The sequence below is a fragment of the Desulfurobacterium thermolithotrophum DSM 11699 genome, assembly GCF_000191045.1.
In the GTDB taxonomy this organism is placed as follows: Bacteria; Aquificota; Aquificia; order Desulfurobacteriales; family Desulfurobacteriaceae; genus Desulfurobacterium; species Desulfurobacterium thermolithotrophum.
This window is the reverse complement of the sequence record NC_015185.1, coordinates 1,425,001-1,482,671: the sequence shown is the minus strand read 5'-3', so window position 1 is coordinate 1,482,671 and position 57,671 is coordinate 1,425,001. Positions and strand designations below refer to the sequence as shown.

At 35.8% G+C, this 57,671-nt stretch carries 44 protein-coding genes, 8 tRNA genes, 2 rRNA genes, 2 pseudogenes and 1 riboswitch (2 of these 57 only partly in view); of the genes and pseudogenes, 25 read left to right on the top strand and 31 right to left on the bottom strand.

The features are described from left to right. Positions 1-1,020: the end of an efflux RND transporter permease subunit gene (locus tag DESTER_RS07605; protein WP_013639056.1), read on the top strand. The gene continues 2,094 nt to the left of window position 1, outside the view; only the last 1,020 of its 3,114 coding nucleotides appear in the window; its start codon lies beyond the left edge, outside the window; it ends in the stop codon at positions 1,018-1,020. On the opposite strand, the gene DESTER_RS07600 is transcribed toward DESTER_RS07605, so the two are convergent. From DESTER_RS07600 to DESTER_RS08220, 15 genes and pseudogenes are all read right to left on the bottom strand, one after another. Beyond that, positions 989-2,203: a hypothetical protein gene (locus tag DESTER_RS07600; RefSeq protein ID WP_013639055.1), complete on the bottom strand. Its 1,215-nt coding sequence runs from the start codon at positions 2,201-2,203 to the stop codon at positions 989-991. The genes DESTER_RS07605 and DESTER_RS07600 overlap by 32 nt on opposite strands. Before the next feature lie 12 nt (positions 2,204-2,215). Continuing rightward, positions 2,216-3,190, bottom strand: a complete 975-nt coding sequence (locus tag DESTER_RS07595) for a polyprenyl synthetase family protein (RefSeq protein ID WP_013639054.1) — start codon at positions 3,188-3,190, stop codon at positions 2,216-2,218. An 11-nt stretch (positions 3,191-3,201) separates the two neighbouring features. Next, on the bottom strand, positions 3,202-3,795 hold the full coding sequence (gene pyrE / locus DESTER_RS07590; protein WP_013639053.1) for an orotate phosphoribosyltransferase: 594 nt from the start codon (positions 3,793-3,795) through the stop codon (positions 3,202-3,204). A 64-nt stretch (positions 3,796-3,859) separates the two neighbouring features. Beyond that, on the bottom strand, positions 3,860-4,615 hold the full coding sequence (gene hisF, locus DESTER_RS07585) for an imidazole glycerol phosphate synthase subunit HisF (RefSeq protein WP_013639052.1): 756 nt from the start codon (positions 4,613-4,615) through the stop codon (positions 3,860-3,862). 17 nt (positions 4,616-4,632) lie between these two features. Continuing rightward, a complete protein-coding gene (locus DESTER_RS07580; protein WP_013639051.1) occupies positions 4,633-6,567 on the bottom strand; it encodes an EAL domain-containing protein in 1,935 nt (644 codons plus the stop codon). A gap of 62 nt (positions 6,568-6,629) precedes the next feature. After that, positions 6,630-7,934, bottom strand: a complete 1,305-nt coding sequence (thiC, locus tag DESTER_RS07575) for a phosphomethylpyrimidine synthase ThiC (RefSeq protein WP_013639050.1) — start codon at positions 7,932-7,934, stop codon at positions 6,630-6,632. Between the two features lie 26 nt (positions 7,935-7,960). After that, positions 7,961-8,755 (bottom strand): sulfide-dependent adenosine diphosphate thiazole synthase, encoded by a 795-nt coding sequence (locus DESTER_RS07570; RefSeq protein WP_013639049.1) that lies wholly within the window; start codon positions 8,753-8,755, stop codon positions 7,961-7,963. Between the two features lie 53 nt (positions 8,756-8,808). Then, a riboswitch (TPP riboswitch) is annotated at positions 8,809-8,915 on the bottom strand. A 36-nt stretch (positions 8,916-8,951) separates the two neighbouring features. Beyond that, positions 8,952-11,591, bottom strand: coding sequence for an alanine--tRNA ligase (alaS, locus tag DESTER_RS07565; protein WP_013639048.1), 2,640 nt, complete (start codon positions 11,589-11,591; stop codon positions 8,952-8,954). 35 nt (positions 11,592-11,626) lie between these two features. After that, on the bottom strand, positions 11,627-12,061 hold the full coding sequence (locus DESTER_RS07560; RefSeq protein ID WP_013639047.1) for a regulatory protein RecX: 435 nt from the start codon (positions 12,059-12,061) through the stop codon (positions 11,627-11,629). Then, complete coding sequence (locus tag DESTER_RS07555) at positions 12,045-13,136, bottom strand: type IV pilus twitching motility protein PilT (RefSeq protein ID WP_013639046.1); 1,092 nt, start codon at positions 13,134-13,136, stop codon at positions 12,045-12,047. The genes DESTER_RS07560 and DESTER_RS07555 overlap by 17 nt, the downstream gene beginning before the upstream one ends. Further along, a complete protein-coding gene (gene recA, locus DESTER_RS07550) occupies positions 13,120-14,124 on the bottom strand; it encodes a recombinase RecA (RefSeq protein ID WP_013639045.1) in 1,005 nt (334 codons plus the stop codon). The genes DESTER_RS07555 and recA overlap by 17 nt, the downstream gene beginning before the upstream one ends. A gap of 33 nt (positions 14,125-14,157) precedes the next feature. After that, a tRNA-Ser gene (locus tag DESTER_RS07545) sits at positions 14,158-14,252 on the bottom strand. Next, positions 14,228-14,695, bottom strand: a complete 468-nt coding sequence (locus DESTER_RS08225; protein WP_013639044.1) for a nucleoside deaminase — start codon at positions 14,693-14,695, stop codon at positions 14,228-14,230. Before DESTER_RS08225 ends, DESTER_RS07545 begins: the two co-directional genes overlap by 25 nt. A 15-nt stretch (positions 14,696-14,710) precedes the next feature. Continuing rightward, positions 14,711-14,787, bottom strand: a tRNA-Arg gene (locus tag DESTER_RS07535). 123 nt (positions 14,788-14,910) lie between these two features. After that, positions 14,911-15,891: pseudogene (locus DESTER_RS08220) on the bottom strand (IS481 family transposase); the annotation flags it as partial. A gap of 121 nt (positions 15,892-16,012) precedes the next feature. On the opposite strand from DESTER_RS08220, the gene DESTER_RS07525 reads away from it, so the two are divergent. The 3 genes and pseudogenes from DESTER_RS07525 to rpmB all read left to right on the top strand — a co-directional run bounded on the left by DESTER_RS07525 (position 16,013) and on the right by rpmB (position 20,072). Further along, positions 16,013-18,640 carry a valine--tRNA ligase gene (locus DESTER_RS07525; protein ID WP_013639043.1) on the top strand — a complete coding sequence of 876 codons (2,628 nt, stop codon included), beginning with the start codon at positions 16,013-16,015 and terminating at the stop codon, positions 18,638-18,640. Between the two features lie 69 nt (positions 18,641-18,709). Then, positions 18,710-19,851: pseudogene (locus DESTER_RS07520) on the top strand (IS481 family transposase). A 32-nt stretch (positions 19,852-19,883) separates the two neighbouring features. After that, positions 19,884-20,072, top strand: coding sequence for a 50S ribosomal protein L28 (gene rpmB / locus DESTER_RS07515; protein WP_013639042.1), 189 nt, complete (start codon positions 19,884-19,886; stop codon positions 20,070-20,072). Between the two features lie 20 nt (positions 20,073-20,092). Here rpmB and DESTER_RS07510 read toward each other — a convergent pair whose 3' ends face one another. From DESTER_RS07510 to DESTER_RS07480, 7 genes are all read right to left on the bottom strand, one after another. Continuing rightward, positions 20,093-20,713: a redoxin domain-containing protein gene (locus DESTER_RS07510; RefSeq protein ID WP_013639041.1), complete on the bottom strand. Its 621-nt coding sequence runs from the start codon at positions 20,711-20,713 to the stop codon at positions 20,093-20,095. Beyond that, on the bottom strand, positions 20,689-21,477 hold the full coding sequence (gene trpC, locus DESTER_RS07505) for an indole-3-glycerol phosphate synthase TrpC (RefSeq protein WP_013639040.1): 789 nt from the start codon (positions 21,475-21,477) through the stop codon (positions 20,689-20,691). Before trpC ends, DESTER_RS07510 begins: the two co-directional genes overlap by 25 nt. Beyond that, complete coding sequence (glmU, locus tag DESTER_RS07500) at positions 21,474-22,856, bottom strand: bifunctional UDP-N-acetylglucosamine diphosphorylase/glucosamine-1-phosphate N-acetyltransferase GlmU (RefSeq protein ID WP_013639039.1); 1,383 nt, start codon at positions 22,854-22,856, stop codon at positions 21,474-21,476. The genes trpC and glmU overlap by 4 nt, the downstream gene beginning before the upstream one ends. Then, positions 22,846-23,304, bottom strand: a complete 459-nt coding sequence (locus tag DESTER_RS07495; RefSeq protein WP_013639038.1) for an NUDIX domain-containing protein — start codon at positions 23,302-23,304, stop codon at positions 22,846-22,848. The genes glmU and DESTER_RS07495 overlap by 11 nt, the downstream gene beginning before the upstream one ends. Next, the gene (locus DESTER_RS07490; protein WP_244829529.1) at positions 23,304-24,191 is read right to left on the bottom strand and encodes a DUF3108 domain-containing protein; all 888 of its coding nucleotides are present in this window, start codon (positions 24,189-24,191) and stop codon (positions 23,304-23,306) included. Before DESTER_RS07490 ends, DESTER_RS07495 begins: the two co-directional genes overlap by 1 nt. Then, positions 24,121-25,152 (bottom strand): tRNA preQ1(34) S-adenosylmethionine ribosyltransferase-isomerase QueA, encoded by a 1,032-nt coding sequence (gene queA / locus DESTER_RS07485; RefSeq protein WP_013639036.1) that lies wholly within the window; start codon positions 25,150-25,152, stop codon positions 24,121-24,123. Before queA ends, DESTER_RS07490 begins: the two co-directional genes overlap by 71 nt. Positions 25,153-25,232: 80 nt before the next feature. Continuing rightward, positions 25,233-26,666 (bottom strand): RNA-guided endonuclease InsQ/TnpB family protein, encoded by a 1,434-nt coding sequence (locus DESTER_RS07480; protein ID WP_013639035.1) that lies wholly within the window; start codon positions 26,664-26,666, stop codon positions 25,233-25,235. A 128-nt stretch (positions 26,667-26,794) separates the two neighbouring features. Here DESTER_RS07480 and nusG point away from each other — a divergent pair, with 128 nt between their 5' ends. Genes nusG through DESTER_RS07465 form a run of 3 tightly spaced genes read left to right on the top strand, consistent with a single transcriptional unit; the run spans position 26,795 to position 31,486 of the window. Continuing rightward, on the top strand, positions 26,795-27,301 hold the full coding sequence (gene nusG, locus DESTER_RS07475) for a transcription termination/antitermination protein NusG (RefSeq protein WP_013639034.1): 507 nt from the start codon (positions 26,795-26,797) through the stop codon (positions 27,299-27,301). After that, positions 27,294-28,775 (top strand): anthranilate synthase component I, encoded by a 1,482-nt coding sequence (gene trpE / locus DESTER_RS07470; protein WP_013639033.1) that lies wholly within the window; start codon positions 27,294-27,296, stop codon positions 28,773-28,775. Before nusG ends, trpE begins: the two co-directional genes overlap by 8 nt. Then, complete coding sequence (locus DESTER_RS07465) at positions 28,772-31,486, top strand: replicative DNA helicase (protein ID WP_013639032.1); 2,715 nt, start codon at positions 28,772-28,774, stop codon at positions 31,484-31,486. Before trpE ends, DESTER_RS07465 begins: the two co-directional genes overlap by 4 nt. On the opposite strand, the gene DESTER_RS07460 is transcribed toward DESTER_RS07465, so the two are convergent. Next, complete coding sequence (locus DESTER_RS07460) at positions 31,483-32,457, bottom strand: SDR family NAD(P)-dependent oxidoreductase (RefSeq protein WP_013639031.1); 975 nt, start codon at positions 32,455-32,457, stop codon at positions 31,483-31,485. The two genes, DESTER_RS07465 and DESTER_RS07460, sit on opposite strands and share 4 nt — an antisense overlap. Before the next feature lie 71 nt (positions 32,458-32,528). Here DESTER_RS07460 and smc point away from each other — a divergent pair, with 71 nt between their 5' ends. From smc to DESTER_RS07410, 10 genes are read left to right on the top strand one after another with little or no spacing between them, the layout of a single operon-like run. Further along, positions 32,529-36,035, top strand: coding sequence for a chromosome segregation protein SMC (smc, locus tag DESTER_RS07455; protein WP_013639030.1), 3,507 nt, complete (start codon positions 32,529-32,531; stop codon positions 36,033-36,035). Between the two features lie 3 nt (positions 36,036-36,038). After that, positions 36,039-37,265, top strand: coding sequence for a type II secretion system F family protein (locus tag DESTER_RS07450; RefSeq protein WP_013639029.1), 1,227 nt, complete (start codon positions 36,039-36,041; stop codon positions 37,263-37,265). Next, positions 37,262-38,533 carry a hypothetical protein gene (locus DESTER_RS07445; RefSeq protein ID WP_013639028.1) on the top strand — a complete coding sequence of 424 codons (1,272 nt, stop codon included), beginning with the start codon at positions 37,262-37,264 and terminating at the stop codon, positions 38,531-38,533. Before DESTER_RS07450 ends, DESTER_RS07445 begins: the two co-directional genes overlap by 4 nt. Beyond that, a complete protein-coding gene (locus DESTER_RS07440; RefSeq protein WP_013639027.1) occupies positions 38,520-39,065 on the top strand; it encodes a hypothetical protein in 546 nt (181 codons plus the stop codon). Before DESTER_RS07445 ends, DESTER_RS07440 begins: the two co-directional genes overlap by 14 nt. Then, positions 39,065-39,412, top strand: coding sequence for a hypothetical protein (locus DESTER_RS07435; RefSeq protein ID WP_013639026.1), 348 nt, complete (start codon positions 39,065-39,067; stop codon positions 39,410-39,412). The genes DESTER_RS07440 and DESTER_RS07435 overlap by 1 nt, the downstream gene beginning before the upstream one ends. Next, positions 39,409-40,929, top strand: coding sequence for a type II secretion system protein GspD (locus DESTER_RS07430; RefSeq protein ID WP_013639025.1), 1,521 nt, complete (start codon positions 39,409-39,411; stop codon positions 40,927-40,929). The genes DESTER_RS07435 and DESTER_RS07430 overlap by 4 nt, the downstream gene beginning before the upstream one ends. Continuing rightward, complete coding sequence (locus DESTER_RS07425) at positions 40,926-41,951, top strand: SPOR domain-containing protein (RefSeq protein WP_013639024.1); 1,026 nt, start codon at positions 40,926-40,928, stop codon at positions 41,949-41,951. Before DESTER_RS07430 ends, DESTER_RS07425 begins: the two co-directional genes overlap by 4 nt. After that, positions 41,941-42,798, top strand: a complete 858-nt coding sequence (locus DESTER_RS07420; protein ID WP_013639023.1) for a type II secretion system protein — start codon at positions 41,941-41,943, stop codon at positions 42,796-42,798. The genes DESTER_RS07425 and DESTER_RS07420 overlap by 11 nt, the downstream gene beginning before the upstream one ends. After that, positions 42,795-44,015, top strand: coding sequence for a prepilin-type N-terminal cleavage/methylation domain-containing protein (locus DESTER_RS07415; protein WP_013639022.1), 1,221 nt, complete (start codon positions 42,795-42,797; stop codon positions 44,013-44,015). Before DESTER_RS07420 ends, DESTER_RS07415 begins: the two co-directional genes overlap by 4 nt. Positions 44,016-44,034: 19 nt before the next feature. Further along, on the top strand, positions 44,035-45,675 hold the full coding sequence (locus tag DESTER_RS07410; protein WP_013639021.1) for a GspE/PulE family protein: 1,641 nt from the start codon (positions 44,035-44,037) through the stop codon (positions 45,673-45,675). Positions 45,676-45,714: 39 nt separating this feature from the next. Here DESTER_RS07410 and DESTER_RS07405 read toward each other — a convergent pair whose 3' ends face one another. From DESTER_RS07405 to ispE, 8 genes are all read right to left on the bottom strand, one after another. Further along, positions 45,715-46,302, bottom strand: coding sequence for a type II secretion system protein (locus DESTER_RS07405; protein ID WP_013639020.1), 588 nt, complete (start codon positions 46,300-46,302; stop codon positions 45,715-45,717). A gap of 68 nt (positions 46,303-46,370) precedes the next feature. After that, positions 46,371-47,597 carry a cytochrome c3 family protein gene (locus tag DESTER_RS07400; protein ID WP_013639019.1) on the bottom strand — a complete coding sequence of 409 codons (1,227 nt, stop codon included), beginning with the start codon at positions 47,595-47,597 and terminating at the stop codon, positions 46,371-46,373. A 204-nt stretch (positions 47,598-47,801) separates the two neighbouring features. After that, positions 47,802-47,877 (bottom strand) — tRNA-Cys (locus DESTER_RS07395). Positions 47,878-47,882: 5 nt separating this feature from the next. Continuing rightward, positions 47,883-47,958, bottom strand: a tRNA-Gly gene (locus tag DESTER_RS07390). Positions 47,959-47,962: 4 nt separating this feature from the next. Beyond that, a tRNA-Leu gene (locus DESTER_RS07385) sits at positions 47,963-48,048 on the bottom strand. A 9-nt stretch (positions 48,049-48,057) separates the two neighbouring features. Beyond that, a tRNA-His gene (locus DESTER_RS07380) sits at positions 48,058-48,133 on the bottom strand. 12 nt (positions 48,134-48,145) lie between these two features. Continuing rightward, positions 48,146-48,220 (bottom strand) — tRNA-Gln (locus tag DESTER_RS07375). A 3-nt stretch (positions 48,221-48,223) separates the two neighbouring features. Continuing rightward, positions 48,224-49,066, bottom strand: coding sequence for a 4-(cytidine 5'-diphospho)-2-C-methyl-D-erythritol kinase (ispE, locus tag DESTER_RS07370; RefSeq protein ID WP_013639018.1), 843 nt, complete (start codon positions 49,064-49,066; stop codon positions 48,224-48,226). A 34-nt stretch (positions 49,067-49,100) separates the two neighbouring features. Between ispE and DESTER_RS07365 the strand changes: the two genes are divergently transcribed. The 8 genes from DESTER_RS07365 to DESTER_RS07330 form a co-directional block, all read left to right on the top strand. Next, entirely contained in the window at positions 49,101-50,159 is a 1,059-nt protein-coding gene (locus tag DESTER_RS07365; protein ID WP_013639017.1) for a polysaccharide deacetylase family protein, read from the top strand. Next, the gene (locus DESTER_RS07360) at positions 50,156-50,917 is read left to right on the top strand and encodes a glycosyltransferase family 2 protein (RefSeq protein WP_013639016.1); all 762 of its coding nucleotides are present in this window, start codon (positions 50,156-50,158) and stop codon (positions 50,915-50,917) included. The genes DESTER_RS07365 and DESTER_RS07360 overlap by 4 nt, the downstream gene beginning before the upstream one ends. Beyond that, a complete protein-coding gene (locus tag DESTER_RS07355) occupies positions 50,892-51,956 on the top strand; it encodes a glycosyltransferase (protein ID WP_013639015.1) in 1,065 nt (354 codons plus the stop codon). The genes DESTER_RS07360 and DESTER_RS07355 overlap by 26 nt, the downstream gene beginning before the upstream one ends. Positions 51,957-52,045: 89 nt before the next feature. Further along, positions 52,046-54,406, top strand: coding sequence for a replication restart helicase PriA (gene priA, locus DESTER_RS07350; RefSeq protein WP_013639013.1), 2,361 nt, complete (start codon positions 52,046-52,048; stop codon positions 54,404-54,406). A gap of 28 nt (positions 54,407-54,434) precedes the next feature. Continuing rightward, the gene (locus DESTER_RS07345; protein ID WP_013639012.1) at positions 54,435-54,872 is read left to right on the top strand and encodes a hypothetical protein; all 438 of its coding nucleotides are present in this window, start codon (positions 54,435-54,437) and stop codon (positions 54,870-54,872) included. Between the two features lie 39 nt (positions 54,873-54,911). Next, positions 54,912-54,987, top strand: a tRNA-Gly gene (locus DESTER_RS07340). 427 nt (positions 54,988-55,414) lie between these two features. Beyond that, positions 55,415-56,997: ribosomal RNA gene (locus DESTER_RS07335) — 16S ribosomal RNA — on the top strand. 126 nt (positions 56,998-57,123) lie between these two features. Beyond that, positions 57,124-57,671: ribosomal RNA gene (locus DESTER_RS07330) — 23S ribosomal RNA — on the top strand; it runs 2,429 nt beyond the window's last position. The 16S and 23S rRNA genes sit together here with 1 tRNA gene alongside, the layout of an rRNA operon.

Here is a 57,671-nt window from a genome sequence, read left to right as displayed (position 1 = left end):
CTTATGTATAAAGTAAAAGGTTTAACTTCTGTTTCTCGAAGTTGGTATATGGATAAAAAAGAGTATATCTTCCAAATTGATTCAAACAAAGCAAGTCTTTATGGTCTAACGCCTCTTGAGATAGCAAACTATGTTGGTGAATACGTTAAAGGTATCCCAGTTTCTTCCTTTGTTGTTCCGATGGAAAATGGAATGGTAATAAGAGTAATTCTTCCAAAAGATGAAAGAGGTTTTGTAGATCAACTTAAATCAATACCAATTCCTACAAAAAAAGGTTTCATACCTCTTTCTTATTTTGCAACCTTTAAGTCTCAAAATGTTCAGAATGTTATTACTCATCAAGATTTATTAAATGTCTTAGATATTCAAGGTTATAGAGCAACAGCACCAACAACTTTTCTCCAAATGCAGGTAAATCCCTTAGAGAAGTCTTTAAAACTTCCAGCAGGTTATGGTGTATCCCACGAAGGAGAAATAAAGCAAATGCAGGAAAGTTTTTCAAGGCTTTTTAAATCTCTTGCAATAGGAATTATTATTCTTTATTTTTCTCTAGTTATAGTTTTTGGCTCTTTTACCTATCCAATTTCTATCTTGGCAGCCATTCCTCTTTCAGTTATAGGAGCTGCAATATCTCTTCTGATTACAGGAAAACCTCAGTGTATGCCTTCTTTTATGGGAATGATTCTTCTTGCTGGAGTTATTGTAAACAATTCTATCCTTCTTATTGATTTCATACAAAAGGCAAGAAATGAAGGAAGACCGCTCAGCGAAGCTATCTTGGATAGTATAAAAATCAGAACTCGCCCTGTTCTTATGACAGCTTTTGGAACATCTGTGGGGATGATCCCTATAGCTCTTGGTTGGGCTTTGGGACTTGAGAGGCTTGCTCCACTAGCGGTTGTTGCAATTGGAGGACTTATTATTGGAACGTTTATGACTCTTGTCTTTGTTCCTGTTCTGGTTTCGTTTATTGAAGAGGTGAAGCTTCTTATTCTGCGCTTTTGCTCATTGTCACGATGAAGATGAGAATGAAAGAGACACAGATGAAAAGTGCTGCATGTAGGATTTTTCTTTTTCTTATGGAGATGGTAATTGCAATTACGGTCTGCAAAAGATAGTAAAATGCAAAAGCTTTGGAGGCGTAATTTATAACTTCGAAAACGTTGAGAATCCAGATTAAAAGGATGTCCGTTAAGGAGAGAAGGAGATAAGCTGCCCTCGAGGTTATTTTCCCCTTCGTTTCGGCGGAGATCAGTCCCCCTGCGCCTATGGTATCGGCAACTGCCGCACTGAACTGACTCATCAAAGGTCCCGTTCTTATTAAGACTCCCATGATAAAAGAAAGGGAGGATGCAAGAGCAATTATTGCGGTTTCGTCAATCTTGTTAATGTTCAACGTGTGAAGAAGAGGAGTAACCAGGAAGATGAAGCTCACATAGATGAATCCCGAAATCAGTTGAGCTACCTTCATGCTTTTTATCCTTTCGGTAGAGGAGTACTTTTCTCCTAAATATTTTGAGGTCTCAAAACCCTGAACGATAAGAAGGATTCCTCCCAAAATCTGGAGGGTTCCGAAGGAAAATGTTTTGTTGACCGGTTCGTAGGCAAACTCATGTTGGATGTTGAAAAAGAGTAAGATTGTGAGAAAACCGGTTATTACTGAAAGCTTTACGGCTACAGCATACTTTTCAAGGAACTCCAAAAAGTTTAGCCCTCGGAGATAACCTGCAGTTCCTATGAATAGGAGAAGAATAGAAGTCATTGCCTTCTCTAAGGCTTCATTCCTCTCCAAAAAGCCGGAGAATATAAAGGAGGAAAGGAGTCTTAAGTAAAAAGCTACCGAGATAAAGTATGCAAAAGCGAGTGCCAAGTTTGAAAAACTTTCAACTTCCGAAATGAGCTTTTCCAGCTTCTCTTTTTTATCTTTTATTAAGATAGACTCTTCGTGAAGTATGTTAAATCTGATGGCCTCCCCTATCAGGTAGGCAAGAAAAACTATGAAAGCCATGAATATCCATGCGTTAGTCCCTGCAATGTGGTAGAGGAGAGGAGCGGAGATCAGATAACCGCTTCCTATTATGGAAGCAAGAGGGGTTACTAAAGCTGTCCAGAGTCTGCTCCTTTCCAGTTTACGGTTTGAAAGCAAGATAAAGGTGAATAGAAAAGAAAGGAGAGCCAACCAATCGAAGAGGGGAAGTTGCAAAAGTTACCTCTTTTAACTGGTTCTTTCAACAATAAAGTCTGCAATTTCGAATAGAGCTTTTCTTAAAGGTGATTCTGGAAAGACGTTGAGAACTTCTTTTGCTCTTTCTACGTATTCTCTTGCAAGTTTGATTGTTTCTTCAACTCCGCCTTTTTCAAATGCAAATTGTCTTACAGATTCAATTTGTTCCTTAGTTGGTTCAACAGTTGATAGAACCTGGGAAATTCTCTCTTTTTCAGATTCTGTTGCTTTTTTCAGTGCTGAAAGGAGAGGATAGGTTACCTTTCCCTCTCTAATGTCATTTCCAGCAGGTTTTCCAATTGTTTTCTCATCAGATATGTAGTCAAAGGCGTCATCAACAAGCTGAAATGCGTAACCGATGAATTTACCGTAGTTTTTAAGGGCTTTCCTTTCCTCTTCCCTTGCTTCGCCAACGATTCCACCGACTTCACAGCAGGTTGAGAGGAGTGAAGCAGTTTTTCGGTAAATTATGTCAAAATACTCTTCCTCTGTGAGATTGATATCTCCAATCTTTTCAAGCTGAAGGAGTTCTCCCTCTGCCATCTCCTGAACAGTCTGGGCTGCAACCTTTAAAACCTTATCTCCACCGTAAACTGCCAGAATGTAAATGGCTTTTGCAAACATGTAGTCACCAACTAAGACTGCAACGTCGTTTCCAAAGACCTCATTTGCTGATAACCTTCCTCTCCTCAGCTTTGCACCGTCAACGATATCATCGTGAAGGAGAGTAGCTGTGTGCATATACTCCATAACCGTTGCAACGGGGATAAGCCTCTCAAGAGGAGCTTCTACAAGTTTTCCAGAAATGATTGTGAGTCCTGGTCTTACTCTCTTTCCACCACTATCAAGAATATAACCACCGGCTGTGAGGACGAGCCTGACGTTAGAATTGAGGAGCTCCCTTGAACACTCTTCAGCTTTTTCAAGTTCTTCTCTTATCACTTCAAATGGCTTAAATATCTTCATCTAAGAACCACCTACTTAAGTGGAATATTTCTGCTTCCAGGCTTTACAAGAGGTATCCTACTTTCCTTGCATAAAGGACAAGACTCTGGTTCATAAACGGGGACTTCCAGTTGCCATAAAGTTACAAATGGAACTCCAAAATCTACTTTACCGCCGCTTCTGTCAACAAGACTTCCAACAGCAACAATTTCTCCACCGTGTTGTTTAACAACTTCTATCGTTTCTTTTGTAGACTTTCCTGTTGTTACAACATCTTCAACTACAACTACTTTTTCGCCAGTTTCTATTTTAAAGCCTCTCCTTAATGTTAAATTTCCATTAACCCTTTCTGCAAAAATTCCTCTTACTTTCAAGTGTCTTGCAGTTTCGTAGGAAACAATAATTCCACCAATTGCTGGAGCTATTACAAGGTTGTACTCTACTTCAAGATTTTCTATTCTTCTTGCGAGTTCTTTACATAGAACTTCTGAATACTCAGGATATTGAAGAACCTTTGCGCACTGAAGATAGTAAGGACTATGAAGACCACTTGAAAGAAGGAAATGTCCTTCAAGGAAGGCATCTGCTTTTAAAAATATTTCCTTTATCTGATCTTCTGTGAGCATTCGTTTGCCTCCAACAGATAAAAGTTAGATGTAATTTTAGGTTGCAGTTTAACTTCTTTCAAGTTTATATTCTTACTCGAACTCCTTTTTCTTTCAAATATTCCTTCAACTCAGGGATAGAAATCTCCTTAAAGTGAAAAACTGAAGCTGCAAGAACTGCATCAGCTTTTCCATAAACAAATCCTTCATAAAAATGTTCTTTTGTTCCTGCTCCACCTGAGGCAATAACAGGAACAGAAACAGCCTCAGAAATTGTTCTTGTTAATTCTATATCGTAACCCGATTTTGTTCCATCTTTATCCATTGAAGTTAGAAGAATTTCACCTGCTCCAAGGTCTACAACCTTCTTTGCCCATTCAATAACATCAATTCCTGTTGGAGTTCTTCCTCCGTGTATGTAAACTTCCCATGAATTACCTTTTCGTTTTGCGTCTATGGCAACAACTATACACTGAGAACCAAAAAGCTTTGCACCCTCATATATTAAATCCGGATTTTTTACAGCTGCTGTATTTATTGAAACTTTATCTGCTCCAGCATTTAAAAGATTTCTTATGTCCTCGAGAGTTCTAACACCACCTCCAACAGTCAGTGGCATAAAAACTTCTTCAGCAGTCCTCTTTACAACATCTATCATTATGTTTCTCTTTTCATAACTTGCAGTTATATCAAGAAAAACAAGCTCGTCAGCTCCTTGTTCGTCATAAACTTTTGCGTTTTCAACTGGATCACCAGCATCTATTAGATTTACAAAGTTAACTCCTTTAACCACCCTTCCTTCTTTTACGTCAAGGCAGGGAATGATCCTCTTTGCGAGCATATCAAGCTACCTCTCTTTTACACGATAAGTTTAGGTTTTTCGAAGAAGTATCCTTGACCGTAGTCAACTTCCAGCTTTTTCAGCTTATCTACGATTTCCTTGTTTTCTGCAAATTCTGCAACTGTTTCAATATTTAAAGAATGTGCCATACCATTTACTGTTTTTACTATTTTTTCAGCTTTTCCTGAATCTACGATTTTCTTTACATAACTACCATCTATTTTCAAAAACTTTATGGGAACTCTTTCAATAAAATCTACAAAATGTGAGAATGAAGAATAGCCAGTTCCAAAATCGTCTATTAATATTGGAAGTTTTGTCTTTTTAAAGAAATCTACAATAATGTCAAAATCTTCGATAGTTGACTGCTCGGTTATTTCAAAACCAAACTTTAATCCCATCTTTTTCATCTGTTTTGTAAGTTTTTTTACTTCTTCAGAAGAAGAAACAATTTTGAAAGTTCTAGGACTTATATTTATGAATATGAACTTATTGTAAAATAGATGAGCATTTTCTATAATTTTTCTTAGAACAGCTATATCCAGAAGATCTATTAGTCTATACTCATAAATCAAATCTATAAATTCATAAGCAGGAATAACTTCTCCTTTACTATCTCTTAATCTTACAAAAACTTCATAGTGACTTACCTTTTGCGTTTTTAGATTGTAGATACCTTGAATGACTAATCCTATTTTTCCCGAGGATATTTTTTCCACTAGATCCTCATAGAAATTTTTGAATATCGTTATCTTTCGATAATTATCTAACTTTTTTAGGTCTAACACAAATAGGTTTTCTGGATTTTTTTTGCTTTCCCTAATGGCAAATTTAATTGAACTCAATACTTTTCCTTGACTTATGTCAACTTCTTTAGGAAACTTTAGTAGAAAACCAGATACATCTAACTTTATAGGTAGATGTTTAAATTCTTCTTTAAGGAATTTTTTGATTTCTAGAAAAATCTTATCGTAATCTATAGAGTTGTTTTCCGAAATTACGCAGATCGCACCTTGTATACACTTAATTATTGCTTGTTCTTTACCAGGAGGAATTAAAGCAATTAGCTTTTCCATTAAAAAAAAGAAAACTTTATCTCCTATAGTATATCCAAATACTTTGTTTAGAAAAGATATTTCTTTTGGATCAAGGACGAAAAGGATTATATCTTTTTTTTCTGTTAAAATAAAAGATATTAATTCTTCAATTGAAATATTTTTCTTTGCACTTTCAACACTACGGAACATTTCTCCCAATTTTTCAAATAAAAAATAAATGGTAATTAAAATTAAATAAATAGGAAGATATCTTTTTTTATCATAGTAAACTTTAAATAGCTTAAAGTACGTGTGCAGTAAATGGTGTGTTTTTTCTATTTCTTCGCAGATTTTTAGTTTGTTGCAAGCTATTCTAAAGCCTAAGTCTTTCATATAATCTGTAACGGGACAATCATTAGCTTCTTTAAATAGAGGTTTTCCTTCTCCAAAAACTTTTTCTATATATGAGAATTGGTTAACTAAATCTCTACAAGGAGTAGTATTAAAGGTTTGTTCTAATTTTTTCTTTTTTTCAGGAAGTAATTCTAGTATAAATCCTAGAGCAATAAAGTTCATAAATTCTTCCATAAGTTGATTTGCCTGTTCTATAAGATTTTTAGGTAAATGTTCTGGATTTATATAGTTGATAATTTTGAAAAGAATTGTATTAACTGCATCAACAATAAGAGCTATACTTATGCCTTTTTCATAAAGCTTTCTTCCCAAATCTATAGATAATTTTTCAAATCTTTTTTTATTTTTGAAATAACAACTTATTAGTTCTTTAAACTGAGGCTTAATTTCTTTACAGAAGTCTTTAACATTTGTAATTTCCTGCTTTTTTCTAATACTTTCTGGTAATTCTTCTAAATCACTTATGCAAAATTTATCAAAAAATTTAAGATACTCCTCCATTGAGCTTGTCTCCTTAATTTCTTATATATTATACCCCCTTCCTCCCAAGGGGGGGGGAAAAGTTACTTGTCTTTTTTCAAATATTCATGAACCCTCTTTATCGAACAGAGCTTTCCACACATTGTACAGGTTTCTTCATCTTTTTTAGGTTTTCTCTCTTCTCTGTACTTTCTTGCAGTTTCTGGGTCTATTGCAAGCTCAAATTGTTTTTCCCAATCAAGATTTTCCCTTGCTTTTGCCATTTCAAGGTCCCATTCTATAGCACCTGGAATACCTTTAACAATGTCAGCTGCATGACCTGCAATTCTTGCAGCGATTACTCCTTGCTTGACATCTTCAACATCTGGAAGTGCAAGGTGTTCAGCAGGAGTAAGATAACATAGAAAATCTGCGCCAGTTTTTGCAGCTATTGCTCCACCAATTGCTCCTGCTATGTGATCGTAACCTGGGGCAATATCAGTAACAATTGGGCCAAGAACATAAAAAGGTGCGTTATGACAGAGTCTTTTTTGAAGAAGAATGTTTGCTTCTACTTGATCAAGAGGTACATGTCCAGGTCCTTCAACCATTGCCTGAACGTCAGCTTCTCTTGCTCTGTCAACAAGTTCTCCAAGTGTAATGAGTTCTTCTATCTGACACCTATCTGTTGCATCAGCAATACAACCAGGTCTCATTCCATCACCAAGAGAAAGTGTAACATCGTACTTTTTAGCTATTTCAAGGAGTCTGTCGAAGTATTCGTAAAGTGGATTTTCTCTTTCATTATAAACCATCCACTCTGCCATTAAAGCACCACCACGGGAAACTATGTTCATTATTCTTCCTTCGTTTCTTAACTTTTCAAGGGAACTTAATGTAACACCACAGTGAACTGTTATAAAGTCAACACCATCCTGACAGTGTTTTTCAATAGCATTAAATAAATCGTCAACTGTCATTTTCCCAATGAAACCATGTTTGTCTACTGCTTCTTTAGCGGCTTGATAAATAGGAACTGTTCCTACCATTACAGGTGAGTTTTGAATGATTGTCCTTCTTGTCTCATCGATATAATTACCTGTTGAAAGATCCATTACAGCATCTGCGCCGTATTTAATAGCAACCTTCATTTTCTCAAGTTCAAGTTCAATACTTTCAATATCTCCAGATGTTCCAATGTTTGCATTTACTTTTGTGATTAATCCTTTACCAATTCCTCTTGGTTGAAAGCCTTCTCTTTCTCTATGATAGATATTAGCAGGAATTACTATTGTTCCTTCAATAAGTCCTTGAACTATATAATCAATATCTCTTTTTTCATATTTTGCTACAAATTCAATTTCTTTTGTAATTACACCTTTTTTGACAAGCTCAACAAGGGTAGCCATAATTCCTCCAAATTTAATTTTAACCCTTAACCTCTAAGTTTTTTAGCAATTTCCTGTGCAACTTTCTTACCGGACATGAGCATTCCACCAAAAACTGGTCCCATTCTGTGACTTCCACAAGTTGCGTTTGCAGCCATTCCACTAACGTAAATTCCTGGGAAGACTTCTCTACTATTTTTGACAGTATCTTCTTCTCCCACAGAAGCCCAAAGAGGTTTTTCTCCTACTACACATCCAGTTTCTGTTGCAAGCTTAACTCCTGCCTTTCTTTGAAGAGTAGAAACAACAGTTGCATCGTGGCCTGTTGCATCTATTACGTATTTAGAGGTAATAACAAGAGGATCAACCATTAAGTGATTCATTTCTACGGTACTCCAGTTAATAACAAGTCCGCAAACTCTATAGTTGCCATTAACTTTCTTTAGAACAACATCTTCTGCTGTCATTCCGTTGAAAATAACAGCTCCTGCTTTTACAGCTTTTGAAGCTATTGTTGTTACAGCTTCAACGGCATCAGCTAAGTAGTAACCAGGTTTAAATTCCTTATAGTTTACTTCAAATTCATCAAAAATTTCTCTTCCCATTTCTTGAACGACAATTTCATTAAAAAACATTGCACCAGCCCACATTCCACCACCAATAGAAATTCTTCTTTCATATATAGAGACCTTGAATCCTTCTTTTGCAAGATAATATCCTGCAACAAGACCGGAAGGACCTCCCCCTACTATAGCAACATCTACTTCAAGGTGGTCTTTTAGTTTTTCCATATAAGATTCAATAATTGCTTGTGAGATAACAACTTCGTTAAGATTTTGCATGGCTTCCTCCTAAGTTTATTTTTTAGCCTGAGGGGGGAGTTGGATAGGACGAGAAGAAAATTCTCGCCGCTCCCTACGCCGGTATTACCCGGATCAGGTTCAAAGGGTTGCTCCCTACTGGGAGCTCTCAGGAGCCAAAGCTCCACCCCTGCGGCTTGTTTTAAATTATGATTATTAAGAGTAAATTTCAACAAAGTTAATTTTTGAATTTTTTTCTAAATTCACTAAATGCTTCTTCAAGCTTACTTAGATTTTGAACTCCACCTTGAGCCATATCAGGTCTTCCACCACCTCTTCCTTCAAGGATTGGAGCTATTTCCCTTATTATTTCTCCTGCTTTAAATCTATCAGTTAAGTCTTTTGTTAGAGCTATTAGTAGGCTAGCTTTACCATCTTTGATTCCAACAATCATAACTGCTGCTGTCTTAGCTTTATTTCTTATAACGTCTGCAATTTCTGCAAGTTCCTTTCCTCCAAATCCTTCAAGTTTAGCTGTTACTACCTTTATACCGTTAATGATTGGGGCGTCTTCAACTATTTGATCTATTTCAGCTGTAGCAAGTTTTTTCTTGATTCTTTCAAGTTCTTTTTCTTTTGCTTTAAGTTCTTCTTTAAGCTTTTCGACTTTCTGCAATAGCTGTTCTTCAGGAGACTGTAAAGAACTACGTAATTTCTTTATTAAAGCTTCCTTTTCTTCTATGTACTTGAAAGCTTCCTTTCCAACTACAGCTTCAATTCTTCTTGTTCCGGATGAGATTGAGGATTCAGAGATTAGTTTGAAAAATCCAATGTCTCCACTTCTTTCAACGTGTGTTCCTCCACAGAGCTCTACACTTACTCCTCCAACATCAACTACCCTTACTACATCGCCATACTTTTCTCCAAAGAGTGCGATTGCTCCACGCTCTATAGCTTCGTCATAAGACATCTCTTCAATTTTGACAGGGTAGTTTTTCAGCACCCAGTTATAAACTGTTTCTTCAATTGTTTGAAGTTCTTCTTCTGTTGGTGCTTCAAAGTGAGTAAAGTCAAATCTCAATCTATCAGGGAGAACTAAGGAACCTGCCTGTTTTACGTGGTTTCCAAGAACTTCTCTTAATGCTTTATGAAGAAGATGAGTTGCTGTATGGGCTCTCATTATCGCTTTTCTTCTCTCCTCATTAACGATGGCGTTTACTATATCACCGACTTTAACTTTTTCTTTTTTTACCACAACCTTATGTCCTATTAAATTTTCAGTTATGTTTTGAGTGTCTAGGACTTCACAGTAACAGTTATTCCCCTCAATTATTCCAGTATCTCCTACCTGTCCACCTTTTTCTGGATAGAAAGGTGTTTTGTCAAGAATTACAGTTACTTCTTCTCCTTCTTTTGCTTCTTCTATAAGTCTTCCGTCTTTGAGAATTCCCGTAACTTTTCCAATTCCCTCTAAGTGGTCATATCCAATGAAAATAGATGGAGACTCTTCAGAGAGCTTTTGGAGCTCTGGAGAAATAACCTTTTGTACTCCTCCTTTCCACGCTTTTCTTGCTCTTTCTTTTTGCTCGGCAAGGAGCTTTTCAAAACCAGAAACATCAACTTTTAAGTTTTCATCGTTTGCAACTTCTAAAATAAGGTCAAGTGGAAATCCGAAAGTATCGTAGAGCTTGAATGCCTCCTCACCCGGAATGATATCTTTTCCTTCGTTTCTTAGTTTATCTATAATTTCTGCAAAGATGTAAAGTCCTCTTTCAAGAGTTTTTGAAAATCTTTCTTCTTCTTTAAGTGTAACTTTCTTTATTAGTCTACCGTTTTCAACGATTTCTGGATAAGTATCTCCCATTATATTTAAAACTTCATCTACACCTTCAAAGAGAAACGGCTTATCTATTCCAAGAAGTCTTCCATGTCTTGAGGCTCTTCTGATTATCCTTCGGAGAACGTATCCTCTTCCTTCATTTGATGGGAGAACTCCATCTGCAATGAGGAAAGTGAGAGCTCTCAGATGATCAGCAATGACTCTCATTGAGGTAGAACTCTTTTCATCTTTACCGTATGGAGTGCCGCTTAAATCCGAAGCCCATTTGACAAGTGGAAAGAGCAGATCTGTTTCGTAGTTGCTTGGAACGTTCTGAAGAACAGATGCAATTCTTTCAAGTCCCATTCCTGTGTCTATTGATGGGTGAGCTAAAGGAGTTAACTTTCCGCTCTCATCTCTTTCAAACTGCATGAAAACAAGATTCCAAATCTCGAGGTATCTATCACAATCGCACTTTCCTATTTCACAATTTTCACCACAGGCAAATTCTTCACCCCTGTCATAATAAATTTCGCTACAAGGACCACAAGGACCAGTATCTCCCATTGCCCAGAAGTTATCTTTTTCACCAAGTTTGTAGATTTTGTTTTCAGGAATTCCAATTAATTTATTCCATATTTCAAAAGCTTCGTCATCTTTTTCATAAACAGAAACGTAAAGTCTATCCTCGGGGAGTTTAAAAACTTTTGTAACAAGTTCCCAAGCAAACTCAATTGCTTCTTTCTTGAAGTAATCTCCAAATGAAAAGTTTCCAAGCATTTCAAAAAAGGTATGGTGCCTTCCGGTCTTTCCAACGTTCTCAAGATCGTTGTGTTTACCACCTGCTCTCATACACTTTTGGCAAGATGTAGCTCTTTTAAATGGTGGTTTCTCTTTTCCAAGAAAATAGTCCTTAAATTGAACCATTCCGGCATTTGTGAATAAAAGTGTTGGGTCATTCTTTGGAATGAGTGGAGAACTTTTTACTCTAAAGTGTTCTTTATCCTCAAAGAATCTTAAAAATGCTTCTCTTATCTCCTTTCCTGTCCACTTGCCCATGAAAATCTCCGTGGTTTAGTTTTGGCTAAATTTTATCAGAGAATGTTTTCTATCTCGCAGTATGAAAACCCTCTTTGAAGAAGAAATCTTTTCGCTTTTTCCCTTAGTTTTTTATCTTTCACTTGACCAAACTTTTTTTCAATTTCCTTTTTGATAAAGGAGTAGTCAAATTCAATGGTAGTTTCTAACTCCTTTATAACTTCTTCTGAAAAGCCTTTCTGTCTGAGACTATATCTAATTTTTTTCTTTCCCCATCCCTTTTCCATTTTTGAAGTAAAGTAATTATGAGCCGTTCTAAATTCGTTCAAAAAATTTTCTTTTTTCAAGGTATCTATTACATTATTGATAATTTGGTTTTCAGCTTCTGGAAACTTTTCAAGAATCTTTTTTCTTAAGGATTGAGGTGAATAGTCTTTTTTAGATAACAAAAAAATTGTGTAGGTATAGATCTTTTTAAATGTCAAATCCACTTGAGAAGATTCCCTCCATCTTAAGTTTTAGATCATCAGGTTTTGTTGCATACTTAAGAGCATCTTCTTTAGTAATGAAACCTTTTTTCCAAAGGTCATAGAGCGATTGATCAAAAGTTTGAGAACCGTAAACCTCTTTTCCTTTTTCAATAAATTCAGGTATTTCTTCTGTAAGTTCAGGATTAATTATCCTTTCTCTTATTGCTCCAGTTACAATCATGATTTCAACCGCTGGAACTCTACCTTTTCTATCAGCTCTTGGAATTAGCCTTTGAGAAATAGTTGCTCTTAGTACAGATGCAAGTTGATATCTTATTGCTTGTTGGTGATGAGGAGGGAAGAAAGAAATTATTCTGTTAATAGTTTCCTTAGCATCGAGAGTGTGTAGAGTAGAGAAAACCATATGTCCTGTTTCTGCCGCGTCAAGAGCAGTTCTAACAGTTTCAGAATCCCTCATTTCTCCTACAAGGATAACATCTGGATCTTCACGAAGAGCTGCTCTTAAAGCAGTAAAAAAGTTTTCTGCATCATCTCCAATTTCTCTTTGATAAAAAATACATTTCTTATCCTTATGAAGGTACTCTATGGGATCTTCGATTGTAACTACTACCCGGGAGTCTTTGTTGTTAAGTTCGTTAAGCATGGCAGCTAAAGTTGTAGATTTACCTGAGCCTGTTGTTCCAGTTACAAGTACAAGCCCTCTTTGGTAGAGGGCTATTTCTTTTATAACAGATGGAAGATTAAGCTCTTCTACTTCGGGTACTTTAGACGGTATGATTCTCATAACAATAGCAAAAGTGCCTCTTTGCCTAAAGAGGTTAACTCTAAATCGGCAAACTCCAGGAATACTATAAGCAGTATCAAGGTTTTTTATGTAAGGAAGTTCTTTTAACTTATCTACGGGAAGTATCTTTTTTACATAAAGATTTATGTCATCAAGAGTGATTGGAGGAAGTTCTGTTCTAATTAGCTTTCCGTTTATTCTAAAAACAGGAGGTAGTTTGACTCTAAGGTGTATATCTGAAGCACCAAGCTTAAAAGCCTTTGTTAGGAGAGAATTAAGCTCCACGGTCACTAAATGCCTCCATTATTTTAGCTTCTAATTCAACTGCAATTTCAGGATTTTCTTTAAGGAAAATTCTAGCGTTTTCTTTGCCTTGTCCAAGTCTTATGTCACCATAGGAATACCATGAACCGCTCTTTTTAACAAATCCTAGCTCTTCTCCTAAGTTTAAAAGATCTGCTTCTTTTGAAATTCCTTCTCCATAGTAGATTTCAACAATTGCTTCTCTGAAAGGAGGTGCTAATTTGTTCTTTACTATCTTTATCTTTGCCTTATGACCTATTCTTTCATCTCCTTTTCCTTTGATTTGGCCAATGTTTCTTATGTCCATTCTCATAGAGGCATAGAATTTCAAAGCTCTTCCACCAGTAGTTGTTTCCTGTGGACCACCATATCCCATCATTCCAATCTTTTCTCTTACTTGGTTAATGAAAATAAGAGCACAATTACTTCTGCTGGTTGCAGCTGTTAGCTTTCTTAGGGCTTGAGACATAAGTCTTGCTTGAAGTCCTACGTGAGAATCTCCCATGTCTCCCTTTATCTCTGCTTCAGGGACAAGAGCTGCTACTGAATCAACAACGATCACATCAACAGCTCCACTTCTTACCAAAGTTTCTGCGATTTCAAGAGCTTGTTCACCACTATCTGGCTGGGATACAAGGAGCTCTTCAAGGTTTATTCCAAGTTTTCTAGCGTAAGTTGGATCTAATGCATGTTCAGCATCAATGAAAGCAGCTATGCCACCTTCTTTTTGAACATTTGCTATAACATGTAAGGCAAGCGTCGTTTTTCCTGAGGATTCTGGACCGTATATTTCTGTAATTCTTCCTCTTGGAATTCCTCCAATTCCTGTAGCTCTATCTATTGAGATAGAGCCTGTACTTATTGCGGGTATTTCTTCAGCAGGCTTTTCACCAAGAAACATTACAGAGCCTTCACCAAATTCCTTTTTAATCCTTCTTAGAGCATCTTCAAGGACTCTTCTTCTTTCTTCCTGCATGGATACTCTCCTATAAGTAAGGTTGTAAAGTAATGGCGGAGAGGGCGGGATTTGAACCCGCGGTACCCCTTATAAGGGTACACCCGATTTCGAGTCGGGCCCGTTAAGCCAGACTCCGGCACCTCTCCCTTAAAGCTTTGAAGAACTCTTTAAGGAGCTCTTCAGCTTCTTTTATATAAATTTTTTTTACCTCTAATCTGTGGTTAACTTTTTTATCTTTAAAAATAGTGTAAAGACTTTCTATTCCTCCAAACTTTGGATCAGGAACAGAGTAAACCAATCTATCAATCCGTGATTGGATTATAACACCACAGCACATGATGCAAGGTTCAACAGTAGAGTAAAGAGTACAGCCGTTAAGCCTCCAAGAGTTTAGTTTTCTTGAAGCCTCTTTTATGGCAAGAAGTTCAGCATGGGCTGTAGGATCTTGTAAAAATTCTTTCCGATTAAAAGCTCGAGAGATTATCTTGCGATCTTTTACTATGATGGCTCCTATAGGGACTTCTCCAAGCTTAAATGCTTTTTTGGCTTCTTTTAAAGCTTCAAGAAGAAACAGATGGTCAAGCTCCATAAAAAACCTTTGAAGTGGCGCGCCCGGCAGGAGTCGAACCTGCAACCTTGGGATCCGTAGTCCCACGCTCTATCCAGTTGAGCTACGGGCGCAAATTTCAGTTCTAAATTTATCCCTTTGAGCTTACTTTTCAATTCCCTGTTCGAGTTCAATACATGGTGGACACCTTGATGGTTTTTAATATATTCCTCAAACTTCTCAGCGGGAGTCTTGTAATTTAAAGAGTGATGGGGTCTAAGAAAGTTGTAAATCTTTAAATACTCAAAAAGTTTTTTATTCATCTCATCAACAGTCGGTTCTGTTCCTTCTATCATCCATAGTTCACTTTCTGTCGTTTGAATAAACCTTTCTACATGCGCATTAGTCTTGGGAGATTTCGGATAACTAAAGTAGTGTTCTATCCCTTTTCTTTTAAGATATTCGTCTAACTCCCCTAAAAATTCGCTCCCGTTATCCGTTTGAACTTTCTCTATCTTGAAGGGAAGAAATTTTTCAAGTTCTTCAAAAAACCTTCTTCCGCTCCTGCTGCTTTTTGTAGAATAAACCTTGGCAAATGCTATTCGGGTGAACTTGTCTATTGCCGTGAACTGGTAAAAGGTTTTACCGCACCAGTAGAGGTATTTAACGTCCATGAGGATTGTTCCTGGTTTGTCTGCTCTTAGTCCTTTTCTGGTGCGGTTCTTTTTCCCTTTCTGTTTCTTCCTCTTGTAGGTACTTTTTAGTTTCCAGGTTCTTTCTATTAGTCCGTGTCTTTTGAGAACCCTGTAAACTGTAGAGGATGATATTTTTACATTTAGGTATCTTTCCATGAAGGCTGCTATCTTTTCTTTGCTCCAGGTTGGGAATTTTTCCCTTATTGTGACGATGATGTGTTCTATTTCAGGTTCTGTTTGTGGTTGTCTTACTTTATGAGGTCTTTTGTTTCTGTCTTGGAGTCCTTCTATCCCGTACTTGTCGTATCTTTTTTTCCACTTGTAGAAGGTTGTTGGACTGATGCCAAAGTATCTGCATGTTTTTCTGGCGTTGCCTGTTTTGTGGTAGTACTCTATCCATTTGAGTCTCCTTTTAACATTTCTGTCTTTTGTTAGGTCAAGCTTCTTTTTTACTCTTCTTCCTTTTTTCAGGGTTTCTTTGAACGCCGTATTTGTGCTGGATATATGGAGGGATGTTCCTTTGAATCTTTTCAATTGTTTCATCGGTGGACACCTCCTTGTGGTATTCAAAGGTTATTGTAGGGTGTCCACCTTCTATCTGAACTTCAACATTCCCAGTGTTTTAAAATTTAACTTCAATCTACTTGTTTATACGGAGGATAAAATGGCATCTAACACGTACAATCCTGCTCTTTTTGAAGATAAATGGTATAGGTTCTGGATTGAAAAGGGTTATTTCCATGCAGATGAAAAAAAGGTTTTAAGAGGAGAGAAACCAAAGTTTAGTGTTGTTCTTCCACCACCAAATGTTACAGGTGTTCTCCATGTTGGACATGCCCTCAATTCAACCCTTCAGGACATTATTTGTCGCTGGAAAAGAATGAAAGGTTTTGAAGTTTGTTGGATTCCGGGAACAGACCACGCCGGAATTGCAACTCAGTGGGTTGTTGAAAGAGAATTGGCAAAAGAGGGATTAACTCGTCATGATATAGGTAGAGAAGAGTTCCTTGAAAGAGTTTGGAAGTGGAAAGACCAGTATGGTAGCAGAATTATCAACCAGCTTAAAAAGCTTGGAACTTCCTGTGATTGGAGTAGAGAAAGATTTACAATGGATGAAGGTTTTTCCAAGGCAGTAAAGAAAGCTTTTGTTACTCTTTACAAAGAGGGACTTATCTATAGAGGAAAGAGACTAATAAATTGGTGTCCAAGATGCCATACTGCCCTTTCTGACCTTGAGGTAGAGCATGAAGAAGAACAAGGTAATCTTTGGTACATCAAATATCCTATTGTTGGTGAAGATGATTTTATAGTTGTAGCTACAACTAGACCAGAAACAATGCTTGGTGATGTTGCAGTAGCAGTGAATCCTAACGATGAAAGATATAAACATCTTGTTGGTAAAAAGGTTCTGCTACCGATTGTAAACAGAGAGATTCCAATAATTGCTGACGAGTATGTAGACCCTGAATTTGGTACAGGTGCAGTTAAGATTACTCCAGCCCATGACTTTAACGACTTTGAAGTAGCGCAGAGGCATAACCTTTCTGCAATTCAAGTCATGGATGATTGGGGAAGAATTACAGTTTCTCCTTTTAAAGGAATGGATAGATTCGAGGCTCGAAAAGCTATAGTTTCTATGCTTAAAGAAGAAGGTTTTCTTGAAAAAGTAGAGTCTCATGTTCACTCCGTTGGTCACTGCTATAGATGTAAGACTGTTGTTGAACCGTATTTATCAGATCAGTGGTTTGTAAAAACAAAACCTTTAGCAGAAAGAGCGATAAAAGCTGTTAAGACTGGAGAAATTCGTTTTGTACCTAAGCAATGGGAAAATACCTTTTTTGACTGGATGTACAACATAAGAGATTGGTGTATCTCAAGACAAATTTGGTGGGGACACAGAATTCCTGCATGGTATTGTAAAGATTGTGGTCATATAAACGTTTCAGAAGAAGTTCCTGAAAAGTGTGAAAATTGTGGAAGTACAAATCTTTATCAAGATGAAGACGTTCTTGATACATGGTTTAGTTCTGCAATGTGGCCTTTTGGAACTCTTGGTTGGCCTAAAAGAACAGATGATCTGAAAGTCTTCTATCCTACTGATCTCCTTGTTACTGGTTTTGACATTATCTTTTTCTGGGTTTCCCGTATGATGATGATGGGTTATTACTTTATGAAAGAAAAGCCTTTCAGTGATGTTTATGTCCATGCTCTTGTTAGAGATGAGAAAGGACAAAAGATGAGTAAAACAAAGGGAAATGTTATTGACCCTCTTGAGATGGTCGAAAAGTATGGAGCAGATACTTTAAGATTTACACTTGCTGCTTTGGCAGCTCAAGGAAGAGATATAAGGCTTTCAGAAAAGATAATTGAAGGTTATAGACACTTTGCCAACAAGATTTGGAATATAGCAAGGTTTATTTTTTCAGCTCTTGAAAATGTTGAAATGAAGGAAGCAGTTTCTTATGCTCCTGAAGATAAATGGATTCTTTCAAAACTTTCTAAAACAGTAGAAATAGTTGATAAAGAGTTAGAAAATTATCGATTTAATGATGCTGCAAAAGCTATTTACCAGTTCTTGTGGAGTGAATTTGCTGATTGGTATATTGAATTTTCAAAACAAAGGGTTTATAAAGGTACTGAAGAAGAAAAAAGAACAGTTCTTCATGTTTTACTAACTGTTCTTAGGGATGCTATGAAGTTACTTCATCCTATAATGCCATTCCTTACAGAGGAAATTTATCAGAAACTTCCAAACAAAGATGCAGAATCAATTGTTATAGCTCCTTGGCCTACTTCAGAGTTCAAATTTGAAGAAGATGAAGCAAGAGTAGAAATAATTAAAGAAGTTATTAGAGGAATAAGAAATGTTAAAGCTGAGTTAAATATTTCTCCATCAACGCTTGTAGATATTTTTATTAAAAGTGAAGATGATAAATTAATAGAAACTATAGAAAAAATGGTCGCTTCTATAAAGCAACTTGCGAAGGTTTCTGAAATTCACTCTGTGAGTGAAGCTTCTTCAGGTTGTGTTTCTTTCTTTTTACCAGGTATTGAGGTTTATGTGAAAGTAGGAGAACTTATTAATGTTGAAAATGAGATTTCTCGAATAATGAAAAAGTTAAAAGATATTGAGAAGGATATTCAGAAACTTGAGAGAAAATTATCTAATGAGAATTTCTTAAAGAAAGCTCCAAAAAATGTTGTTGAGAAAAACAGAAAAGAATTAGAGGAGTTAAAAGAAGTTTCTGAAAAGCTTGCAAGAACTTTACAGCAGTTAAAACACTTACAATAGGTGTTGAAGTTCAGATAGAAGGTGGACACCCTACAATAACCTTTGAATACCACAAGGAGGTGTCCACCGATGAAACAATTGAAAAGATTCAAAGGAACATCCCTCCATATATCAAGCACAAATACAGCATTCAAAGAAACCCCTGAAAGAAGGAAGAAGAGTAAAAAAGAAACTTGACCTAACAAAAGACAGAAACGTTAAAAGGAGACTCAAATGGATAGAGTACTACCACAAAACAGGCAACGCCAGAAAAACATGCAGATACTTTGGCATCAGTCCAACAACCTTCTACAAGTGGAAAAAAGATACGACAAGTACGGGATAGAAGGACTCCAAGACAGAAGCAAAAGACCTCATAAAGTAAGACAACCACAAATAGAACCTGAAATAGAACACATCATCGTCACAATAAGGGAAAAATTCCTAACCTGGAGCAAAGAAAAGATAGCAGCCTTCATGGAAAGATACCTAAATGTAAAAATATCATCCTCTACAGTTTACAGAACTCTCAAAAGACACGGACTAATAGAAAGAACCTGGAAACTAAAAAGTACCTACAAGAGGAAGAAACAGAAAGGGAAAAAGAACCGCACCAGAAAAGGACTAAGAGCAGACAAACCAGGAACAATCCTCATGGACGTTAAATACCTCTACTGGTGCGGTAAAACCTTTTACCAGTTCACGGCAATAGACAAGTTCACCCGAATAGCATTTGCCAAGGTTTATTCTACAAAAAGCAGCAGGAGCGGAAGAAGGTTTTTTGAGAACTTGAAAAATTTCTTCCCTTCAAGATAGAGAAAGTTCAAACGGATAACGGGAGCGAATTTTTAGGGGAGTTAGACGAATATCTTAAAAGAAAAGGGATAGAACACTACTTTAGTTATCCGAAATCTCCCAAGACTAATGCGCATGTAGAAAGGTTTATTCAAACGACAGAAAGTGAACTATGGATGATAGAAGGAACAGAACCGACTGTTGATGAGATGAATAAAAAACTTTTTGAGTATTTAAAGATTTACAACTTTCTTAGACCCCATCACTCTTTAAATTACAAGACTCCCGCTGAGAAGTTTGAGGACTATATTAGAAGTCATCAAGGTGTCCACCATGTATTGAACTCGAACAATAGGTTGAAACTTAGACTTTGTAATGATAAATTTGCCACTACGTTTTTATGCTTTTTGTTATTTTCCCCTCTTTGGGGGATGTAGAAATTAGACGATTTAAATAGGAGGTAGAAAAAATGGCAAAGTGTGCAATTTGTGGAAAGAGTACTATCTTTATAAACAAAGTGAGTCACTCTCACAGAGTAACAAGCAAGAAACAAAGACCAAACTTGCAGAAGATAAAGGCAGTAGTAAATGGAGAAAAGAAAAGAATTTGGGTATGTACAAAGTGCCTTAAGGCTGGAAAGGTAACAAAAGCTATTTAGTTAGCGGCGGTTGCCGCTTTTTATCCTAAAGTTTTTAGTATCTTTTCCAATTCCTTATCTAGTGTAGTGATATTTTCATAAGTTATTTTATCTGCAAAGTATCTTATGAAACCAAAACGATCAATTATTATTAAGGAAGGAACTTTCAAATCCTTTATTTTCTTTTTAAATTGTTCATATACGTAACTATCTGCAGTGAGTAAAACTTTCTTTAGTTCCATACTTTTTTTAAACTTTTTAAGAATGGAAAAATCTGAATCATTTATGTCTACTGCTACTATAACAGTATTTTTTTTCTTTTTAAGAAATTTTTCTAAAGCTAACAAAATTGATTCAGAAGTGGGAGTGTAAAGTCCATTGAGAAAAACAAAAATTGCTTTTTTTCCTTCTAGTTTTTTTCTTGTTAATTTCCTTAAGTTTGCTGTTTGAATTGAAAAGTCAGGTGCAAATATCTTTTTAACTTCAACTGTATAAGGCTTTGTTTCTTTGGGAGGCGTTAATTTGGGAAGAGGCGGAGTTTTTTTAGGTGAAGGTCTTTCTTGAGGAGGAGCTTTAGGTATAAGAATATACCAGTCTCCGAATGAATTTACAGGGATGGATATTACGAATGTTAGAGCTAAGCATGTTCTAGGGAAACCCAACTTTTTAAAACCTCCTCTGGATTTTCTTTTCTCATAAGAGTTTCTCCAACTAAAAAGGCATTAACTCCGGCTTTCCTTAATTTTATAATTTCTTCCTTCCCTCTTATTCCACTTTCAGAAACAAGTACTTTCCCTTCCCCTTTTATTAAGGGTAAAAGTTTAAGAGTTGTTTCTATTGAAACAGTGAAAGTTTTTAGGTCTCGGTTATTTACTCCTATTATTTCGGCATCTGCTTTTAGAGCTCTTTCTACTTCTTTCTCATCATGAGTTTCAATCAAAGGTTCCATTCCTAGTTCTCTGCCTAAAAGAACAAAATCTTTAAGTTGCTCATCTGAAAGTATCGAAACAATGAGTAGAAATGAAGAAGCTCCAAGAACTTTTGCTCCGTAAATTTGAAACTCGTCAATTATGAAATCCTTTCTAAGAACTGGCAGTTTAACCGTTTCTGCAACCTGTTTCAGATAAAAAGGTGAGCCCTGAAAGAATTTCTTATCTGTTAAAACAGAAATTGCTTTCGCTCCTCCTTTTTCGTAGCTTAGAGCAATTTCAACAGGGTCAAAATCTTCTCTTATAACTCCTTTGGAGGGAGAAGCTTTCTTAACTTCAGCAATGATGTTTATTCCTTTTTTGATGAGAGCTTCTTTGAAGTTGTATGGAACTTCCATCTTTTCAGCTTCTTCTCTCAAAACGGAAAGGTTAAATTTTTTCTTTTGCTCTTCAATCTCTACCTTTTTATGTTCAACTATTTTTTGAAGAATGTTCATTTCTTTTTTCTCCTTGCTTTTTCTCTAATCCTTTCTGCTTTTCCTTCGTAGTTTAACTGTTTTGCTCTTCCAACAGCAAGAGTATTTTCAGGAACGTCAGAAGTAATAACAGATCCAGCCGCAGTGATGGAATTATTACCTACTTTGACAGGAGCTATAAAAAGAGTATTACTTCCAACAAAAACGTTTTTTCCAATTTCCGTTTTCCACTTGTTGAATCCGTCGTAGTTACAGGTAATTGTTCCAGCTCCAATATTTGTATTTTCTCCAATTCTGCAATCACCAAGATAGGTCAGGTGGTTTGCTTTGGCTCCTCTTTCAAGGTAGGCATTCTTTGTTTCAACAAAGGTTCCAAGCTTAGCGCTACTTTCAAGGTAAGTTCCAGGTCTTAGCTTTGCAAAAGGTCCTACAGAGGTTTCAGGTTCAAGCACTGCTCCTTTTATCCAAGAGTGGCTTTCAACTTTTGTTTCATCACCAATTGTGGAATCCACTATCTCAGAAAAAGCTCCAAGGTAACAGCCTTTCCCAATCTTTGTTTTTCCTTTAATGTAGATAGGAGCAAAGATTTCTGTATCTATTCCAATTTCAACCTCTGGTTCTATGTAGGCAGATTCCGGGTTGTGGATTGTAACACCAGAAAGCTGAAGTGCTTTTACAATTCTTTCCTGAAGGACTTTTTCAGCTTTTGAAAGTTCATATCTATTGTTGACTCCCATAACGGTTGAAAAGTCGCGGGTGGCTACTGGAACAACTTTCCAGCCTTTACACTTGAAAACCTTTAAAACGTCTGGAAGGTAATATTCGCCTTGAGCGTTATTGTTGTCTATCTCTTTTAGAGCTTCAAACAACTTCTTAGGATCAAAAGAATAAATTCCTGTGTTGACTTCTTTTATCTTTTTTTCCTCTTCGGTTGCGTCTTTCTCTTCTACTATTTTTAAAATCTCTCGGCCGTCTCTTATCACTCTTCCATAGCCTGTGGGGTTATCAATCTCTCCAGTTAAAACAAGCATATCTCCATCTACTTCAGCAAGTCTTTTTATCTCTTCGGCTTTTACAAGAGGAGTGTCTCCATTTAAAACAACTATTTTTTTGTTGTAGTCTTTCAGAAGTTCCTCAGCACACATTACAGCGTGGCCGGTGCCAAGCTGCTGTTCTTGGTAAACAGTTTTTACTTCGGGAAATTCTGATTTTAAGAACTCTTCGACCAGTTCTTTTTTATGTCCCACAACAACGATTATTTCTTCAGCTCCTGCTTTTTTTGCAGCTTTCACAACATACCAAAGTATTGGTTTACCAAGTATTTTATGAAGAACCTTTGGCAGGTCTGATTTGAAGCGAGTTCCTTTTCCTGCTGCGAGGATAACTGCTTTAAAGCTCAATTTTTCCTCCTAAGAGCTTTTTAAAAATAGAAAAGGAACAGTTGAGATAATCTTTTATGATTCTTTTATGATCGAAAACCAGTTTTTCAAAAGGAATTTCATTGTAGGGATAAACTTTTGCTATTTTTGCATCGTCTGAACCCTTAGGTTCTCCTCTTGCAACACATTCAAAGACTACAGAAACACAGTGTCTTCTTGGATCTCTCTCAGGGTCTGAATAAACATGAAATTGTTTTAGAATTATAACGTCAAGTCCTGTTTCTTCTTTCATTTCTCTGATAACTGCTCTTTCCACGGTTTCTCCAACCTCTACAAAACCTCCAGGCAGAGCAAGCCCGATAGGTGGATACTTTCTCTCTATTAGAACTATTCCTATAAACTTTCCATTTTCGTCCTGAACATTTATTATTCCATCAACTGCAACAAGTGGTGTTTCTACCTTGAGCATCAGTCTCCTCCAAGATTTCCATCCATCATTTTTTCTAAAAAGCTTTTCTTTTTCTGTTTTTCGTATTCTTTTCTTAGATCAAAGTCTTTTCCCTTTGCATCAACTAAAACAGCACTGACACTGCCTACTTTTACTTCGGCTACTACTTTTACAGGTATATGTCTTTTATCGGCTGTGAACCAAAAGTAAACCTTACCCCTTCTTTCAAATGCTCCTTTTGGTGAAAGACTACTAGAAGGAACTACTTTGTAGGTTTCTATATCTCCCAGAGGTGTTGATATTCTTTCCTTACTGAGGACTTTAAAACTTACATTTTGAAATTTTTCTCCTGTAAATAAAGGGAAAACCGTTTCTTTTCCAATTTCAAAAACTCCGTATTTTCTAAAAAAGAAAACGGAAGTTATTATATCCTCAAAAGGAATGAACGGAATTTTTATTGTTTTTGTTTGTTTTTCTTTCTCTCCTGGTTTCTTTTTTATGTACTTAATTTCCTTTTTCTTTAAATCATAGGTATAAATCTTATCTTTTACGTAGTTTCCTTCTCGTTGAGAAAGAAAAGTAATTTCTGGAACTTTTGTTTCTTCATTCCATATAGAAAAACCTTTATCTTCTATTGACTTAAACCATTCAGCAATTCCTGCTGTTGAAACTCTTCCAGAAATCTTATAGTGATTCTTATCTATTTTCTTTACTTCTGAACTTGAATTAGCAACGTGAAATATTGTCCAGTATAGCCTATACTTTAGAACCTCTCCATCAAAATCGTAATCAGAAGGTTTTTCCGATATTATGAGTTTCGCTTCAAAGGCAAAAGATTTAGAAAATGAACATAGCATCACCGTAGCTATAAAAACGATAACCTTTCCTAACAGCCTCTTTGTAAGCATTTAGTATCCTCTCTTTACCCGCAAAAGCACTTACAAGCATTAAAAGTGTAGAACGGGGTAAATGAAAGTTTGTTATAAGTGCATCTATTACTTTAAATTTGTATCCTGGATAGATAAAGAGATTTGTAGAATCTTCTCCTTGCTTTACTTTTCCGCTTTCATCTGCTGCGCTTTCTAACGTTCTTGTAACAGTTGTTCCAACAGCTATTACTCGTCTCCCTTCTTCTTTTGCTCTGTTTATCTCAATGGCTGTATCTTCTGGAACATAGTAAGTTTCATAATCCATTTGGTGATCTTCCACGTTTTCTACCTTCACAGGTTTAAAAGTTCCAGGACCTACATGAAGAGTTATGTTTTTAATTATAATTCCTTTGCTCTTTAAATTTTCAAGAAGTTCAGTAGTAAAATGCAATCCTGCAGTTGGAGCCGCAACTGCACCTTCCTTTCTTGCAAAAACTGTCTGATACTTTTCTCTATCCTCAGGTTTTTCTTCTCTCTCTATGTAAGGGGGAAGAGGAATATGTCCGATTTCCTCTATCTTTTCCATAAAGTCTTTATTGGATTTTATTACAAACTCAATAATTCTTTTTCCTTCTCCACTATATTCTTTAACAACTGCTTCAAGTTCTTCGTCAAAAGAAATTTTCCTTCCTTTTTTTAGTTTTCTTGCAGGTTTTGCCATTACTTCCCATGTATTAAGTCCAGGTTGCCTAACAAGTAGGATTTCTACTTTTCCACCAGTATCAAGTTTTCCAAAAAGTCTTGCAGGTATTACTTTTGTATCGTTTATGACAAGAACATCTCCGGCTTTTAAATACTCAACTATATCTTTAAAGATTCGGTGTTCTATTTTTCCCGTGTTTTTATTAAGAACCATAAGTCTTGAAGAGTCTCTTGGCTCGACAGGAAACTTTGCTATCAATTCCTTAGGAAGTTTGTAGTCAAAATCGCTTACTTTCATTTCCTTTCCCGTTTAACTTTTTTCATGTTAAATTTATGATTCAAATCAAGAAAAGGACATCTGAAAAACAATAGCTTTCGTTAGCATTCATTAGCTATCGTTAACAGATGTCCTTCGCTACCTTTTGCAAGGTAGGAACTACTATCCCTTATCTCCTTAAAGAGACTCAGGGAATACTTTTCATGTGGAAAAAGAGTTATCCTAACAGCTCTACTGAGCTTATCTATCCAGTTTGAAAGTTTTAAAAATCCTTCTCTGACTCTTTTTCCGAGCTTCTTAATCGCAATATTTAAAGCTCCATTAAGGTCTGCATTAAAAACTTTGTTGAGTTTTAAGTCTTTGAAAAGACCTCTCTTTATCCTTTTACCTGTAATTTTTAGTTTCTTCACGTCTTCTTCTGTTATTTCTTTTTTGTCCTTTCCTGTTATTTCTTCTATGTTACCTGTTATTGAAGAAACTTGAGATGTATAAGGTTCTGGTTCTTTCAAAAATTCTATTCCAGCTAACTTGCATTTATACTCTAGTTTTTGTATCAGCTTACCAAGTGGTATTTGTCTAAACTCTTGATTGAATCTTTTTCCTTTTGTCCCTTCTTTTTTGTATTCTTTAGTCAAAGAGTCTGAAATGATTACTCTTCCTATTCCTTCTTTTAAACAGATAGTAACTATAAAGTTTGATACCATCCCAAATATCTGTTCTATCCTCTTTTTCCTATAATTCCAGAGTTTCTTGTGTTCTAATTCTTTTCCTTCACTTTGGAGTTTTGTTGATAGCTTGTTTACCCATTGGTTGAATGCTTTTAAGGGATTGCCATTGATGATAAACGACGGTAAATCCTCTTTGTTGGAAACTGCAGAAATCAAATTCTTGACTCCCAAGTCAATTGAGAGGAAAAACTCTTTGTTTAGAATAACTTCACTTTTAGGAACTTCATAGCTTGTTAGATAAGTTACTTCTCCTGATGCTGACCAGTTTATTTTGATATGTTTTATTTTTAAACTTTCAGGAACTTTAAACTTAACTGCTCCAAAATCTTTTCCAATTCTAACTACTATGTGGTTAGAATTTCTTTTTCCTTGAAGTTTTCTTTTATCTACAACCATATTGGGATTTGTTTCAAGAGTGAAGGAGTAAAGAGTATTTAGCTTTCTTGGCTTTGGAAGTGATGCTTTTTCTCCTTTTTTCCACTTTTCTAGGATATTTTTGAACTCCTTTGCCACAACTCCAACGAGAGCTTTTGCTGTGTCTGAACCTATCTTTTCAGTCCACAAAACAACAAGTTCTTTCTTCCAGTTTCTTATATTTTCATTCTCAAAAGGTAGGTTTTCTCTACCTTTAATGAATTTTTCGAGGAATGTTTTTAATAGAAAGGGTTTTATATCTTTTGTGTTTTTGTGATATTCTAACGCACATAGGTAAAGAAGATTTTTAAACTGCTGGAAGGTTTTTGAAGCTCTTTTTAGTTTGTTACAGGTGCTTCTTTTGATAGTGGAGATGGATAAGGTAAGGAGCAAGGTAGGACTCCTTTTTGATGTTCTAGAATGAATTTATATTCGAGATATAGAAGTGACAAGTTGTATAAAGACTAATGATTTATAAGGAAATGTAATGTGATCAAGAACTGTTTGCAAGGAGGGGAAGGGTGTTTGAAATTGACACGCCAAAATGGCATGTTGTTTATATTAAACCAAGAAAAGAAGAAGTTGTAAAAGTTCAGCTTGAAAGGATAGGTATTAAAACTTTTTATCCAAAAGTAAAAGTTGTTAAAAAGGGCATAGAGAAAGTAGAGCCTATGTTTCCACTTTACATGTTTGCAAAGTTTTCAGTAGTCAAAGATTTCTTCAATGTTCATTTCGCTAGGGGTGTTAAAAGAGTGGTAAAATTCGGAAATCAGGTACCTTCTTTAAGTGAAGAGTTTATTGAGTATCTAAGATCTGTTAATGGCTGTTTGATAGAGAATAAATTGGGAATTAAGGAAAGTGATTGTGTAAAGATAGTTGATGGACCTTTTAGAAATTTTACAGGTAAAGTTCTCAAGATGAAAAGGGGTGAAGAAAGAGTGGTTGTACTTTTGAAGGCTATGAATTCTCTAACGCTTGAGGTACCAGTTGAATATGTAGAAATTACGACGGAGAGAAAGAATGCTTGAGATAGAAAGAGTTAAGGAACTTTCTCAAAATGGTTATAACCTAATTCCGGTTTTTAAAGAGGTTCTTGCTGATCTTGAAACTCCTCTTTCTGCGTTTTTAAAACTTAAGCCTTTGGGAGCAAATATGCTCCTAGAGAGTGTAGAAGGAGGAGAGAAGTGGGGTAGATTTTCTATTATTGGAATTGGAAGTTTGATTACGATAAAAAGTAAGGGGAATTTTGCTCTTATAGAGAATCTAGGTAGAATAAAAGTTAGGACTTTTAAAAATGATCCTCTTGAAGTTCTTGAAGAAGTTTATTCATCTCTTCGTCCTTATAAGTTGGAAGGTCTTCCAAAAGTTTGGGGAGGTTTTTTCGGTTATCTTTCTTATGATGTTGTTAAGTTTTTTGAGCCAAGAGTTAATGTAAATAGATTTAAAGAGGACTCTTTTTTATACGATATGGTTTTTTCAATTCCAGAAGTTCTCCTTGTTTTTGATAACGTAACTAAGACTTTAAAGATAATTTCTTATATTTTGACAGAAAAAGGAGAGCTTGAGAACGAGTATAGAAGAGCGGTAGAAACTATAGAGAAGATAGAAGAGCTCCTTAAAAAAAATTCTCCTCACAGAGAAATCGAGCCTGTTGGTTCTGAATCTTCTTGGCAGGTAAACTTTAGCAACGAAGATTTTATGAAAGCAGTTGAAAAAGCAAAAGAGTATATAAGAGCAGGAGATGTTATCCAAGTAGTTCTTTCAAGACGTTTTGAGAAATTTTTCTATGGAGACCCTTTAACTCTTTATAGGGCTTTAAGACACATAAATCCTTCTCCTTACATGTACTTTCTTGACTATGAGGACTTTCAAATAGTTGGAGCTTCACCTGAAGTTCTTGTAAGAGTAGAAGACGGAACTATTGAAACTCGTCCGATTGCTGGAACAAGGAGAAGAGGTAAAACGTTAGAAGAAGATATCGCAATGGAAAAAGAGCTCTTATCTGATGAAAAGGAAAGAGCTGAACACATTATGCTTGTTGATCTTGCTAGAAACGATGTTGGCAGAGTTGCCGAAACTGGAAGTGTGAGAGTAACAGATTTAATGATTATAGAAAGATACTCCCATGTTATGCATATTGTTTCTAACGTAGTTGGAAGCTTAAGAAAGGATAAAAGTATTTTTGATGTTCTTAGAGCGTGTTTTCCTGCTGGAACTGTTTCTGGAGCTCCCAAAGTAAGAGCCATGGAAATAATTGACGAAATAGAGCCTTCAGAAAGGGGAGTTTATGCTGGAGCAGTAGGCTATTTTTCCTTTGATGGAAATCTTGACACTGCGATAGCTATAAGGACAGCAATCGTCAGAAGAAATAAAGTTTATATTCAAGCAGGTGCAGGAATCGTTGCAGATTCTATTCCGGAGTTAGAAGTAAAAGAAACTGTAAACAAGGCTAAGGCACTTTTTAAGGCAGTAGAGCTCGCAGAAAAAGGATTAAAGGGATGAAGCTATTTGATATTGAAGCTGAATACTCAGTTTTAGGTTCAATGATAGTCCAACCCTCTTTCATCTTTAGAGGTGTTGAGCTTCTGCAGCCAGAAGACTTTTTTAAAGAGCAAAATAAAGTACTTTTTAGATTTATTAGGGATCTTATTGCCGAAGGATATACAGAAACACAGCTAAATGAGATTTCATTTAAAGATGAGCTTATAAAAAGAAATCTCTTTGAGAAAGTAGGGGGAGAAGAACATTTAGGTTATGTCGTAGAATTTGCATTAGATAGTTACGAAAAGTTTGAATCCGCTTGCAAGATAGTAAAAGATAAAGCACTTCTTAGAAAGATTATTGATGTCGCAAAACACATAAATGAAAAAGTGGAAGAAACACCTGATCCTGATACTTTAATAGATGATATAGAAAAGAGAGTCTTTTCACTTTCAGAGGAAAGAATAACAAATACTCTTACTCCCATCTGTGAAGTTATTCCGGAAATAGTGAAAAAGATAGAAGAGTTGGCTTCTAGAAGGGAGATGGTCACAGGTCTCCCTTCTGGTTATACTGAACTTGATAGAATGACTTCAGGTTTCCATGATTCCGATCTCATAATCTTAGCAGCCCGTCCATCTATGGGTAAAACTGCTTTTGCTTTATCGATTGCTTATAACATTGCGGTTAAAGAAGGAAAAACAGTGGCTTTCTTTAGCCTTGAAATGTCAAAAGAGCAAATAGTGACAAGGTTAATTTCTCAAGATTCAGGAGTTCCTCTTCACAAAATTCGTTCAGGTTTCCTCTTTCCTCAGGAAATAGACAAGATACTTGAATCTGCTGACAGAATCAGGGAAGCACCAATTTACATTGATGACACTCCAGGAATTACCATCTTAGAAATGAGAGCAAAATCAAGGAGACTTCAAAGCGAAAAAGGACTTGATTTAATTATAGTTGACTATCTTCAGCTTATGAGGGGAATCAGAAGAACAGAAAGTAGACAGCAAGAAGTTTCTGAAATTTCTCGCTCTCTTAAAGCACTTGCAAAGGAGCTAAATGTACCGTTAATTGCTCTTTCTCAGCTTTCCCGACAGGTTGAGCACAGATCAGATAAGAGACCTCAGCTTTCTGATCTAAGAGAAAGTGGTTGTTTAACAGGAGATACTTTAATAATTGATGCAGATACTGGAAAGAGAATTCCAATAAAAGAGCTTGTAGGAAAAACTTTTAATACTCTTGCTCTTGATACCGATTTAAAGATACGCAAGTTTAGAGTGACAAAAGTTTTTCCTTCTGGAAGGAAAAAGGTTTATCTTTTAAAAACACGTTCTGGTAGGGAGATTAAGGCAAGTGCCAATCATCCGTTTCTAAAACTCTCTGGATGGGTTAGACTTGATGAACTGAAAGTTGGAGACTGGATAGCTGTTCCACGTCAATATAATCTAGAAGTTAGGGAAGATTCATTAAAAGAGGAAGAGGTAATTCTTCTAGCTCATTTGATAGGTGATGGTTGTGTACTTCCGAAACAGCCGATACACTACACATCAGCAGATTTAGAAAACATAAACATAGTGAAAGAAGTTGCTGAAAGGCTTTACGGAATAAAAGGAAAAGTTGTAAAGCAGGAGAACTGGTATCATCTTTATCTACCGTCTCCCTATAGACTTACACACGGGAAAAAACATCCAATTACGCTTCTCTATGAAAGATTAGATCTTAAAAGAGTTAGAGCTTATGAAAAGGAACTTCCAGAAAAACTGTTTGAATGCGACAACCAAAAACTAAAGCTTTTTGTAAAGCATCTTTGGGCAACGGATGGAAATATAAGCATTTCAAAAGGTAATGTTTCAATTTACTACTCTTCAACAAGTAAAATCTTAATACACCAGCTACAACATCTATTGCTAAGGTTAGGAATCCTTTCAAAAATTGCAATTTCAAAGAAAGAGAACTTTAGACCAACTTATCAGCTCCACATAACCGATAGAAATAATCAATTAAAATTCTTAAAAGAAATAGGTTGCTTTGGTAGTAGAGGAAAAATAATACCTGAAGCGATTAGAATTTTAAGTAATAGGAAATACAATCCGAATAAGGATGTTATTCCTAAGGAAGTATGGACTCTTTATGTGAAGAGAAGTAAGGATAGATATGGTATTTCATGGAGGGAGCTTTCTAAGAGGATTAATACTTCGTATTGTGGTTCTACTCTTCTTAAACATGGAGTTTCAAGAGAAAGGCTTTTAAGGATATTTGAAGCAATTCCCGATGAAATTCTCTTTAATCTTGCGACCTCAGACATTTTGTGGGATGAGATTGTAGAGATAAAGGAATTAGGTGAAGAGGAAGTTTATGATATGACTGTTCCTGAAGTTCATAACTTTGTAGCAAATGACGTCATTGTTCATAACAGTATTGAGCAAGATGCAGACGTTGTGATGTTTATCCATAGACCGGAGGTCTATAAGAAGAATCCTGATCCCGAGGAGCAAGGAATAGCAGAGATAATTATTGCAAAGCAGAGAAACGGTCCTACAGGAACGGCAAAACTTGCATTTATAAAGGAATTTACAAGATTTGAAAATCTTGAGGAATCAGCTGTTCAACATGTTGTAGAAGAAGAAAAGGAAGAAAAGGAAGAAGTTAAGGCTCCTCCAGAGGAACCTTTTATAATAGAAGATAATCAGTTTAACTTTGATGATTCAGAAGATTATGATTTTGACTTTTAAGGCAAGATAATGTTTTTCAACCATTCCCTATTTTCAATGTGCCAATCTACTGTTTTTTTCAATCCTTCTTCAAGAGGAATTTGCGGTTCCCAATCTAAGATTCTTTTTGCCTTTTCTATGTCTGCCCAAGTTGCTTTTAAGTCTGCCTTATGGAAAGGTTTATAGATTTTTTCTGCCTTTTTACCAATATATTCTTCAATTAACTCTATAACGTAATTAAGTTCGTAAGGTTTATTTCCTCCTAAATTGATTATTTCATAACCTGTTTCTGTCTCAAGTGCTTTAACTGTTCCCTTTGCTATATCATCAATATATGTAAAGTCTCTACTTTGAGTTCCGTCACCAAAAATTTCTATAGGTTTTCCTTCATCTATCCACTTTATGAACCTAAAAATACTCATGTCAGGTCTTCCAATAGGACCGTAAACTGTGAAATATCTTAAAACTGTTACATCAATGCCATAAAGATAGTGATAGGAATAGGCTACTGCTTCAGCACCTTTTTTACTTGCAGCATAAGGAGAAATAGGTGTATTAACAGGCAAATCTTCCTTAAAAGGCATAGGTTGTCCAGCGTAAAGGGAGGAAGTAGAGGCAAGAACAAACTTTTTTACTTTTTTATCTTTCATTAATTCAAGAAGGTTTAAAGTTCCTGTTGTATTCGTTCTTACATAAACGAAAGGATCTATTAGGCTATACCTTACACCTGCCCTTGCTGCAAGGTTGATGACTCCATCTATTTTATTATCTTCAAATATGACTTTTAGAGCTCCAAAATTCTCTATATCAACTTGGTAAAACTTAAAATTCTTGTTTTTCTCTAAATTTTTTAGTCGATATTCTTTTAGTCTTACATCGTAATAATTATTTAGGTTATCAACACCTATAACGTTATACCCTTTTTGAATAAGTATCTCGGCAGTTTTATATCCAATGAACCCAGCTGCACCAGTAAGAAAAACTGTTTTCATTTCTCTATCTCCTTTTTTTTCTCAATTATACACAGAATAAAGTATAATTTCATTGTGCCAAGGAGGGTTTCATGTTTATAAAGTCCTTAAAATTAAAGGGATTTAAATCTTTTGCAGATGAGACTGAAATTAGGTTTTCTAAAGGAATAAACTGTATTGTAGGTCCAAACGGTTGTGGTAAAAGCAACATAGTTGATGCTCTTAAGTGGATTGTAGGAGATACTTCTATTAAGGGAATGAGAGCATCGAACATAAAGGATGTGATTTTTAAAGGTTCAGAAGGAAGAAGAGCTGCAAGAAGTGCTGAGGTTTCTATAACACTCATTAAGGATGATCTGTTTACTTTTTCGGAGTCTGAGGTTGAGCTCAAGAGGAGGATTAAATCTACAGGAGATAGTGAGTTCCTGATCAATAATAGAAAGGTCAGATTGAAGGATATTCAGGAATTTTTTGCATCTATTGGACTTGGAAATAGGGATTATGCTTTTTTTGAACAGGGACAGATAGATAGAGTTTTGAAGATGAAACCGCAGGAAAGAAGACTTCTCATAGATGAAGCTGCTGGAATAACTTCTTTTAAAGAAAAGAAAGAAGAAACTCTCCAAAAACTTTCTGAAGCCGAGCAAAACCTTGAAAGTGTAAGAAGTGTTATAGATGAAGTGGGAAAAAATTTAAGAACTTTAAAAAGTCAGGCTGAAAAAGCAAAAAAGTTTCAAGAGCTCCGAAATCTTGAAAAAGAGCTCGAACTCAAACTTTTAGGACTTCAGCTAAAGAACTTGAGACTTGAAAAAGAAGTTTCTGAGAATTCTCTAAAACTACTTCAGGAAGATAGAATATCTCTTGAAAGAGAAGTGTCAGTCCTTCAGGTTGAATTAGAGGAACTAAGGAAAGAGTTAGAAAGCATCACAAAAGAAATAGAAGAAACCTCTCAGGAGCTATATGAAGTTGAGAAAAGCAAAAAAGAAGCTTCTGTTAAAAGGGAATTTTTGCAGAAAGAAATAAAAAGGTTAGAAGAAGAACTAAAAGAAAAAACGTTTGAGAGAGAGCACAAAATAAGAAAAATAGAATCTATAAGAAAAGAGCTCCAATTAATTTTCCAAGAAGAGTCAGAACTTCAAAAAAAATTGGAAGATTTAGAAAATAGAGAAAAAGAAAAAGAAAGAATAGTTAAAGAGCTCCAGCAGAAAAGAAAAGCTTTTGAAGAAAGACTTAAAGAATTAAAGTCTTCTTTGTCGACAACATCAACACAAATATCTAAACTTCAACTTGATATGGCAAGAGAAGAAGAACGATTTAAGTCACTTAAGAATATTAAGGAAAAACTTCCAGGCGAAATTGAGAAGCTCCAAAAAGAAAAAGAATACTACTTATCTTACATAGAAAGGTTTGTAGAAAAAGAAAATTCTTTAAAGGAGAAAATAGAAAAACTTAAAGAGGAACTTGAAAATCTGAAAAAAGAAAAGAAAGAACTCTTAGAAAGATTGGAAGTTATAAACTCTGAAGTTTCAGAGAAACGAGAAGAAATTGTTTCTTTGAGATCGAAGATAGAAAGTATAGAAAAGTTTCTTACTTCTATAAATCTTGGAAAATTAGAAGAAAAAATTATTGAAAGTGGAAAAAAAGGAAAAGTAAAGGGATATATTGGACTTCTTGTAAATCTTATAGATGTTGATAATGGGTGGGAAAAGATTGTAGAAAGTTATTTATCACAATTTGGAGCAGGTATAGTTCTTGAAACTTTTGAAGATGTAATTTGGGTAAAGGAAAGAATAAAAGGAAGTGGCAGAGTTTTACTTCTTTCAGCAGATGTTGGAAATGTAAAAAAGATAGAGATAGAAGAAGCTAAACCTGTTATTTCTCACGTTAAACCAAAGGATTTGAGAATTTTAAACCTTGTAAATGTGCTCTTTTCAAATGTTTTCTTTGTACCTTCTGGTGCAGAAAGACTTGCAAGGAAATACCCTCAATGTGTTTTCATAGACGAAGAACTTAACATTTTTACAGGAACAGGTTCTATTGTAGGAAAGTTTAAAAAGAACTCCCTTCTTGAAATGGAAAAAGAGCTTGAAAACTTAAAAGAAAAACTTACTCGTGAAGAAAAAGTTTTATCTTGTCTTCAGTCTAAAGTTTTACCTATTAGGGAAGAAATAGATGAAAAGGAAGAAGGAATAGATTCTTTGAAAGAAGCTATTCAGCAAAAGAAAATGGAGCTTTTTGAAGTTGGTTCTAAGATTAAGGAAGCAAGAAGAAAACTTGCGGATTTAGAAAGAAAAGAAAATGAACTTGAAGATAAGCTGAAAAGGGCAGTTGAATCTATTAACTCTTACAATTCAAGGAAAGATATTTTTCTACAAAAAATAGAATCTCTTTCTAAAAAGAAGGATGAACTAGTAAAAGAAATAGAGAAATTAGAAGAAGATATTAAGAAACTAGAAGCAAACATTGGAATTGAAAAAGAGGAGTTATCTAAGTATGTTTCAAAAAAGATTCTCCTTGCAGAGAAACTAAAGAACTTAAAAGAAAGAAAAGAAAGTAAGGAACGCTTTGTGAGAACACTGCAGAAAGAAATTGAGGAAATAGAAAAAAGGATTGAAAAGGATGAAGAAAATTTAAAGAAAGCAGCAATTGGAGTAAAAAGAGCAGAAGAAATTCTAGGAGGAGTTGATGAGTCAATAGATGAAATTAAAAAAGAGCTTCAACTTCTTGAGGAGAGAAGAGGAGAAATTACATCTATGGTAAAGACTAAAGAAGAAGCTTTAAAAAGTAAAAATAAAGATCTATCCGAAGTTCAAAATAAGTTAAAAGAAACGGAAGTTGCTGTTGCAAGGTTTAATGTAAAAGAGGAAGAGATAATTTCCAAGATACTTGAACTTGAAAAGAGTGTTTCTGATGCACTTGAGGCAGCTTTAGCTGCAGGGAGCGAAGAAGAAGTAAAAAAAGAGCTCATAAATCTCAAGGAAAAAATTTCAAAAATCGGAAATGTAAACTTTCTTGCTATTGAAGAATACGAAAAAGTAAAAGAACGCTATGGATTTATTTTAGAACAGGAAAAAGATCTAATAGAATCAATAAAAAACCTTAGAGAAGCTATAAGAAAACTTGATGAAGAGATAGAAAAGAAGTTTACAGAAACGCTTAAAGCTGTTAACAGGAATTTTAGAAGAACCTTTAAACAAATTTTTGGTGGTGGAGATGCAAAGTTAATTCTTACTGATAAGAATATCTCAGAAGCAGGAATTGAGATAGAAGCAAAGCCTCCTGGAAAAAAACACAGTAATATTAATCTTCTTTCTGGGGGTGAGAGAACTTTAGTTGCCCTTGCATTTCTTTATGCTCTTTATTCAGTTCGTCCTGCTCCATTTGTTGTTTTAGATGAAGTTGATGCAGCATTAGATGATGCAAATACGCTAAGATTTATAGAACTTCTCAAACAGATGGCTCTTGAAACTCAAGTTATAGTAGTTACTCACAACAAGTTAACAATGGAAGCTGCTGATGTTCTTTATGGAGTAACAATGGAAGTACCTGGCGTTTCTAAGATAATAGGAGTTTCTTTTGAATCTATTTTATCGGTATAGTACATGGCTAGATATAAAGTTACTTTTTTAAGCCAAGATGGGATTGTTAATACGGAGATTGTTGAAGCAAAAAACGAAAGTGAGCTTTTTTCTTTGTTTTCTGAAAGAGATGTAATACTTCTTGAATATAAAAAAGATTGGTTTTCCTTTTTAAAGGAATTTTCTCTTTTAGATCTTTTCCAGCGAAGAAAAATTTCTAAGCAAGAGCTTGCTGACTTTTGTTTCTATTTTGGCCGGGCACTTGATATGGGAATTTCAGTGCTTGAGATTTTGGAAGATATTGGTAAAAGTTCAAAAAACAAGTATTTTCGAAAAGTTATGGAAACCTTGAGAGAAAGGGTAACAGCTGGAAGTTCTCTCTCTGAAGCTATGGAGCTTACAGGTGCATTTCCACCGGAGTTAATAGGTCTTGTCAAGGTAGGAGAAAGTACAGATGCATTACCAAAAGTGTTCCTAAACTATGCAGAATATCTTGATTGGGTCATTTCGATAGAAAAAGAAGTAAAACAAGCACTTTCTTATCCTATCTTCGTTTCCTTTATAATGGTGTTTACAATTGCAATTATGTTTGGTTACATTATTCCGCAGATAATTCCAGCTATAACTGCTATGGGATTAAAGGAATATCCTTTGCCGACAAAAATCCTTCTTTGGTCAGGAAAATATGTTCAAATATTTTGGAAAGAAATTGTAATAACTCCTATTCTTCTTGTTATTTTCTTTAAGCTAATAATGAGATATTCTATTAAGGCAAGATATATTTGGGATAGACTGAAGATTAGTTTTCCATTAATTGGAGATATCTTTCAAAAAGCTAGTCTTTCTAGGGATATGAGAGCTCTTGCTGAAGTTTATAGGAGTGGAGGGACTATTTTAAGAGCTCTCGATATAATTATTAATCATGTTGAACAAAATCTATATATAAAGAGTATTTTTCAGAAAGTAAAGGAAAATATCATGGTTGGGGATATGCTGTCCGTTGCAATGGAAAGATCTGGTTTTTTCCAAAGCACAATTATTAGAATGATAAAGTTAGGAGAGGAAACAGGAGCTTTAGATAAATCTCTTTTGAGATTAGCAGAAATTTATGAAGATGATATGAGAAGAAAGATTCAAACAATGACAGTGGTTATAGAACCTACACTTCAATTAGTTCTTGGGGGAATTCTTGGTATAGTTGCTTTAGGTATTCTTTTACCTGTTTACAATATTATTTCGGGGTTAAGATGAAAACTGCGTATGCAGAAGTTGATGCTTCCGGAAATCTTCGGGTTTTGGAAAAGGAAGGGATACTTAAAGGAAGCTTTAGATATGTAAATACTTCGTTATCTGATTACAATGAGCCTAAAAGGTTAATAGCTTCCTTTACTGATAGTTCTGTAATGGATAAGGTTTATTCCTTTCCTAAGCTTAAGGAAAAGCACTTAAAATTAGCAATTAAACAGAAAATTTCTAAAGATCTCGAATTTATTGCTAATATAGAGGAAATGGTCTGGATATATTCGAAATTTCCTGCTAACTCTGGTTATAGAGTGCTAGTTTCTATTATGAGAAAGGAATTCTTACAACGATTTAACCACCTTAAAGCATTAACAACAACTGCTCAGGTTATAAGTAATTTTCTGACGGGTAAAGTGGAAGGAAATTTCATAGTTATTCATTCATTTAAGGATGACTACATTGTTATTGCCTTTCATAATGGATTGATTGACTATGTTAGAACTTTTAAAACAGAAAATTCTCTTGACGATGCTGTTGAATTAACTTTAGAGTACTATAAAGAACAAAGAAAAACAGAAATAACAAGAATATACTGTTCTGGAGATTTAGACTTTTTTCAAACTTCTAGATTTGAAATGAAACCTCTGACAGAATTAGTAGAGCTACCAATAAATGAAAAAGAACTTAATTTTTTTATCCCTTTTGCTCTCAGCAATTCTAAAGTACCTTATTTTTACGAAACTTCTACTTTTGCTTTTGGGCATTATGCTATTGCAGCATTTGTTTTTTTGCTTTTAGCTTCAGGAATAGTTTTTTTAAAAATCAATCAACTGAATGAACAATTAATCCATCTTCATAAAGAAAGAAATATGCTTTCTCTTAAGGTTAATAAACTTCAAACAGAACTTTCAAAACTTGAGAAAGAAATTCAGGTTCAGAAAAGTTTTCAGTCAAAACCAGAGATTAAGCATTTTCTCTCTTTGAAAAGAGATCAAGTTTCGGAATTTCTATATAGCTTTTATAAGATAAGTGATAGAGCAAATACTTTTGTGCTGTCTCTTTCTACTTCGAAAAATTCTGAGTTTGAGTTATCTACAATTACCTTTTGTAAGAATCTATCATCACCTATTGAGTTTTACAGACTTATAAATCTGATTAAAAAGAATCCGTTTATTGATAATGTCAAAATTATAGATGTAAAAGAGATTCCGGAAAAAAGAGCTCTCATGGCTGACTTTAGTATAAAGTTTAAGAAGGTTTATTATGGAAAAGATTGAAGTTTTTCTAAAGAAAAATTTTTTATGGCTGCTAATGATTTTCATACCTTTGGGAATTCTTTGCTATGAAGTATATAAAATAAATGACCTATCAAATAAAATAGAGCAGGAAACAAGTAAGATAAGGTCTTTAAAGAGAAAACTGGTTTCCTTGGATAAAAGAACAAAGGAAAAGAAAGCAGAATTAAAGAAGATATCTTTTGAAAATGAAAGGATTTTTAGAAAAGTAAAAACTTCAATAAAATATGACGATGTTACTTCTCTTAACTCAATAATTACAAGTCTTTTAATAAAGCATAAAGTAAAAGTTTTGTCCTTTAAGACGTTGGAAGAAACAGGGAAAGATCCGGTTAACCTTATTTTGGTAGAACTATCAACAGAAGGAAATGAAGATAAGGTTATTAAGCTTTTAGATAGTTTAAGTAATAATATACCACTGGAACTTCAATCACTAGAACTATTATTACCTACTCAAAGTTTATTAATGAATTTAACTTTCAAAGCACCTTTAGTAAGGTTAAGGAGACCGTAATGAGTGTTCTCTTTATCGTTTTTCTTTTAGTTTTTTTTCAAAAAGTTGCATTTGCAGGGATTTTTTATCCTCTTAGCCAGCTTCATCCTCCCAAGAAAAAAATAGAAAGAAAAATACCATTACAAAAATTTCCGGAATTGCACTTAGAAGGAATTGTAGGTGGAAAGTTTTCAATGGCGATAATAAATGGAAAGTATCTAAAGTTAGGTGATAAAATTGAAGGATGTACAGTAAATAAGATAGATGTAACAAACTCTTCTGTAGTTTTAAAATGCAGAAGTTTCAATATAAAATTAAGAATAGATCTTCTTAAAAGCAAAGAGGTTGTGGAGGACAAAATAAAATGATTAATTATAAAAAATTTCTACCTCTGATTTTAATAGTATTGGGGGGATGTTCTGTTAACCAAAAACAAGAGGTTAAAGTTTCTCCATCTGTTCCTGCTGTTCAGAAAGAAAAGAAAAAAGCTCCTATTGTTTTAAATTTAAAGCCTTTGCCTGTACAAACACCAACTCTTAAAGAAATGGAAAGTTTTCAAGAACAAGAAGAAACAAATGTTTTAGTAAATCTTTCTTTTGATAATATTGATCTAAAAAAAGCTCTTCTTGCACTTGGAAAAGCTACGGGATACAATGTGATAGTTCCTCCTGATATTGAAGGAAAAGTTTCCATTGAATTAAAAGGAGAATCTCTAAAAGATAGTTTAAATTCTCTTTTAAAACCTTTTGGTTATTCTTATAAGATTGATGCAAAAAATATATATGTTATATCCAAAGAAACCAAAGTTTTTCATATAAATCTACCTCAAACTAAAAGGCAGTTTTCTTCATCAATAGAAGCCTCCATTGGTGGAAGTTCTGAAGGAACAGGATCTACAACAACTACCAGTACAGCAACAATGTCGATAGGTAATTCTTATGATTTGGACATTTGGAACAATATTAAAAGTTCGATTGATGTGATTGTTAAAAATGATAAAACTGCTTCGTATTCTGTAGAGCCAATAAGTGGAACAGTAATAGTTACAGCAAAACCAGAAACTTTGAAAAAGGTAAAAGAGTTTATAGATACTATTAACGGAATTTCTGATCGTCAGGTTCTTATTGAAGCCAAAATAGTAGAAGTTAAACTAGATAAGAGAAATGAGCTTGGTATTAACTGGAAATATCTCACATTTAGTAATTTCTTAGGTTCTGGAGGGGAATATAACACTATATCTTTTAACTCTGGAGCTCCTGAAGGGAAACCTTTTCAACTTAGTATCGTGAAAGTAAACAATACATTCTCTGGACTTTTAGGAATTCTTTCTCAATTTGGGAAAGTAAATGTCCTTTCTTCTCCTCGAATTCTTGCCATGAATGGTCAGCCTGCAATGATAAAGGTGGGTAGAGATTATCTAGCAATCTATAGAACGCAAACAACTTCTACCACTTCTACAAGTTCTCAAACAGCTACAACTTTAACTACTGAGGAAGTTACAACAAACAGTATCTTAACAGAAGGTGTTGTTCTTACTATTATCCCGAAAATCGATGATAAAGGAAACATTATTCTAAACATAAGTCCAGCCATCAGTTCTCTTGATTCTCCTTTGATAACAGGAAGTACGGGTGAAACAACTGACTTTATAAATAAGGTTTATTCTGTAAATATCCGGCAACTTAATACTGTTGTAAGAGTAAAGAACGGACAAACAGTAATTCTTGGAGGTCTTATAGCTAAGAGTAAATCGAAGGAAAAAGAAGGAGTGCCAATACTTCAAGATATTCCGTTATTAGGGAATGCTTTTAAGTCAACATCTACTATTTCTTCAAAAACTGAGTTAGTTATCATGTTAACTCCTTATGTGGAGTCATCCAAATGAGGAAGTTACTATTAATTTTGCTAATATTTTTGGCGTTTACTATTCAGGCTTTTTCTGAAGATAGATTTTGTTTTGTTCAACTTGCCTCTTTTAAAAGCCTAAAAGTTGCTGAAAAGCTTTTTGAAGATGTAAAAACTGATAAACCTGTGTATATTCTAAAGTTTAAAGAAATTTACGGTGTAAGAGTAGGACCTTTTGAAAACTTTAAGATTTGTAAGTTACAAAAAGAAAAATTGAAAAACGATCTTAGAAAATATAGAATAGAGCCTATTATGATCTTATCAAGTCACTCTATTCCCCCTTCTAATTATGTTATTAAAGAAAAAACTTCAAAAACTAAAAGTCATAAAGAAGAAAAAAGAACAGTAGAACCTAAAAGGATAAGTGATATTTCTAAAGAAAAGGAGAAGAAAGATGCTTCCTCACTTGTATATCTCTACATAGAAAAAGCTAAAGTATGTATGGGAAAAAAGGACTGTACAAATGCTGTAAAATATTTAAAGCTTGCTATAACTAAAGGAGGAGAAAATCCAAAGCTTTATACCTACTTAGGGTATGCTTATACCCATCTTGGAAGGTATACAAAAGCTTTAAATGCGTTTAAGAAAGCTTTAAAGATAGATCCTGATTATGCAGAAGCTTATGCAGGAATAGGTTTTCTTTACTTGAAGCTAAACTCACCAAAAGCTGCGGTAATAGCATTTAGAAGAGCGCATAGTTTAAATCCTAAAGAAATCAGTTATAGCGTAAACCTAGCCATATCCTTATTAGGAAGTGGAAATATTGATGAAGCGATTCTTGAATTTCAAAAGCTGAAAAACAAGTATCCATTTTTACCAGAGATTTACTATAACGAAGCAGTTGCTTACCTAAAGAAAGGTTATTATAAAAAGGCTATTGAAGATTTTGAAATTTTCTTAGAATTAACTAAGGCTAACAAGTTTTATGAAGATTATAGGGAAGAAGTCTTAAAAGTTTTGAATCAAATTAAACTTATTTTGAAATCGAAAGATGAACATTAAGTCAAAAGGAAAATTAAGGGGATATAAAGAAGGTTTTAGAAAAGGGTTTAGTTTAATTGAAATTGCTATAGTCCTTGTTATAGTAAGTATTCTTCTAGGATTAGGAATTAGAAGTTGTATATCAGGAATTGAAACTGCAAAAATAGATAATACTCAGGATAAACTTTTAAATTTTAAGACTTTTATTTTGAGAAACTTTTGTAAAACAGGTAACTTAGTGAAAAAAAAAGAAATTGACTCTTACTACCTTAAAGATGCTTGGAACAATGATATTGAACTTATTTATGCTCTAGATACTAACGATAGTAATCCTTGTTCACTAAAAACTACATCTCTTTCTGTAATCTTACCATCAGGAAATGAAGTAAAAGATGTGGTTGCTGTTATCCTTTCACCGTCTGCAAATAGAGTTTTGGATTCGAACGTTTCTTTGAATAAAGTGGAAGTTAAGAATGATGATTTATGGGAATACATAACGTTATACGAAATTAAAACTCAATGTTGTAGTAACAAAGGAATTAGTATATTGACTGATTCCTTGCCTCCAATAGTTGAAGGAGAAAACTACGACATTACACTTGTTGCAACTGGAGGAAAGCCTCCATATAAATGTGATGTAACAAGTGAAAATAGCACGGTAGAAAGTTTTTTTAAAAATCATCTTGTTCAGGGAAGTGAAGCCTTCCCTTACTGTAAAATTGTTTTTTCAGAAGATGATTCAAAAGATTTTATTTCTTTGCTTTCCTCTAGTGAAGTTTCGATAAACTTAGAAGTTAAGGATAGTTCTAATCCTCCCTTTTTAGCTTCAAGGAATTATTTGATAACAGTTATAAGGAGAAAGCTATGAAACGGTCTGGTTTTACTCTTATTGAAATGGCAATAATTCTTGTTATTTTAGGACTTATACTTGGCATTGGAATGGGGACTATGATTCAGTTTATAAAGTGGAACAAGCGGAAAGAAACAAAAAATTTACTAAACAGTCAAGTAGAACAGGTAATAGGAACAATCTCTTCTTCTAAAAAGATAGATTTATCCCAAATCCCGAAAGTAAAAGACTCTTACTCTCAAGACATAATTACGATAGTAGCTTATAAAGTAACTTCTAATTTTTTATCACCTAAAAACGCAACAGTGTGTGACTTAAAAGATACAGAATTAACCTACAAAGATAATGCAACTGGAATGACAGTTAACAACGTAGCTTTCATAGTGTTTTCAAAAGGTTCTGACTATACTTCTGATACTTACTGCAATGATGTTAAAGTAACGAACGATATTGCCTGCAACGGCACAATCACTACAGACTCAACAAAAGACTTAGTTCGCTTCGTAACTTTACCCGAACTTAAAAACTACTTAGGTTGTCTTGGAAATCCCTTAAAAATACTGAACAACGAACTGCCTTCAGGGATTGTCGGCGAAAGTTATTATGCAGAAGTAATGGCAATTGGAGGGATAAAGCCTTACAAATGGTGCTATAGTGGTTTACCACCCTCAGGGATTAATATAACTCCCAATGCTGTATGTCCAAACTATCAAGAATCTTCCATCCTTACTCTATCTGGAATGCCATCAAATCTAACATCAGCAAGTATAAAAATTTGTGTTGAGGATAGCAATACACCTTCTTCTTATAAATCCTGTAAGGATTTTATTATAGTCATAAATTCTTCAGGTAACGGAACATCCAGCAGTGAAACAGGAGAAAATAATTCAAATTGTGCTTCAGGTTATAGTTTTCGTTTCACGGCTGTTAATTTGGGGCAAAATTGGATTTGGGTATGGCCTCTTAGATATAGTTACAATGACCGGGAAGGTGTTGAAGAAAAAATATTTTTAATTCCAGAAGGTTCTACTAGGAACTACTCATCGCCTTATACTCTTTATGGACGTGATTTTATATCCGTAACATTTTATTGGAGAGGGAATGAGTACGTACCATTAGCAAGAAACGTTTCTGAGCTTGATGCAAATGGAGACTGTGATATTCAAGTTAAATGTGTTATACCCTATAACTATGATGGAAGGGATCTAACGGTAGTTACTTGTTCTTCAGAATAATTTTTCTTAGGAAGGTAGTATGGCTAAAGAAAGACTTGGAGACAAATTGATAAGACTAAGACTAATAACCCCTGAACAGTTGGAAATAGCATTAAAGGAGCAGAAAAGAACTGGAGAGCTCTTAGGAGAAGTTCTTTTAAGGCTTGGATTTATAACGGAAGAACAGCTTATGAATGCTCTTTCGGAACAAAAAGGAATTGAAAGAGTAGAACTTTCTTCTTATCTAATTGACCCTGAAGTAATTAAGTTAATTCCTAAAAAATTAGCGGAAAAATACAAGATTATTCCTATTGCAAAGGAAGATGGAGCTTTAGTTATTGGCATGGTTAATCCTTTTGATCTTGAAGCTATAGATGTTATATCAAGATTTGTAGGAACAAGAGTAAAACCTGTTGCTATTAAAGAAAAAGAATTTGAAGAAACGTTTTCTAAGTACTACGGAGAAGTAAAAAGCATTGAAGAACTTTTAGAGGAAATTCTTGAAGAAAAAGTTTCTCCGGGAGAGTTAGATACAAGAATTATTCAAATAGTAGATTACATCATTTTAAAAGGAGTCAAGGACAAAGCTTCCGACATTCACATTGAACCTGCAGAAGCTGTAACAAGAGTTAGATATAGAATAGATGGAGTAATGACTCTTGGGTTTATTCTTCCAAAACAAATTCATTCATCAATTGTTACTCGAATTAAGCTTATTTCTCATTTGAACATATCAGAAACAAGGCTTCCTCAGGATGGCAGGACGACTTTCAAAGTAGGGGATAGAGAAATAGACCTGAGGGTTTCAACTTTACCATCTATATACGGTGAAGCTGTTGTAATGAGACTCCTTGGTCTCAATGAAGCTCTTCCAAAGCTTGAAGAGCTTGACTTTACTCCTCACAACTACAATTTACTACAAAAAGCTATACAAAAACCTTATGGAATAATCCTTGTTACAGGCCCTACAGGTTCAGGTAAAACTACTACTCTTTATGCTTTACTTAATAAAAGTTTTTCCGTTCAGAAAACAATAATAACCGTTGAGGATCCAGTAGAGTATAAATGGGAACTAATAAGACAGGTTCAGGTAAATCCAAGAGCGGGTTTAACTTTTGCAAAAGCTCTTAGAAGTATTTTAAGACAGGATCCAGATGTAATTCTGGTTGGAGAAATTAGAGATGAAGAAACTGCAAAAATAGCCACTCAAGCAGCCCAAACAGGTCACTTGGTTTTAACAACACTTCACACAAACGATGCAGTATCTTCCATAATAAGACTATCAGAATTAGGTGTAAAACCTTTCTTAATAGGAAGTTCTTTAATAGCAGTTTCTGCTCAAAGATTAGTTCGTGTTATTTGTCCTTACTGCAAGTATTCTTACAAAGCTTCTCCTGAAGAAAAGGAATATTTAAAAGTTCCTAAAGACAAGGAATTAATCCTTTATAAAGGAAAAGGTTGTGAAAAGTGTAAGTTTAGAGGTTACTTAGGAAGAACAGTAATAGCAGAGATACTTTTAATAGATAAAGAGCTGGAAGACTTGATAATCAAGCAAGCTTCTCCTGTTGAGATTATGCGTATTGCTTTGAATAAAGGATTTAAGACTATGTTTGAGGATGGAAAGCAGAAAGTATTAGATGGAAAAACAACAATTGAAGAATTAAAGAGAGTATTGGGATAATAAGGGGGAATTTTCTAGTATTCCCCCTTACTTTAAAAATTAAAGTCTATAATATACATCTCTTGAGTAGCCAGATGTATAATCTCCATTAGCTTGAATAGATCCTGTATTGTACACTCCATCATCGAACTCTTCATCAAGTCTTTTAGCTACTTCAGCAGGTAGGTTATCTATAAAAATATAGTTATATGTTCCGCTTCCAAAACTTCTACTAGAAAAACCATATCTGCCCCCATACGGGTTAGAAGGTCTTGTTACTGTAGATTCATTTGGATTTCCAGAAATTATACCTGCAGCTCTTAAATGTCTCCATATTTGAACAGATTCATCTGTATTAGTAGTGGATGTAGGACTTCCACTTATAAGTCCATTACCATCTCCATTTATGATATTTGAATAGGTGCTACCCCATTTATCTCCTGCTTTAGGATCATCACCGGGAAGAGCTTTATACCTATCATAGTAGGTATACACAGCGGCTGAAAGTCCTTGAAGATCATTTATAAGTTTTTTGTATTTTGCATTTTGTATTAGCTCCTGTCCTTTTAAAACGGCACCTAAGAGAAGACCTATAATTACAAGAACAATGGCTAATTCCACTAAGGTAAAACCTTTACGCTCTTTCATAATTACCCCTCCTTTAAAGTATTTAAGGTATTTTGTAAATTACCACATTTTAAAAATTTTAACAAGCCTTAGAATGTACCTCCATGTGTATGACAGTCAGAGCACTTACCTGAATAATGCCCTTCAATATTGATAGGTAATCCTAATCCATTAATTGGACTATAAGATATTGAGCCATCATGACAAGCAGCACAAAGAGAGCTCATATATTTTCTGTTTGTTGTTTCATCTACAGAATCAAGATTTTTAACAGGAAGATTTATGTAACTTTGAAGGTCAGAATTATCTAATAAATCGTAGGTTTTATTTTCTGCTGTTATATTTCCACTGAATTTAAGGTCAGCAAAGTATAAGGTTGTCTGAGGGTCAACGACTGCGTATTTAACTTCTTTTGTATTGTCAGATTGAATAATAGCCTTTTCTAAAATTAGAGTCTCTCCAACCTTTTCTATTATTAATTTATCATTATTGGAGGCGTGAGGATTATGGCATTGTGTACAGGCAAGAGCTTCATGACCTGTATGGAAAAGAATTTGGTTTGAAAGTTGGACATTCTTAAAAGTTGCATTGTCTCCATAGCTATTGTCTCCGTGCCAATCATTTGTTGTATAAGCACTTGCTACTTCAATAGGCACTTTGGAAGGTGAAATTTTTTCTTCTGCTTTTCCATCGCCATTTATATCTGCAAGTGCTTCTTGAGAGATATTTTCCCAATTATTTGAATGACAAGTTAAACAAAAATCGGAAGTTTTATGGTGTAATTTCCCTTCTATCATTCCAAAATCTGTATCGGGTTCTACAATTCCATCCATGTCTGGCTGCCAGTGACAAACAACGCAATCAAAATCATCAATTTTGCCGTTACCGTTAAAGTCGTGAAGAGATTGAGTTCTACTTCCTGTTCCTTTATAAAAGTGAATTCTTTCAAAGTTATCATGACAAACAAGGCATTGTCTCTGAGCTCCTTCATTTAGAGAAACTCCATTAAGCCCATGACAGGCAGAGCAGACATTAATAGCTTTGGAAGTTCCTACAGAATTAACAGCTTTTTCTATCATATTTTGATATTGTTCAACTGAAAGGTCTGCCGTTGCCATTGTGTGTTTGAAATTTTGATGACATCCAAGACAATCAGACTTTCCCCATCCATCAGGATGATTTTCTGCTGTTAAATAAGGAGAACTTCTTACAGCTACATTAACTCCTAAGTCTTTATAGTTAACATTTGCATCTCCCAGTCCACCACAACTATAAGTTAGTATAACTCCTGTTAGTATAAAAATTAGCTTTCTCACCCCACGCCTCCAAATTTCGCTAATTACCTTTCATCATGGTGTTTCTCTTAAATTGTAGTAAACTTGTTCGTATATTGCAAAGATAAAATAATTCTAATCTAGAAATTAGAATTTGAGTAAAAAGAGAGTATTGAATGTAAAGATTTTTTTTAAAGAGAGAGTTGATAAAGGGGGATTTAAAAAAGAGGATATAAAGATTAAATTTGGAGGCGGCGGGCGGATTCGAACCGCCGAATAAGGGATTTGCAGTCCCCTGCCTTAGCCACTTGGCTACGCCGCCATTTATGGAGCGGGCGACGGGACTTGAACCCGCGACCTAAACCTTGGCAAGGTTTCGCTCTACCAACTGAGCTACGCCCGCATCGTGGTGCGGGAGGAGGGAGTCGAACCCTCACGCCACGAGGGCACTGGATCCTAAGTCCAGCGCGTCTGCCAGTTCCGCCACTCCCGCGCTAAGTTATGGGGTGGGAGACGGGACTTGAACCCGCGACCGCCGGGGCCACAACCCGGCGCTCCACCAACTGAGCTACTCCCACCATAAAAGTAAATGGCTGGGGCGGCAGGATTCGAACCTGCGAATGGCGGATCCAAAGTCCGCTGCCTTACCGCTTGGCTACGCCCCAGCTTTATATTGCAGAGAGAAATTTAAACCAATATCCTTCTTTTTTCAAGGGGGTAACATCGAAATTTTCGTCTTTAATTATCGAAAATATAGAGGAGCCACTGCCACTCATTAATGGTTTTAATCCAAATTTTACAAGTTGTTCCTTTATTTTTAGGACTCTTTTTACACATGGACTATTTGAAAGTTCTAAATCATTTTCCATATTGTTTTCTACTTCTTCAAATTTACCGTTTATAAGTGGAGAGACTATTAAACGTTCTGCTGCTTCTACCGTGATTTCTGTCCTAATGATAGATGGTAAATTTTCGTAAACTTCTTTTGTTAGACAGGAAAAACCTGGATATATAAGAAGAATCTTAAAGTCGCTTTTTGTATAGTGCTTTAGTTTTTCTCCTCTACCATAAGCTATTGCAAGTCCTCCTTTTAGGAAAAATGGAACGTCACTGCCTAACTCAGCTGCTATTTCTTGTAGTTTTTCATCAGATAAAGGTTTATCGTACATCAAATTTAGACCTTTTAATGTTGTTGCTGCGTTAGAGCTCCCTCCACCAAGGCCTGCTCCAACAGGAATTTTCTTTTCAAGTTTTATTTTTACTTTAGGTTTTATACCTGTTGCTTCTTGGAAGAGTTTACAAGCTTTAATTATTAAATTGCTTTTATCAAGGGGTAAACTAGAATTCCCTTTTATTGAAAGTTCTAATCTATTTGATGGTAAAAGGGAAATGATATCCATGAGATTAATAGTGTGCATAACGGTTATAATCTCATGATAACCATCAACTCTTTTCCCTTTTACCCACAGGGATAAATTAATTTTTGCAGGTGATGGAAGTATCAGCTTCATGATGAATAAATTATAACAGCATGAGGAGTTTCTGATGAAGAGAGTCGTTTTTTTTCTACATAGGGTCTATCCAAATTCTAATAAAAAAAGAGATGACATTTCTCTTTCAGGATTTATTAAGGCTTTAAAGCTTATTTCTCTTCGTTTCAAAATTGTTTCTCTTCATGAGCTTCTTGATAAAGATGTGAAATCCAATAAACCTCTTGCAGCTATTACTTTTGATGACGGTTATAAAGATAATTTTGTTTATGCTTATCCAATTTTGAAAAAAATGGGAATTCCTGCTCATCTATTTATAACAGCAAACAGAATTTTAGATTCTGAGAAGGTGGAAAAAAACCTCTTTGATTACTGGAATGGAAAGGTATCTTTTGAAGAGCTCTATAAACCAACTTCTATGTATTATGGACATGAGGAGTTTATAAAAAAGGGTTATTCTGAAGAATTTTTGTCTTGGAAAGAGCTTGAGCTTATGAAGGATGTTTTTTCTTATGGTGCTCATAGTGCTAATCATTTTTCATTTCCATATAAAGAGGAAATTATTGATTTTTTTGATGGTTCGAACTTTGATTGGTCTATGCTTTTATATTCAAAGGAGCCTTTTAATGGCCTTCCTAAGTTTCCAACAAGAAGCGAGTTAGATATAAGAAAGTTTTATCCTTCTAAAGAGCTTTTAAAGTTTTGTCGCGATTTTCCTAAAAAAGGAAACTGGAAAAAGAGTCTAAGATTAGAAATAGAAAAGAATTTTAAGACATTTGGAAGTTATGAAACAGAAGAAGAAGCAAAAAAAAGAATAAAAACAGAACTAATAGATTCTAAGAAGAAAATAGAGAAAAGGCTCGGGATAACCGTTGATAACTTTTCTTGGCCGTTTGGTCACTATTCAGAACTTAGTAAGGATATAGCTTCGCAAGTTTATACTTATGTTTTTACTATAAAAAAAGGTTTTGTAGAGGAAGATTCCGACCTAGCTGAGTTACCAAGAGTTTCTCTCGGTAAAGATATTTTTACAGTTTTAGGTAGAATTCTAACCTTTTCTACTGATTTAGGATATGCAATTTATAAAAAAGTTAAAAAGGAGAAAGTACTTTGAGTTTATCTGTAGGTATTTTAACTTTTAATTCGGAAAGGTACTTAAAAGAAGTTTTAGAGAGTGTTAAAAGCATAGCTGATGAGATAGTTATTCTTGATTCCGGCTCTAAGGACAGAACGATAGAGATAGCAAAATCTTTTGGTGCAAAAGTGTTTTTTAGGAAGTTTGATAACTTTGTTAGTCAGAAAAATTATCTGCTTTCTCTTTGCAAAAAAGAGTGGGTTCTCTTTATTGATGATGATGAAGTTGTTGGTAATGAGCTAAAAGCAGAAATTGAAAGAGTAAAAAAGGAAGGAAGTTTTGATGGTTACTATGTTAACGTTTTAACAAATTATCTTGGTAGATGGATAAAGTATGCTTGGTATCCCGATTGGCATCTGCGGCTTGCAAAACGCGAAAAATGTAAATGGATAGGAGATTTAGTTCACGAGTCTCTAAAAGTTGATGGAAAGCTTGGATATCTAAAGGGAAATCTTTTGCATTATTCTTATCCCTCGATTTCCCATCACTTAAAAAAAATTGATCTTTATACGAGCTTATACGCTGAAGGTGTTTATAGAAGAGGAAAAAAGTTTTCTTACATGAAGTTGTTTTTATCCCCTCTGGGAGCTTTTCTAAGACGTTACATTTTTAAAAAAGGATTTCTTGATGGTTTTGAGGGTTTTGTTTTAAGTGTTATGTCTTCTTACTATACATTCCTTAAGTATCTTAAATTATGGGAAAAGGAGAAAAATGAAAAAACTTTTCATTCTAGATGAAAGGTGGGATAGTGCCTTAACAGATCTGGGAATTAAAATGGCCGTTGTTTCAGATGGTTGTGTTGCCTGTGCAGTTTTAAAAGGAGCTCCTGCAGAAGAAAGAGTTAAAAAAGCAAATTTAAAGTATTTCTATATAGAAGATCCAAGAAAGGGATTGTCTATTCAACCATTTTTATCTCTAAGGAAGGTAATTGAAAGGTTTAAGCCTGATATTGTTGTTACAATAAGAGGGGATGAACTGCTCTTTTCATCGCTTCTTAAAAAGACATTTAACTTTAAACTCTACAGAATTCATGGAGAAGCTAAAGGAATAAGAAACTCCTTCCTAAATAGATACCTTCATAGAAAGTTTGTTGATGGTGTAATACTTTCTTCAAGAAAGCTTTTGAACGAAGTCGTTATAGACTTACCAAAGATTTTTGCGCACGGGGCTGTTGATACGCAAGAATTCAAGTTTTCCGAGAAAGGAAGAGAAAGAATTAGAAAAGAACTTGATGTAAATGATTCAATTCTTATTGGAGTTGTTGGTAGACTTGATCCTGTAAAAGGACATGAACTTTTTATAAAAGCTCTTTCTATTCTTAAAAAGAAGGATTTAAAAGTTAAAGGTTTGATAGTTGGTGAGGAAAAGAACGTTAAACTTTCAGATTTAAAGACTCTTGCACAAACTTTGGGAGTTAACAAAGATATATTTTTTATTACCGAAAGGAGAAAGGATATTGTTGACTTAATGTCTGCAATTGATATAGGAATTGTTCCTTCGAAAGGCTCTGAAATGATTGCAAGAACTCTTCTTGAATTTATGGCGTGTGAAAAACCTGTTGTTGCTACGGCAGTTGGAGTTCTTCCTGAAATAGTAAAGGAAAACTTTGGAGAGATAGCCAAAGTAGATGAAGAATCTATATCAAGAGGTATAGAAGCTATTTTAAGAAAAGGCATAAAGAAACTTGGAAAAGCTGCTCGAGAAGAAGCAGTTGAAAAATATTCGCTTTTAAGTCTTTCTAATATTGTTAAATTTTTTGAGAGGAAGGAAAGATGAAGTATATTGTGATTGTCCTTGCAATTATTGGAGCTCTTTTACTTTTCTTTATGGCTATTGGTTCAACCATAAAAGCGGAGAAAAAGTAATTGTTTGTAGAAGTTGCATTGGATCTTCCTATTGACCAAACATTCTATTATCGAGTACCTAAGGTTGTTTCTTATCTTCCAGAAGTAGGAAAGAGAGTTATTGTTCCTTTTGGAAAGAATGATCTTTTAAAAACAGGGATAATTCTTTCTATCAAAGACTCTATTGATTACAGTCCAGAAAAAGTAAAGGAGATTTTTGATATTCCAGATAATTTTCCTCTATTTGCAGAAAAAACTCTTGAACTTACTAAATGGATTTCTAATTATTACTGTGCTTCTATAGGGGAAACTCTTTTTGCATTTTTACCTTCAGGATTTGTTGTTTCTGAATCTTTCTACATAAAACTTTCTAATAGAGAGATTTCAGTTAACCTAACTGAATCTGAAGAAAAAATAGTAGAGATTCTCAAATCTGCTTCCGGTCGTCTTAAACTTTCCTCTTTGAGAAGGAAAGTAAAAGTTTCTTCCTTTTATCAAGCTATAAAAAATCTAATTTATAAAGGAATTATTGTAAGAGAAGAGTTTATAAAAACAGATCTTATTCCTAAGGAAGAGTTTGTTGTTTTAAAACGTTTAGAAAAGGTAAGGGGAAAGAAAGAAAAGGAACTTCTTCAATATCTTGAAACTTTAAAAAAGGCTAAACTAAGTGATCTTAAAAGATATGGATTTACAAGGCAAACTGTAAATAAACTTGTTAGTAAAGGACTTGTAGAGATTATTGAAGAAAAGACAACTATTGCAAATAAACCTCAAGAACTAATAGAAAAAAAAGAAATAGAACTAACACCTTCTCAGAAAAGAGCATTTGAAGAAATTCTGGAAGCTAAAACAAAGAAGTTTCTTCTTTATGGCGTAACAGGTTCAGGAAAGATGGAAGTTTATCTTAAAACAGCTTTTGAATTTGTAAAAAGAGGAAGATCTGTTTTAATTTTGGTTCCAGAACTTTTGTTAACACCAGAGCTTAGAGCACGAGTAGAAAGCTACTTTGGTTCTAATATAGGTATTTACCATGGCAAACTCTCGCAAAAAGAAAAAGTGTCTACATGGTTAAAAGCTGTTAAAGGTGAAACTAAGGTTTTCATAGGAACAAGAGGAGCAGTAATGCTTCCTATAAAAGATCTTGGACTGATAATTGTAGATGAAGAACAGGATTCTTCTTATAAGGAACAACAAAAACCTTACTATCATGCGCGAGAAGTTGCTATCAAAAGATCTGAATTAGATAACTTCCCAATAGTTTTAGTTTCTGCTACTCCATCTGTAGAAACATACTATAGGGTTAAGAAAAAGGAAATAAGGAAACTTGAACTCAAAGAAAGAGTTTCTAATGTTCCTCTTCCCTATATAAAGGTTGTAAATCTTCAAAAATCTAAAAGATTTTCAATATTTTCTGAAGAACTATTAAAAACTTTGGAAAATACAGTAAAGAAGGGTGAACAGGTTTTCCTTTTTATAAATAGAAGAGGTTTTTTTTCCACTTCTTTTTGCTTGAGCTGTGGTTTTATAGTGGAGTGTGAAGATTGTTGTGTACCTTTGACCTACCATAAGCAGGAAAAGCAACTTATCTGTCATATGTGTGGAAAGAGATACAAACCAATCTATAGATGTCCTAAGTGTAATGCCCGTTTAGAGTTTAAAGGTTACGGAACGGAAAGAGTAGAGGAAGAATTAAGGATACTTTATCCAAACTTTAAAATAGTGAGATTAGATCAAGATACGATCAAAAATCCTTCAACAGGTGCCAGAATTATAAAAGACATAAAGGAAGGCAAATATGACGTTATAGTGGGAACTCAAATTGCAAGTAAGGGTCATAATTTCCCTAAGCTTACACTTGTTGGTGTTTTAATGGCAGATTTACTAGGTGGAGCTCCAGATTACATGGCTTCAGAAAGGATTTTTCAAACAATAGTTCATACCACAGGAAGAGCAGGAAGATTTAAACCAGGAGCTGCTATTGTTCAAACCTTTAATCCAGAACTTCCTGCAATCAAATGGGCTGTAGAGTATAAGTTTAACTCTTTTTATGAAGAAGAATTAGTTGCACGAAAGCTTTTGAACTATCCTCCCTTTACTAAAGGAGTGCTTGTAGAATTTCAGTTAGAAAAAATATCTAGTTTTCAGAAAATAGAAAAAGAATTTGGAAAATTAAAAGAAACTCTTTCTTCATTCTTTTCTATTCCTGATATATCCCCAGCTCCTTTACCTAAAGTCTCAGGAAAGTATAGATTTATTTCGTTTTTCCGTGCTGTAGATGAAAGAAAGCTTCTTTCAGGAATCAAAATTCTTAAAAAGGAATTTCTAAATCGTTTTAAAGGAATAAGATATAAAATAGAAGTTGATCCAGTCAGAATAGTTTAGTTAAAGAAATGGAAAAAAGGAGGTGGATATGAAAAAACTTCTTTTTCTTCCTTTAATCCTTCTCTTAACAGGGGGATGTGCTGTTAATTCTATTTCAGAAAAAGAAACTGTTACAACGAATCTACAGCAAACAGAAAAGAATAAAACTTTTGATGATGTAGCCATTTATCCCGGATTTAAGGCTGATCCAGCAAAAAGTTTTATTTATGAATCAGGAGATATAAAAGTAGGAAGACTTGTTTTAAGAGGAAGAGCTCCTATTACAGAAGTAGTAAATTTTTATAAAAATACTCTACCAAAAGGAGGCTGGGAACCTGTTTCTATTAGTATTTATGGAAAAGAGGCAAATTTGACTTATATGAATCAAACTAGAGTTCTTCAGATTCAGGTGATAGAAGGTTTTTCAGAAACAACTCTTATTATTCAGATTGGTCCTAAAGGAGAGTTGACAACTCCTACTGAATAACTATATTAGACCACTGCTGATTAACAGGTGAATAAGGACGCGGGCGTAGCTCAGTTGGTAGAGCGAAGCCTTGCCAAGGCTTAGGTCGCGGGTTCAAGTCCCGTCGCCCGCTCCACTTGACATTATTCTGAAGATGTCTATATTACAGCGTCCCAAAGTTGAATAAGATTCTTGGCCAACCCTGAAGGGGTTGACAAAAGCTTTTGAGGATATAAATTCAAACGATACGCTTTGAAAAAAGTTGAATAAGGTCACCCGAAAGGGTTGACAGATAGAGGAAAAGCTCCTAAATTAGCGTTCCGCACTTTAGGAGCTTTTTAAATCTTCAAGTTCCTCAGTAAGAAGCCCTTACAAAGGGTTGACAAGCTGAGGAGAGAGGCATAAATTTAAACATCGCGCCTTGAGGAAGGCGGTCTTTGACAGGAGAATAAGGGACACGCGCCTGCGGGAGATAGATAAGCCCTTGAGGGCTTTTGATTGAGGTGTTCCGCTAGGTTCTCGTAGCCTTGCGAACTGAGCCAGAAATCGGATTTTAGATATTTTTGCTGGAGAGTTTGATCCTGGCTCAGCGCGAACGCTGTCGGCGTGCCTAACACATGCAAGTCGTGGGGCAGCAGGCGGGTTCCTTTTGGAACCCGTGCTGGCGACCGGCGAACGGGTGAGTAACGCGTGAGCAACCTACCCCGAGGAGGGGGATAACCCGGGGAAACTCGGGCTAATACCCCATAAGCGCACGACCTGCATGGGCTGTGTGAAAAGGGTGGCCTCTGCTTTGCAAGCTGCCGCCTCGGGATGGGCTCGCGTCCCATCAGGTAGTTGGTGAGGTAACGGCTCACCAAGCCTACGACGGGTAGCCGGCCTGAGAGGGTGGTCGGCCACACCGGGACTGAGACACGGCCCGGACTCCTACGGGAGGCAGCAGTGGGGAATCTTGGGCAATGGGCGCAAGCCTGACCCAGCGACGCCGAGTGGAGGAAGAAGCCCTTCGGGGTGTAAACTCCTGTCGCCGGGGACGATGCGGGTGTGGGTTAATAGCTCACACTCGTGACGGTACCCGGAGAGGAAGGGACGGCTAACTACGTGCCAGCAGCCGCGGTAATACGTAGGTCCCGAGCGTTGCGCGAAATTACTGGGCGTAAAGAGCGCGTAGGCGGGCCAGTAAGTCAGAGGTGAAAGCCCCCGGCTCAACCGGGGAATTGCCTCTGATACTGCTGGTCTAGGGTCCGGAAGAGGCTGGCGGAATTCCCGGTGTAGCGGTGAAATGCGTAGATATCGGGAGGAACACCGGTGGCGAAGGCGGCCAGCCAGGACGGTACCGACGCTGAGGCGCGAAAGCGTGGGGAGCAAACCGGATTAGATACCCGGGTAGTCCACGCTGTAAACGATGGGTGCTGGGCGTTGGCACCGATAGGTGTCAGTGCCGAAGCTAACGCGTTAAGCACCCCGCCTGGGGAGTACGGCCGCAAGGCTGAAACTCAAAGGAATAGACGGGGGCCCGCACAAGCGGTGGAGCATGTGGTTTAATTCAATGCTACGCGAAGAACCTTACCAGGGCTTGACATGCGGTGTGTCGTAGCCGAAAGGCTACTAGCTACCCTTTGTGGGGTAGCGCGCCGCACAGGTGGTACATGGCCGTCGTCAGCTCGTGCCGTGAGGTGTTGGGTTAAGTCCCGCAACGAGCGCAACCCCTGTCCCTAGTTGCCAGCGGGTAAAGCCGGGCACACTAGGGAGACTGCCGGCGATAAGCCGGAGGAAGGAGGGGATGACGTCAGGTCAGTATGCCCCTTACGCCCTGGGCTACACACGTGCTACAATGGTCGGGACAGAGGGAAGCGAAGCCGCGAGGTGGAGCAAAACCCACCAAACCCGGTCCCAGTTCGGATTGCAGGCTGCAACTCGCCTGCATGAAGCTGGAATCGCTAGTAACGGCCGGTCAGCTACACGGCCGTGAATACGTTCCCGGGCCTTGTACTCACCGCCCGTCACACCCCGAAAGCTGGCTCTACCAGAAGTCCCCGGGCTAACCCTCTTATGAGGGAGGCAGGGGCCGAAGGTAGGGTTGGTGATTGGGGTGAAGTCGTAACAAGGTAGCCGTAGGAGAACCTGCGGCTGGATCACCTCCTTTTATGGAGAGGGGTGGGCAGGTTCCCACCCCTAAAGAATAGCAGGTGCGTGTCCCTTATCCTCTTGTCAAAGATAAGAGTGGTCTTTGACAGTAGAATAGGGAAACCAGTACTGAGGTAGATAGATAGGCCGAGGTGCTAAGGGCACACGGTGGATGCCTTGGCGCCAGCAGGCGAGGAAGGGCGTGGTAAGCTGCGAAAAGCCCCGGCGAGGCGCAAACAGCTGATGACCCGGGGATGCCCGAATGGGGAAACCCGGCAGGCAGAAAGCCTGTCATCCCGCATTTTGCGGGAGGCGATACCCCCCGAACTGAAACATCTCAGTAGGGGGAGGAAAGGAAATCAACCGAGACTCCCTGAGTAGCGGCGAGCGAAAGGGGACCAGCCCAAACCGTGTGAGTGTTAAAGCGGGCAGGCGTTGCTCACACGGGGTAGCGGGACGTACCTGGAAGGAGCTGCCTCTCCTTCGGGGAGTTACAAAAGTGCTGGGTAGCCGAATGGTCTGGAAAGGCCAGCCGTAGAGGGTGATAGCCCCGTAGGCGAAACTCGGCACTCTCCCTGGGGTACGATCCCAAGTACCGCGGGACACGAGGAATCCTGCGGGAATCAGGGGGGACCACCCTCCAAGGCTAAGTACTCGCTGGCGACCGATAGCGCATAGTACCGTGAGGGAAAG

Excerpts from the sequence above, each read along its gene's own strand:
- DESTER_RS07365 (WP_013639017.1), top strand. The coding sequence starts at position 49,101 with ATGAAGAGAGTCGTTTTTTTTCTACATAGGGTCTATCCAAATTCTAAT.
- trpE (WP_013639033.1), top strand. The coding sequence starts at position 27,294 with ATGCTTGAGATAGAAAGAGTTAAGGAACTTTCTCAAAATGGTTATAAC.
- DESTER_RS07415 (WP_013639022.1), top strand. The coding sequence starts at position 42,795 with ATGAAACGGTCTGGTTTTACTCTTATTGAAATGGCAATAATTCTTGTT.
- DESTER_RS07580 (WP_013639051.1), bottom strand. The coding sequence starts at position 6,567 with ATGGAGGAGTATCTTAAATTTTTTGATAAATTTTGCATAAGTGATTTA.
- DESTER_RS07420 (WP_013639023.1), top strand. The coding sequence starts at position 41,941 with ATGAACATTAAGTCAAAAGGAAAATTAAGGGGATATAAAGAAGGTTTT.
- alaS (WP_013639048.1), bottom strand. The coding sequence starts at position 11,591 with ATGGGCAAGTGGACAGGAAAGGAGATAAGAGAAGCATTTTTAAGATTC.
- pyrE (WP_013639053.1), bottom strand. The coding sequence starts at position 3,795 with ATGCTCACAGAAGATCAGATAAAGGAAATATTTTTAAAAGCAGATGCC.
- DESTER_RS07525 (WP_013639043.1), top strand. The coding sequence starts at position 16,013 with ATGGCATCTAACACGTACAATCCTGCTCTTTTTGAAGATAAATGGTAT.
- DESTER_RS07570 (WP_013639049.1), bottom strand. The coding sequence starts at position 8,755 with ATGCAAAATCTTAACGAAGTTGTTATCTCACAAGCAATTATTGAATCT.
- DESTER_RS07405 (WP_013639020.1), bottom strand. The coding sequence starts at position 46,302 with ATGAAAGAGCGTAAAGGTTTTACCTTAGTGGAATTAGCCATTGTTCTT.
- DESTER_RS07355 (WP_013639015.1), top strand. The coding sequence starts at position 50,892 with ATGAAAAAACTTTTCATTCTAGATGAAAGGTGGGATAGTGCCTTAACA.
- DESTER_RS07445 (WP_013639028.1), top strand. The coding sequence starts at position 37,262 with ATGAAAACTGCGTATGCAGAAGTTGATGCTTCCGGAAATCTTCGGGTT.
- DESTER_RS08225 (WP_013639044.1), bottom strand. The coding sequence starts at position 14,695 with ATGGAGCTTGACCATCTGTTTCTTCTTGAAGCTTTAAAAGAAGCCAAA.
- queA (WP_013639036.1), bottom strand. The coding sequence starts at position 25,152 with ATGAAAGTAAGCGATTTTGACTACAAACTTCCTAAGGAATTGATAGCA.
- DESTER_RS07425 (WP_013639024.1), top strand. The coding sequence starts at position 40,926 with ATGAGGAAGTTACTATTAATTTTGCTAATATTTTTGGCGTTTACTATT.
- DESTER_RS07410 (WP_013639021.1), top strand. The coding sequence starts at position 44,035 with ATGGCTAAAGAAAGACTTGGAGACAAATTGATAAGACTAAGACTAATA.
- DESTER_RS07495 (WP_013639038.1), bottom strand. The coding sequence starts at position 23,304 with ATGCTCAAGGTAGAAACACCACTTGTTGCAGTTGATGGAATAATAAAT.
- DESTER_RS07450 (WP_013639029.1), top strand. The coding sequence starts at position 36,039 with ATGGCTAGATATAAAGTTACTTTTTTAAGCCAAGATGGGATTGTTAAT.
- DESTER_RS07460 (WP_013639031.1), bottom strand. The coding sequence starts at position 32,457 with ATGAAAACAGTTTTTCTTACTGGTGCAGCTGGGTTCATTGGATATAAA.
- DESTER_RS07430 (WP_013639025.1), top strand. The coding sequence starts at position 39,409 with ATGATTAATTATAAAAAATTTCTACCTCTGATTTTAATAGTATTGGGG.
- trpC (WP_013639040.1), bottom strand. The coding sequence starts at position 21,477 with ATGAACATTCTTCAAAAAATAGTTGAACATAAAAAGGTAGAGATTGAA.
- smc (WP_013639030.1), top strand. The coding sequence starts at position 32,529 with ATGTTTATAAAGTCCTTAAAATTAAAGGGATTTAAATCTTTTGCAGAT.
- hisF (WP_013639052.1), bottom strand. The coding sequence starts at position 4,615 with ATGCTCGCAAAGAGGATCATTCCCTGCCTTGACGTAAAAGAAGGAAGG.
- recA (WP_013639045.1), bottom strand. The coding sequence starts at position 14,124 with ATGCAGGAAGAAAGAAGAAGAGTCCTTGAAGATGCTCTAAGAAGGATT.
- rpmB (WP_013639042.1), top strand. The coding sequence starts at position 19,884 with ATGGCAAAGTGTGCAATTTGTGGAAAGAGTACTATCTTTATAAACAAA.
- DESTER_RS07465 (WP_013639032.1), top strand. The coding sequence starts at position 28,772 with ATGAAGCTATTTGATATTGAAGCTGAATACTCAGTTTTAGGTTCAATG.
- DESTER_RS07435 (WP_013639026.1), top strand. The coding sequence starts at position 39,065 with ATGAGTGTTCTCTTTATCGTTTTTCTTTTAGTTTTTTTTCAAAAAGTT.
- ispE (WP_013639018.1), bottom strand. The coding sequence starts at position 49,066 with ATGAAGCTGATACTTCCATCACCTGCAAAAATTAATTTATCCCTGTGG.
- DESTER_RS07595 (WP_013639054.1), bottom strand. The coding sequence starts at position 3,190 with ATGAAGATATTTAAGCCATTTGAAGTGATAAGAGAAGAACTTGAAAAA.
- DESTER_RS07345 (WP_013639012.1), top strand. The coding sequence starts at position 54,435 with ATGAAAAAACTTCTTTTTCTTCCTTTAATCCTTCTCTTAACAGGGGGA.
- DESTER_RS07490 (WP_244829529.1), bottom strand. The coding sequence starts at position 24,191 with ATGCTTACAAAGAGGCTGTTAGGAAAGGTTATCGTTTTTATAGCTACG.
- DESTER_RS07440 (WP_013639027.1), top strand. The coding sequence starts at position 38,520 with ATGGAAAAGATTGAAGTTTTTCTAAAGAAAAATTTTTTATGGCTGCTA.
- thiC (WP_013639050.1), bottom strand. The coding sequence starts at position 7,934 with ATGGCTACCCTTGTTGAGCTTGTCAAAAAAGGTGTAATTACAAAAGAA.